At 40.7% G+C, this 57,671-nt stretch carries 49 protein-coding genes, 9 tRNA genes, 6 rRNA genes and 2 other annotated features (2 of these 66 only partly in view); all 64 genes read right to left on the bottom strand.

Features of this window, described 5'->3' with window-relative positions; genetic code table 11:
* A protein-coding gene (gene rpsC, locus ACSBPO_RS23205; protein ID WP_442597492.1) for a 30S ribosomal protein S3 crosses the window boundary here: on the bottom strand, window positions 1–290 show its 5' end (the start). It extends 367 nt beyond the left edge of the window; only the first 290 of its 657 coding nucleotides appear in the window; it begins with the start codon at window positions 288–290; its stop codon lies beyond the left edge, outside the window.
* A gap of 3 nt (window positions 291–293) precedes the next feature.
* A complete protein-coding gene (gene rplV / locus ACSBPO_RS23200) occupies window positions 294–635 on the bottom strand; it encodes a 50S ribosomal protein L22 (RefSeq protein WP_009336582.1) in 342 nt (113 codons plus the stop codon).
* A 17-nt stretch (window positions 636–652) separates the two neighbouring features.
* The gene (rpsS, locus tag ACSBPO_RS23195; RefSeq protein ID WP_442597490.1) at window positions 653–931 is read right to left on the bottom strand and encodes a 30S ribosomal protein S19; all 279 of its coding nucleotides are present in this window, start codon (window positions 929–931) and stop codon (window positions 653–655) included.
* Between the two features lie 60 nt (window positions 932–991).
* Window positions 992–1,822 (bottom strand): 50S ribosomal protein L2, encoded by an 831-nt coding sequence (rplB, locus tag ACSBPO_RS23190; protein WP_442597488.1) that lies wholly within the window; start codon window positions 1,820–1,822, stop codon window positions 992–994.
* A gap of 30 nt (window positions 1,823–1,852) precedes the next feature.
* Window positions 1,853–2,137 carry a 50S ribosomal protein L23 gene (rplW, locus tag ACSBPO_RS23185; RefSeq protein WP_442597486.1) on the bottom strand — a complete coding sequence of 95 codons (285 nt, stop codon included), beginning with the start codon at window positions 2,135–2,137 and terminating at the stop codon, window positions 1,853–1,855.
* On the bottom strand, window positions 2,137–2,760 hold the full coding sequence (rplD, locus tag ACSBPO_RS23180) for a 50S ribosomal protein L4 (RefSeq protein WP_442597484.1): 624 nt from the start codon (window positions 2,758–2,760) through the stop codon (window positions 2,137–2,139). The genes rplW and rplD overlap by 1 nt, the downstream gene beginning before the upstream one ends.
* Before the next feature lie 28 nt (window positions 2,761–2,788).
* A complete protein-coding gene (rplC, locus tag ACSBPO_RS23175) occupies window positions 2,789–3,415 on the bottom strand; it encodes a 50S ribosomal protein L3 (protein WP_442597482.1) in 627 nt (208 codons plus the stop codon).
* Between the two features lie 35 nt (window positions 3,416–3,450).
* Window positions 3,451–3,759, bottom strand: coding sequence for a 30S ribosomal protein S10 (gene rpsJ / locus ACSBPO_RS23170; RefSeq protein ID WP_009336571.1), 309 nt, complete (start codon window positions 3,757–3,759; stop codon window positions 3,451–3,453).
* A 409-nt stretch (window positions 3,760–4,168) separates the two neighbouring features.
* Window positions 4,169–5,356 carry an elongation factor Tu gene (gene tuf / locus ACSBPO_RS23165; RefSeq protein WP_442597480.1) on the bottom strand — a complete coding sequence of 396 codons (1,188 nt, stop codon included), beginning with the start codon at window positions 5,354–5,356 and terminating at the stop codon, window positions 4,169–4,171.
* A 120-nt stretch (window positions 5,357–5,476) separates the two neighbouring features.
* Entirely contained in the window at window positions 5,477–7,555 is a 2,079-nt protein-coding gene (fusA, locus tag ACSBPO_RS23160) for an elongation factor G (RefSeq protein ID WP_442597478.1), read from the bottom strand.
* A gap of 50 nt (window positions 7,556–7,605) precedes the next feature.
* The gene (gene rpsG, locus ACSBPO_RS23155) at window positions 7,606–8,076 is read right to left on the bottom strand and encodes a 30S ribosomal protein S7 (protein ID WP_442597476.1); all 471 of its coding nucleotides are present in this window, start codon (window positions 8,074–8,076) and stop codon (window positions 7,606–7,608) included.
* A 48-nt stretch (window positions 8,077–8,124) separates the two neighbouring features.
* Complete coding sequence (gene rpsL / locus ACSBPO_RS23150) at window positions 8,125–8,547, bottom strand: 30S ribosomal protein S12 (RefSeq protein WP_230498259.1); 423 nt, start codon at window positions 8,545–8,547, stop codon at window positions 8,125–8,127.
* Between the two features lie 105 nt (window positions 8,548–8,652).
* Window positions 8,653–8,901 carry a 50S ribosomal protein L7ae-like protein gene (locus tag ACSBPO_RS23145; RefSeq protein ID WP_442597474.1) on the bottom strand — a complete coding sequence of 83 codons (249 nt, stop codon included), beginning with the start codon at window positions 8,899–8,901 and terminating at the stop codon, window positions 8,653–8,655.
* Between the two features lie 175 nt (window positions 8,902–9,076).
* A complete protein-coding gene (gene rpoC / locus ACSBPO_RS23140; RefSeq protein ID WP_442597472.1) occupies window positions 9,077–12,676 on the bottom strand; it encodes a DNA-directed RNA polymerase subunit beta' in 3,600 nt (1,199 codons plus the stop codon).
* 114 nt (window positions 12,677–12,790) lie between these two features.
* Window positions 12,791–16,354, bottom strand: a complete 3,564-nt coding sequence (rpoB, locus tag ACSBPO_RS23135; RefSeq protein ID WP_442597470.1) for a DNA-directed RNA polymerase subunit beta — start codon at window positions 16,352–16,354, stop codon at window positions 12,791–12,793.
* 249 nt (window positions 16,355–16,603) lie between these two features.
* Window positions 16,604–17,206 (bottom strand): class I SAM-dependent methyltransferase, encoded by a 603-nt coding sequence (locus ACSBPO_RS23130; protein WP_442597468.1) that lies wholly within the window; start codon window positions 17,204–17,206, stop codon window positions 16,604–16,606.
* A gap of 124 nt (window positions 17,207–17,330) precedes the next feature.
* On the bottom strand, window positions 17,331–17,690 hold the full coding sequence (gene rplL, locus ACSBPO_RS23125; RefSeq protein WP_442597466.1) for a 50S ribosomal protein L7/L12: 360 nt from the start codon (window positions 17,688–17,690) through the stop codon (window positions 17,331–17,333).
* A 55-nt stretch (window positions 17,691–17,745) separates the two neighbouring features.
* On the bottom strand, window positions 17,746–18,246 hold the full coding sequence (gene rplJ, locus ACSBPO_RS23120; protein ID WP_442597464.1) for a 50S ribosomal protein L10: 501 nt from the start codon (window positions 18,244–18,246) through the stop codon (window positions 17,746–17,748).
* 34 nt (window positions 18,247–18,280) lie between these two features.
* Window positions 18,281–18,427, bottom strand: a sequence feature (ribosomal protein L10 leader region).
* Window positions 18,428–18,505: 78 nt separating this feature from the next.
* Window positions 18,506–19,204, bottom strand: a complete 699-nt coding sequence (gene rplA, locus ACSBPO_RS23115) for a 50S ribosomal protein L1 (protein WP_442597462.1) — start codon at window positions 19,202–19,204, stop codon at window positions 18,506–18,508.
* Between the two features lie 117 nt (window positions 19,205–19,321).
* Window positions 19,322–19,747 carry a 50S ribosomal protein L11 gene (gene rplK / locus ACSBPO_RS23110; protein WP_442597460.1) on the bottom strand — a complete coding sequence of 142 codons (426 nt, stop codon included), beginning with the start codon at window positions 19,745–19,747 and terminating at the stop codon, window positions 19,322–19,324.
* A gap of 173 nt (window positions 19,748–19,920) precedes the next feature.
* Complete coding sequence (nusG, locus tag ACSBPO_RS23105; RefSeq protein ID WP_442597458.1) at window positions 19,921–20,454, bottom strand: transcription termination/antitermination protein NusG; 534 nt, start codon at window positions 20,452–20,454, stop codon at window positions 19,921–19,923.
* Between the two features lie 148 nt (window positions 20,455–20,602).
* Window positions 20,603–20,785: a preprotein translocase subunit SecE gene (gene secE, locus ACSBPO_RS23100; protein ID WP_442597456.1), complete on the bottom strand. Its 183-nt coding sequence runs from the start codon at window positions 20,783–20,785 to the stop codon at window positions 20,603–20,605.
* Window positions 20,786–20,838: 53 nt separating this feature from the next.
* Window positions 20,839–20,988, bottom strand: a complete 150-nt coding sequence (gene rpmG / locus ACSBPO_RS23095; protein ID WP_442597454.1) for a 50S ribosomal protein L33 — start codon at window positions 20,986–20,988, stop codon at window positions 20,839–20,841.
* Window positions 20,989–21,069: 81 nt separating this feature from the next.
* Window positions 21,070–21,720: an RNA polymerase sporulation sigma factor SigH gene (gene sigH / locus ACSBPO_RS23090; protein WP_442597452.1), complete on the bottom strand. Its 651-nt coding sequence runs from the start codon at window positions 21,718–21,720 to the stop codon at window positions 21,070–21,072.
* Window positions 21,721–21,794: 74 nt separating this feature from the next.
* Window positions 21,795–22,301: an NYN domain-containing protein gene (locus tag ACSBPO_RS23085; protein ID WP_442597450.1), complete on the bottom strand. Its 507-nt coding sequence runs from the start codon at window positions 22,299–22,301 to the stop codon at window positions 21,795–21,797.
* Window positions 22,302–22,303: 2 nt separating this feature from the next.
* Window positions 22,304–23,047, bottom strand: coding sequence for a 23S rRNA (guanosine(2251)-2'-O)-methyltransferase RlmB (gene rlmB, locus ACSBPO_RS23080; RefSeq protein ID WP_442597448.1), 744 nt, complete (start codon window positions 23,045–23,047; stop codon window positions 22,304–22,306).
* Window positions 23,040–23,468, bottom strand: a complete 429-nt coding sequence (locus ACSBPO_RS23075) for a Mini-ribonuclease 3 (protein WP_442597446.1) — start codon at window positions 23,466–23,468, stop codon at window positions 23,040–23,042. Before ACSBPO_RS23075 ends, rlmB begins: the two co-directional genes overlap by 8 nt.
* A gap of 3 nt (window positions 23,469–23,471) precedes the next feature.
* Window positions 23,472–24,869: a cysteine--tRNA ligase gene (cysS, locus tag ACSBPO_RS23070; protein ID WP_442597444.1), complete on the bottom strand. Its 1,398-nt coding sequence runs from the start codon at window positions 24,867–24,869 to the stop codon at window positions 23,472–23,474.
* A complete protein-coding gene (cysE, locus tag ACSBPO_RS23065) occupies window positions 24,859–25,518 on the bottom strand; it encodes a serine O-acetyltransferase (RefSeq protein WP_442597442.1) in 660 nt (219 codons plus the stop codon). The genes cysS and cysE overlap by 11 nt, the downstream gene beginning before the upstream one ends.
* Before the next feature lie 446 nt (window positions 25,519–25,964).
* Window positions 25,965–26,193 (bottom strand) — a binding site (T-box leader).
* A 78-nt stretch (window positions 26,194–26,271) separates the two neighbouring features.
* Window positions 26,272–27,723 carry a glutamate--tRNA ligase gene (gene gltX, locus ACSBPO_RS23060; protein WP_442597440.1) on the bottom strand — a complete coding sequence of 484 codons (1,452 nt, stop codon included), beginning with the start codon at window positions 27,721–27,723 and terminating at the stop codon, window positions 26,272–26,274.
* A gap of 145 nt (window positions 27,724–27,868) precedes the next feature.
* Window positions 27,869–28,345: a 2-C-methyl-D-erythritol 2,4-cyclodiphosphate synthase gene (gene ispF / locus ACSBPO_RS23055; RefSeq protein WP_442600438.1), complete on the bottom strand. Its 477-nt coding sequence runs from the start codon at window positions 28,343–28,345 to the stop codon at window positions 27,869–27,871.
* A gap of 19 nt (window positions 28,346–28,364) precedes the next feature.
* Complete coding sequence (gene ispD, locus ACSBPO_RS23050) at window positions 28,365–29,054, bottom strand: 2-C-methyl-D-erythritol 4-phosphate cytidylyltransferase (protein ID WP_442597438.1); 690 nt, start codon at window positions 29,052–29,054, stop codon at window positions 28,365–28,367.
* A gap of 42 nt (window positions 29,055–29,096) precedes the next feature.
* Window positions 29,097–30,182, bottom strand: a complete 1,086-nt coding sequence (locus tag ACSBPO_RS23045; RefSeq protein WP_442597436.1) for a PIN/TRAM domain-containing protein — start codon at window positions 30,180–30,182, stop codon at window positions 29,097–29,099.
* A gap of 196 nt (window positions 30,183–30,378) precedes the next feature.
* Entirely contained in the window at window positions 30,379–31,452 is a 1,074-nt protein-coding gene (disA, locus tag ACSBPO_RS23040) for a DNA integrity scanning diadenylate cyclase DisA (RefSeq protein ID WP_442597434.1), read from the bottom strand.
* A gap of 2 nt (window positions 31,453–31,454) precedes the next feature.
* On the bottom strand, window positions 31,455–32,834 hold the full coding sequence (gene radA / locus ACSBPO_RS23035) for a DNA repair protein RadA (RefSeq protein WP_442597432.1): 1,380 nt from the start codon (window positions 32,832–32,834) through the stop codon (window positions 31,455–31,457).
* Between the two features lie 226 nt (window positions 32,835–33,060).
* On the bottom strand, window positions 33,061–35,499 hold the full coding sequence (gene clpC / locus ACSBPO_RS23030) for an ATP-dependent protease ATP-binding subunit ClpC (RefSeq protein ID WP_442597430.1): 2,439 nt from the start codon (window positions 35,497–35,499) through the stop codon (window positions 33,061–33,063).
* Between the two features lie 21 nt (window positions 35,500–35,520).
* A complete protein-coding gene (locus ACSBPO_RS23025) occupies window positions 35,521–36,585 on the bottom strand; it encodes a protein arginine kinase (protein ID WP_442597428.1) in 1,065 nt (354 codons plus the stop codon).
* A 2-nt stretch (window positions 36,586–36,587) separates the two neighbouring features.
* Window positions 36,588–37,139: a UvrB/UvrC motif-containing protein gene (locus ACSBPO_RS23020; RefSeq protein WP_442597426.1), complete on the bottom strand. Its 552-nt coding sequence runs from the start codon at window positions 37,137–37,139 to the stop codon at window positions 36,588–36,590.
* A gap of 17 nt (window positions 37,140–37,156) precedes the next feature.
* Window positions 37,157–37,618, bottom strand: coding sequence for a CtsR family transcriptional regulator (locus ACSBPO_RS23015; protein WP_442597424.1), 462 nt, complete (start codon window positions 37,616–37,618; stop codon window positions 37,157–37,159).
* A gap of 339 nt (window positions 37,619–37,957) precedes the next feature.
* Window positions 37,958–38,073: ribosomal RNA gene (rrf, locus tag ACSBPO_RS23010) — 5S ribosomal RNA — on the bottom strand.
* A 118-nt stretch (window positions 38,074–38,191) separates the two neighbouring features.
* Window positions 38,192–41,128 (bottom strand): 23S ribosomal RNA (locus ACSBPO_RS23005).
* 245 nt (window positions 41,129–41,373) lie between these two features.
* Window positions 41,374–42,923, bottom strand: a 16S ribosomal RNA gene (locus ACSBPO_RS23000).
* Window positions 42,924–43,087: 164 nt separating this feature from the next.
* Window positions 43,088–43,163 (bottom strand) — tRNA-Ala (locus tag ACSBPO_RS22995).
* Window positions 43,164–43,187: 24 nt separating this feature from the next.
* A tRNA-Pro gene (locus ACSBPO_RS22990) sits at window positions 43,188–43,264 on the bottom strand.
* A gap of 6 nt (window positions 43,265–43,270) precedes the next feature.
* Window positions 43,271–43,347: transfer RNA gene (locus tag ACSBPO_RS22985), tRNA-Arg, on the bottom strand.
* A gap of 60 nt (window positions 43,348–43,407) precedes the next feature.
* Window positions 43,408–43,496 (bottom strand) — tRNA-Leu (locus ACSBPO_RS22980).
* A 7-nt stretch (window positions 43,497–43,503) separates the two neighbouring features.
* A tRNA-Gly gene (locus tag ACSBPO_RS22975) sits at window positions 43,504–43,578 on the bottom strand.
* A 34-nt stretch (window positions 43,579–43,612) separates the two neighbouring features.
* Window positions 43,613–43,697 (bottom strand) — tRNA-Leu (locus tag ACSBPO_RS22970).
* Between the two features lie 61 nt (window positions 43,698–43,758).
* Window positions 43,759–43,834: transfer RNA gene (locus tag ACSBPO_RS22965), tRNA-Lys, on the bottom strand.
* 41 nt (window positions 43,835–43,875) lie between these two features.
* Window positions 43,876–43,951 (bottom strand) — tRNA-Thr (locus ACSBPO_RS22960).
* Window positions 43,952–44,049: 98 nt separating this feature from the next.
* Window positions 44,050–44,125 (bottom strand) — tRNA-Val (locus tag ACSBPO_RS22955).
* Window positions 44,126–44,135: 10 nt separating this feature from the next.
* A 5S ribosomal RNA gene (gene rrf, locus ACSBPO_RS22950) occupies window positions 44,136–44,251 on the bottom strand.
* A 116-nt stretch (window positions 44,252–44,367) separates the two neighbouring features.
* Window positions 44,368–47,304, bottom strand: a 23S ribosomal RNA gene (locus ACSBPO_RS22945).
* A 245-nt stretch (window positions 47,305–47,549) separates the two neighbouring features.
* Window positions 47,550–49,099: ribosomal RNA gene (locus tag ACSBPO_RS22940) — 16S ribosomal RNA — on the bottom strand.
* The 16S, 23S and 5S rRNA genes sit together here with 9 tRNA genes alongside, the layout of an rRNA operon.
* Window positions 49,100–49,684: 585 nt before the next feature.
* Complete coding sequence (gene lysS, locus ACSBPO_RS22935; protein ID WP_442597422.1) at window positions 49,685–51,169, bottom strand: lysine--tRNA ligase; 1,485 nt, start codon at window positions 51,167–51,169, stop codon at window positions 49,685–49,687.
* 243 nt (window positions 51,170–51,412) lie between these two features.
* On the bottom strand, window positions 51,413–52,414 hold the full coding sequence (dusB, locus tag ACSBPO_RS22930; protein WP_442597420.1) for a tRNA dihydrouridine synthase DusB: 1,002 nt from the start codon (window positions 52,412–52,414) through the stop codon (window positions 51,413–51,415).
* 27 nt (window positions 52,415–52,441) lie between these two features.
* Window positions 52,442–52,663 carry a helix-turn-helix domain-containing protein gene (locus ACSBPO_RS22925; protein WP_442597418.1) on the bottom strand — a complete coding sequence of 74 codons (222 nt, stop codon included), beginning with the start codon at window positions 52,661–52,663 and terminating at the stop codon, window positions 52,442–52,444.
* On the bottom strand, window positions 52,615–53,133 hold the full coding sequence (gene folK / locus ACSBPO_RS22920) for a 2-amino-4-hydroxy-6-hydroxymethyldihydropteridine diphosphokinase (protein WP_442597416.1): 519 nt from the start codon (window positions 53,131–53,133) through the stop codon (window positions 52,615–52,617). Before folK ends, ACSBPO_RS22925 begins: the two co-directional genes overlap by 49 nt.
* Before the next feature lie 3 nt (window positions 53,134–53,136).
* Window positions 53,137–53,496, bottom strand: a complete 360-nt coding sequence (folB, locus tag ACSBPO_RS22915; RefSeq protein ID WP_442597414.1) for a dihydroneopterin aldolase — start codon at window positions 53,494–53,496, stop codon at window positions 53,137–53,139.
* Window positions 53,489–54,322, bottom strand: coding sequence for a dihydropteroate synthase (gene folP, locus ACSBPO_RS22910; protein WP_442597412.1), 834 nt, complete (start codon window positions 54,320–54,322; stop codon window positions 53,489–53,491). Before folP ends, folB begins: the two co-directional genes overlap by 8 nt.
* A gap of 3 nt (window positions 54,323–54,325) precedes the next feature.
* Window positions 54,326–55,198 carry an aminodeoxychorismate lyase gene (pabC, locus tag ACSBPO_RS22905; protein ID WP_442597410.1) on the bottom strand — a complete coding sequence of 291 codons (873 nt, stop codon included), beginning with the start codon at window positions 55,196–55,198 and terminating at the stop codon, window positions 54,326–54,328.
* The gene (gene pabA / locus ACSBPO_RS22900; protein WP_442597408.1) at window positions 55,199–55,801 is read right to left on the bottom strand and encodes an aminodeoxychorismate/anthranilate synthase component II; all 603 of its coding nucleotides are present in this window, start codon (window positions 55,799–55,801) and stop codon (window positions 55,199–55,201) included. It lies immediately after the preceding gene.
* A complete protein-coding gene (locus ACSBPO_RS22895) occupies window positions 55,798–57,204 on the bottom strand; it encodes an anthranilate synthase component I family protein (protein ID WP_442597406.1) in 1,407 nt (468 codons plus the stop codon). The genes pabA and ACSBPO_RS22895 overlap by 4 nt, the downstream gene beginning before the upstream one ends.
* A 121-nt stretch (window positions 57,205–57,325) precedes the next feature.
* A protein-coding gene (gene cysK / locus ACSBPO_RS22890; protein WP_442597404.1) for a cysteine synthase A crosses the window boundary here: on the bottom strand, window positions 57,326–57,671 show its 3' portion. Its footprint extends 584 nt past the window's final position; the window shows 346 of its 930 coding nt (coding positions 585–930); its start codon lies off the right edge, out of view; it ends in the stop codon at window positions 57,326–57,328.

Raw genomic sequence — 57,671 nt, 5'->3', positions numbered from 1 at the left:
CGCTTGCCAGTAAGTTCGTTAAGAGCTTTACGAAGTGCTTCGACTTCAGTACCACCTTTACCGATTACCATACCTGGCTTCGCTGTGTGAATAGTTACATTTACACGGTTCGCAGCACGCTCAATTTCAACTTTGGAAACTGAAGCATCTTTCAAACGCTTTGTGATGTATTCACGAACTTTAAGGTCTTCATGCAAAAGAGTAGCATAGTCTTTGCCAGCGTACCACTTGGATTCCCAGTCACGGATGATCCCGATACGCAAACCGACAGGATTTACTTTTTGACCCACAGCTTATCCCTCCTTCTTTTCTGATAAAACGATAGTAATATGGCTTGTGCGTTTGTTAATTTGGCTAGCACGGCCCATTGCGCGAGGACGGAATCTCTTAAGAGTTGGTCCTTCGTCAACGAAAGCTTGAGCAACCACTAAGTTGTTTACATCCATTTCATAGTTGTGCTCAGCGTTTGCTAGTGCGGATTTTAATACTTTTTCCACGATTGGAGAAGCTGCTTTAGGCGTTAAGTTTAAGATCGCCACTGCTTCACCAACTTGCTTTCCTCGAATTAAATCAACCACTAAACGAGCTTTACGAGGAGCAATACGAACTGTTCTTGCAACAGCTTTAGCTTGCATGAAAATGCCTCCTCTCATTAACGTCTTGTTTTCTTGTCATCATTGCCATGGCCTTTGTAAGTACGAGATGGAGCGAATTCTCCAAGCTTGTGACCTACCATGTCTTCTGTTACATATACAGGCACATGTTTACGACCATCATAAACCGCGATAGTATGGCCGATAAATTGTGGGAAGATCGTAGAACGGCGAGACCAAGTTTTTACAACTTGCTTGCTCTCAGTTTCATTTAACTTTTCGATCTTAACCATTAAATGGTCATCAACAAATGGTCCTTTTTTCAAACTGCGACCCATGATAGAACCTCCCTTCGTGACTGCTCTACGGTTCTATGTACGAACCGTAGTACAATCCCGTTATTTTTTACGACGACGTACGATAAACTTGTCGGATTTATTCTTTTTCTTACGTGTTTTGAATCCAAGAGTTGGTTTACCCCATGGAGACATTGGAGACTTACGTCCAATTGGTGAACGTCCTTCCCCACCACCGTGTGGATGGTCGTTAGGGTTCATTACAGATCCACGTACAGTTGGGCGCTTACCTAACCAACGAGAACGACCTGCTTTACCAATGTTGATTAGTTCGTGTTGTTCATTACCAACTTGACCTACAGTAGCGCGGCAAGTAGCTAAAATCATACGAACTTCACCAGAATTCAAACGCACAATAACATATTTATCTTCTCTACCAAGTACTTGTGCAGATGTACCAGCAGAACGTACTAATTGTCCACCTTTACCAGGCTTTAACTCGATATTGTGAACTACAGTACCCATTGGGATGTTTGCTAATGGAAGAGTGTTACCTACCTTAATGTCAGCCTCAGGACCAGACATAATTTCCATTCCAACTTCTAAGTTTTTAGGAGCTAGGATGTAACGCTTTTCTCCATCAACATAGTTAATTAATGCAATGTTTGCAGAACGGTTTGGATCATACTCAATTGTGGCAACGCGTCCTGGAATGCCATCTTTATCACGCTTAAAGTCGATGATACGATATTGACGCTTATGACCGCCACCTTGATGACGAACGGTTAACTTACCTTGGTTATTGCGGCCAGCTTTTTTCTTTAATGGAGCTAATAAAGATTTTTCTGGTGTGCTAGTTGTGATTTCTGCGAAATCAGAAACTGTCATACCGCGACGACCATTGGAGGTAGGTTTGTACTTTTTAATCGCCATGCTATTTCCCTCCTCTTCTTATTGAATGATTTATGCTTCGAAAAATTCGATTTCTTTGCTATCAGCAGTTAATTTAACAATAGCCTTACGACGCTTATTTGTATATCCGCCGAATTTACCCATACGCTTGAACTTACCTTTATAGTTCATGATGTTTACTTTCTCAACATCTACTCCAAAGATCACTTCAACAGCATCTTTAACTTGAGTTTTGTTAGCTTTCACATCAACTTCAAACGTATATTTCTTTTCAGTCATTAAATCAGTTGAGCGTTCAGTAATAACGGGGCGCTTAATGATATCGCGTGCATCCATTATGCAAGCACCTCCTCTACTTTTTCGACCGCTGCTTTCGTCATGATTAATTTATCATGATTTAAAACATCTAAAACATTAATGCCTGTTGCAGTTACAACTGTAACACCAGGGATGTTACGAGCAGATAGAGCAACATTCTCTTCAAGATCCGCAGTAACGATTAAAGCTTTCTTTTCTACAGAAAGTCCTTTTAATACGCTTGCGAATTCTTTTGTTTTAGGAGTTTCGAAAGCAAGGCTTTCTAGTACTAAAATGTTTTCTTCTAATACCTTTGAAGAAAGAGCAGATTTAATAGCTAAACGGCGTACCTTCTTCGGTAATTTGTAGCTATAGCTACGTGGTACTGGACCGAATACGATTCCACCTCCACGCCATTGCGGAGAACGAATCGAACCTTGACGAGCACGACCTGTTCCTTTTTGTTTCCACGGTTTACGACCACCACCGCGTACTTCAGAACGGTTTTTTACTTTATGATTTCCTTGACGTAATGATGCTCTTTGCATAACAACCGCTTCGAAAAGAACATGGTTATTAGGCGCGATACCAAATACGGAATCATTTAATTCAATTTCACCAACTTGACTGCCAGTTTGGTTGAATAATGCTACTTTCGGCATTCTGTTTTGCCTCCTTTCTTAAAAACTATTATGCTTTTACTGCACCTTTGATTTTTAGTAAAGCTTTTCTAGGTCCAGGAACATTACCTTTAACTAATAATAAGTTACGTTCAACGTCAACTTTTACAATTTCAAGGTTTTGTACAGTAACAAGTTCTCCACCCATGCGTCCTGCTAATTTTTTACCTTTGAAAACGCGGTTTGGAGCAACAGGTCCCATTGAACCTGGACGGCGATGGTAACGAGAACCGTGAGCCATTGGTCCGCGAGATTGTCCGTGGCGTTTAATTACACCTTGGAAACCTTTCCCTTTAGAAACACCTTGTACATCTACTATTTCGCCTTCTGCGAAAATATCAACTTTGACTTCCTGACCAACCTCATATGCAGCTAAACCCTCACCGCGAAATTCGCGTACGAAGCGCTTAGGAGCAGTGTTTGCCTTAGCAACATGTCCTTTTTCAGGTTTGTTAGAAACTTTTTCACGTTTCGTTTCAAATCCTACTTGTACAGATGCATATCCGTCAGCTTCAACTGTCTTCTTTTGAAGAACAACGTTATCAGCAGCTTCAATTACAGTTACAGGAATAAGATTGCCGTTTTCAGCGAACACTTGAGTCATACCAATTTTTCTACCTAAGATTCCTTTGGTCATTAGTCACACCTCCTATATTTTATCTCATTTTTTCATTAAAGTTTAATTTCGATATCGACACCAGATGGTAAATCTAAACGCATTAATGAATCAACCGTTTGTGGTGTTGGATTCACAATGTCAATTAGACGCTTATGAGTTCTCATTTCGAATTGCTCACGAGAATCCTTATACTTATGCACCGCACGTAGAATTGTATAAATTGACTTTTCTGTTGGTAATGGGATCGGACCAGATACAGCCGCACCAGAACGCTTAGCAGTTTCAACAATTTTCTCAGCAGATTGATCAAGAATTCTATGATCATACGCCTTTAAACGGATACGAATTTTTTGTTTTGCCATTACTTTCCCTCCTTTTCGCCTATTTTACTATAGACATTCTCAGTGAAAATTTCCCACACACCGCCATGGCAAAGCGGCCGGGTGTGTCAGCAACCTTCCACATCATCGCAGTCAAAGACCAACATTGTCTATTATACATAAAACATAAAACAAATGCAACATTTATTATGTTGTAACCTTTACTTTATGTCTTGCACACTTTTTATATTATAACGACTGATATCCTAAATTACAAGTGCAAGTTGGAATCGCGAAAAATTAAGACAATTTCATTCATCTCGATGTTTTATTATTTGATTAAATAGATGTATTTATATAATAGAAGAAACTCGTCAAAAAATGAGTTTATATTCCATCTACTATATAGAAAAAAGCAGATGGCGTCCCATCTGCTTTTGATTATTAATTATTATTCTTGGATTGAAGCAACAACGCCAGCGCCTACTGTACGTCCACCTTCACGAATAGAGAACTTAGTTCCTTCTTCGATCGCGATTGGAGCGATTAGTTCAACTGACATTTCAATGTTGTCACCAGGCATAACCATTTCAACGCCTTCTGGTAACATACAAATACCAGTGATATCAGAAGTACGGAAATAGAATTGTGGGCGGTAGTTTGTGAAGAATGGAGTATGACGTCCACCTTCTTCTTTTGATAAAACGTAAACTTCAGCTTTGAACTTAGTGTGTGGAGTAATTGACTTTGGCTTAGCTAAAACTTGTCCACGTTCGATATCTTCACGAGCAACCCCACGAAGAAGAGCACCGATGTTGTCTCCAGCTTCTGCATAATCAAGAAGCTTACGGAACATTTCTACACCTGTAACAGTAGTAGATTTTGGTTCTTCAGTGAAACCAACGATTTCAACTACGTCACCAACTTTAACTACTCCACGCTCAACGCGTCCAGTAGCAACAGTTCCACGACCAGTGATTGAGAATACATCCTCAACTGGCATCATGAATGGCTTTTCAGTATCACGAGCTGGTGTTGGGATATAGCTATCAACTGCATCCATAAGTTCAGTGATTTTTTCTTCCCAAACAGGGTCTCCCTCTAATGCTTTAAGAGCAGAACCTTTGATAACTGGAGTGTCATCGCCAGGGAATTCATATTCAGAAAGTAGGTCACGGATTTCCATTTCTACTAATTCAAGAAGTTCTTCGTCGTCAACCATGTCACACTTGTTCATGAATACAACAAGGTAAGGTACACCTACTTGACGAGATAGAAGAATGTGCTCACGAGTTTGTGGCATTGGGCCATCAGTTGCAGAAACAACTAAGATACCGCCGTCCATTTGTGCAGCACCAGTGATCATGTTCTTAACATAGTCAGCATGTCCTGGGCAGTCAACGTGTGCATAGTGACGAAGGTCAGTTTCATACTCAACGTGTGCAGTAGAGATTGTGATACCACGTTCTCTTTCTTCTGGTGCACCGTCAATTTGGTCGTATGCACGTGCTTCTGCTTTACCTGACTTAGCAAGGAAAGAAGTGATTGCAGCTGTTAAAGTAGTTTTACCATGGTCAACGTGACCGATTGTTCCGATATTTACGTGTGGCTTTGAGCGATCGAATTTAGCTTTACCCATTAGGAAATCCTCCTCATAATTTTAAGTTTAAGTATATATATGGAAGTAAGAAAAAGGGTTGTCCCTTTTCCTTAATCCAGCTTACATAGTAGTTATACTTTATTGTCAGGTGAAAATCAATTATTCACCTTTATTTTTTTTGATGATTTCTTCAGAAATTGATTTTGGTACTTCTTCGTAGTGGTCAAAGTGCATAGAGAATACTCCACGACCTTGTGTACTTGAACGAAGAGAAGTAGCATAACCAAACATTTCTGATAGTGGAACCATTGCACGAACTACTTGTGCGTTACCACGAGCGTCCATACCTTCAACGCGTCCACGACGTGAAGTGATTTGTCCCATGATATCCCCTAGATATTCTTCAGGGATGATTACTTCAACTCTCATAACAGGCTCTAAGATAACAGGGCTACACTTAGATGCAGCATTCTTAAGTGCCATTGAAGCAGCGATCTTAAACGCCATTTCAGAGGAGTCAACATCATGGTAAGATCCATCAAATAATCTAGCTTTAATATCAACAAGCGGATATCCAGCTAACACACCGCGATCAAGTGCATCTTCAAGACCAGCTTGAACTGCAGGGATGTATTCACGAGGAACAACCCCACCTACGATACCGTTAACGAATTCGAAGCCTTTACCTTCATCATTTGGAGCGAATTCGATCCAAACGTGTCCGTATTGACCACGTCCACCTGATTGACGTGCAAACTTACCTTCTACAGAAGCTGAAGCACGGAATGTTTCACGGTATGCTACCTGTGGAGCACCAACGTTAGCTTCTACCTTGAATTCACGACGCATACGATCAACAATGATATCTAAGTGAAGCTCACCCATACCAGCGATGATTGTTTGTCCAGTTTCCTGGTCAGTATGTGCACGGAAAGAAGGATCTTCTTCTTGAAGTTTTTGTAATGCAGTAGACATTTTGTCTTGGTCTGCTTTTGATTTCGGTTCAACTGAAAGCTGAATTACTGGCTCAGGGAATACCATTGACTCAAGGATAACAAGATTTTTGTCATCACAAAGAGTGTCACCAGTAGTTGTATCTTTTAGTCCTACAGCAGCAGCGATATCACCAGCATAAACCTTAGAGATTTCTTGACGGCTATTTGCATGCATTTGTAGAATACGTCCTACACGTTCACGCTTTCCTTTAGTAGAGTTTTGAACATATGATCCAGACTCTAAAGTACCAGAGTAAACACGGAAGAATGTTAATTTACCAACATAAGGGTCAGTCATAACTTTAAATGCAAGAGCAGAGAATGGCTCTTCATCACTAGAATGACGTTCAACTTCTTCATCTGTATCCGGTAGAATACCTTTAATAGCAGGTACATCTAATGGAGATGGAAGATAGTCGATTACTGCATCAAGCATTAATTGAACACCTTTGTTTTTGAATGCTGATCCACAGATTACTGGGTAGAATTCAACGTTTGTCGTACCTTTACGAATACCAGCTTTTAGCTCTTCAACAGTGATTTCTTCACCGCCAAGGTACTTTTCCATTAATTCTTCATCTAATTCTGCAACAGCTTCAACTAATTTTTCGCGCCATTCTTGAGCTTGATCCAAATACTCAGCAGGAATATCACGAACTTCAATATCAGTTCCTAAGTCATTAGCGTAGAAAGTAGCTTTCATTTCTACTAAGTCAATGATAGCTTCGAACTGATCTTCAGCACCAATCGGTAACTGTATTGGGTGAGCATTAGCTTGTAAACGATCGTGAATTGTTTTCACAGAATACAAGAAATCTGCACCGATTTTATCCATTTTGTTAACGAAAACTACACGAGGTACACCGTAAGTTGTTGCTTGGCGCCAAACAGTCTCAGTTTGAGGCTCAACACCAGATTGTGCATCAAGTACAGCAACCGCACCATCAAGTACACGTAAAGAACGTTCAACTTCGATTGTGAAGTCTACGTGTCCTGGAGTGTCGATGATGTTAACGCGATGGCCTTTCCATTGAGCAGTTGTAGCAGCGGAAGTGATTGTAATTCCGCGCTCTTGTTCCTGCTCCATCCAGTCCATTTGGGAAGCACCTTCATGTGTTTCTCCAATTTTGTGGATTTTACCAGTGTAATAAAGTACACGCTCAGTTGTTGTAGTTTTACCAGCATCAATGTGAGCCATGATACCGATATTACGAGTGTTTTCTAAGGAGAACTCTCTTGCCATTGGGTCTTTCTCCTTCCTAATATAAGGATAGTTTTAGTTTGAAGGTTAAATTACCAACGATAGTGAGCAAACGCTTTGTTTGCTTCAGCCATTTTGTGAGTATCTTCACGCTTCTTAACAGATGCACCAGAATTGTTAGCTGCATCTAAGATTTCATGAGCTAAACGCTCTTCCATCGTTTTTTCACCGCGATTGCGAGAATAATTTACTAACCAACGAAGACCAAGAGTTGTACGACGATCTGGACGCACCTCTACTGGTACTTGGTAGTTTGCTCCACCTACACGGCGAGCTCTTACTTCTAAAACTGGCATGATATTCTTTAGAGCTTGGTCAAATACTTCCATAGGTTCTTTGCCAGTGCGCTCACGAATAATATCAAATGCTGCATAAAGAATTGCTTGAGATTTTCCTCTTTTACCATCTACCATCATTTTATTGATTAGACGAGTAACTAACTTAGAGTTATAAAGCGGATCTGGTAAAACGTCTCTTTTTGCTACAGGACCTTTACGTGGCATGTTGTTTCCTCCTTTCGATGTTGCTATTTCAATTTAATTTTTAGTTTATTATTTTTTTGGTGCTTTTGGTCTCTTAGTTCCATATTTAGAACGACCTTGCATACGGTTGTTAACACCAGCTGTGTCAAGTGCTCCACGAACAATGTGATAACGTACCCCTGGTAAGTCTTTTACACGTCCACCGCGGATTAATACAACGCTGTGTTCTTGTAAGTTATGACCAATCCCAGGAATGTATGCTGTTACCTCGATACCGTTAGTTAAACGAACACGTGCATATTTACGTAATGCGGAGTTCGGTTTCTTTGGTGTCATTGTACCAACACGTGTACATACACCACGTTTTTGAGGTGAAGATAAGTTTGTTTGAGATTTTCTAAAGCTGTTATAACCTTTATTAAGCGCAGGAGATTTTGACTTTTCCTCGATAGATTTACGAGGCTTGCGCACTAATTGATTAATTGTAGGCATGTTTTTTCCTCCCTTCAATTTTTGTTAAGCCCACACATCCAGGTGGTTCATTTTAAAGCAAAAAACAAAGTTCTTGAAGATACAATCGATCCACAAAAACAGTTTTTAAGAAAGTATGGCAACCGTTGCAGCAGCTACTTCAATTCCACAAGCTTTGCCTAGCTTTTTCATTGAATCAGCATGTAAGATTGGTACTTGTATTTCTTTAGCAAGCTGTAGTACTTTTGCTGTTACCTTATGGTCAGCATCATCTGCAACTACTAAATATTTTACTTTTCCTTCTTTTAGCGCTTTAACAGTTTGCTTTGATCCTACGATTATTTCTTTTGCCTGAATTACTTTTTCATAAGACATTAGGATATCCTCCAAAGTAACAGGTGAATAGGAACACCTTTGCTATATTATCACTTGTAATAAACATTGTCAACTATATTTAATGTTTTTTAACAATTGCGTGAAACGAAAATACTATCAATAACTAAAATTCATAATACGGTACTTGTGGAACCCCACAAGTACCGTATGTTTTTTATTCAACCATTAAAGGTTCTTCTTGTATTTCACCTTTAAGGAATGATTCTGTTTTACGATAACGTTGCATTCCTGTTCCAGCTGGTACAAGCTTACCAATAATTACATTTTCTTTTAGACCTAATAATTCATCACGTTTTCCTTTAATTGCTGCGTCTGTAAGAACACGAGTTGTTTCTTGGAATGATGCAGCAGATAAGAAGGAATCTGTTTCAAGTGAAGCTTTCGTAATACCAAGTAATACAGGACGGCATGTTGCAGGAAGATTTCCTTCAAGCAGCGCTTTTTCGTTAGCGTCTGTAAATTGGTGAATATCAAGTAATGATCCTGGTAAAACATCCGTTTCACCTGCATCAATAACACGTACTTTACGAAGCATTTGGCGTACCATTACTTCCACGTGCTTATCCCCGATTTCTACCCCTTGCATACGGTAAACCTTTTGAACCTCACGCAATAAATATTCTTGAACGGTGCCAACATCTTTAACTCTTAGAAGTTCTTTCGGATCGATAGAACCTTCTGTTAGCTCTTGTCCTCGAAGTACATTATCGTTAATAGCTACCTTTAGGCGCGCTGTATAAGGTGCTGTATAGGTTCTAGATTCAAGTTCACCTTGAACAACAATCTCGTGTTGACGATCACGGCCCTCATTTATACCAACAACAACCCCATTAAGCTCTGAAATAACCGCTTGACCTTTCGGGTTACGAGCTTCGAATAATTCTTGGATACGTGGTAAACCTTGTGTGATATCGTCTCCTGCTACCCCACCTGTATGGAATGTACGCATCGTTAACTGTGTACCTGGCTCACCAATAGATTGTGCAGCAATAATACCTACTGCCTCACCTACTTCAACTTCCTGACCAGTTGCTAGGTTGCGACCATAACATTTTTTACACACACCGTGTCTTGTATTACAAGTGAATGCTGAACGGATATTAACTGTTTCAATTCCAGCATTTACGATTTCTTTTGCTATATCTTCTGTAATCAAATCATTTTCTTCAACTAATACCTGCTTCGTTTCTGGATGTTTAATCGGTTTTCTTGCATATCTGCCAATTAAACGCTCTTCTAATGGTTCAATAATTTCCGTTCCATCTCTTAATGCACTCACTAACAATCCACGATCTGTTCCACAATCATCATCACGAACGATAACATCCTGAGCAACATCAACTAGACGTCTTGTTAGGTAACCTGAGTCAGCTGTTTTTAAAGCTGTATCGGCAAGACCCTTACGAGCACCATGTGTGGAAATGAAGTATTCAAGTACAGTTAATCCTTCTCGGAAACTTGATTTAATCGGTAATTCAATAATTCGTCCAGCCGGGTTGGCCATCAGACCACGCATACCTGCAAGCTGTGTAAAGTTAGATGCGTTACCACGGGCTCCAGAATCACTCATCATAAAGATAGGATTTGTCTTGCTTAAGGACTTCATCAGTTTACCTTGAATAACGTCCTTCGCTTGACTCCAGATAGAGATAACACGATCATAACGCTCATCCTCTGTGATAAGACCACGGCGGAATTGCTTTTGAACATTATCTACTTTTGTTTGTGCATCTTTTAGAATTTCTTCTTTTTCTCTAAGTACGACGATATCAGCTACCCCTACAGTAATACCTGCTTTAGAAGAAAACTTAAATCCTAAATCCTTCATACGGTCAAGCATTTTAGACGTTTCCGTAATTTTAAAACGTTTAAATACTTCGGCAATGATATTTCCAAGGATTTTCTTTTTAAATGGATCCACTAAAGGCATTTCCTTAATAAGAGCTCTTACGTCTGCACCTTTTTCCACAAAATACTTAGCAGGTGTTTCTACTTCTAAGTTATTTTGTGTAGGTTCGTTAATGTACGGGAATGACTTAGGCAAGATTTCGTTGAAAATCAACTTACCTACAGTCGTTAATAACAACTTGTTGTTTTGTTCATCTGTAAATGTTTCATTATTAAGTGAACCAGCGTGAACTGCTACACGTGTATGCAAATGAGCATATCCATTTTGATACGCAATTAAAGCCTCGTTTGTATCCTTAAAGATCATTCCTTCGCCCACTGCGTTTTCTCTTTCAAGTGTTAGGTAATAGTTACCCAATACCATATCCTGAGAAGGAGTAACAACTGGTTTACCATCTTTTGGATTTAAGATATTTTGAGCTGCAAGCATAAGTAATCTAGCTTCTGCCTGGGCCTCAGCTGATAGTGGTACGTGAACCGCCATTTGGTCTCCATCAAAGTCAGCGTTATAAGCTGTACATACTAATGGATGCAATCGAATTGCGCGACCTTCTACAAGAGTTGGTTCGAATGCTTGGATACCAAGTCTGTGAAGAGTTGGGGCACGGTTTAAAAGAACTGGGTGTTCTTTAATTACGTCTTCCAGTACATCCCAAACATCTGGTTGAACTCGTTCAATCTTACGTTTAGCAGATTTGATATTATGTGCTAAACCTTTTTCAACAAGCTCTTTCATGACAAATGGTTTGAATAGCTCTAACGCCATTTCTTTCGGAAGACCACATTGATACATTTTTAAGTTTGGACCAACGACGATAACGGAACGTCCTGAATAGTCAACACGTTTACCTAAAAGGTTTTGACGGAAACGTCCTTGTTTACCTTTTAACATGTGAGACAGTGATTTTAATGGACGGTTACCAGGGCCCGTAACAGGTCTGCCACGACGTCCATTGTCAATTAATGCATCTACAGCTTCTTGAAGCATACGCTTCTCGTTTTGAACGATGATGCTTGGTGCTCCTAAGTCTAATAGACGCTTTAATCGATTGTTACGATTAATAACACGACGATATAGATCGTTTAAGTCAGATGTGGCAAAACGTCCACCATCTAATTGAACCATCGGACGTAGTTCAGGTGGAATAACTGGTAGAACGTCTAAGATCATCCAAGAAGGCTCATTTCCTGAATTACGGAAAGCTTCTAAAACTTCAAGACGTTTAATAGCACGTGTTCTACGTTGACCTTGTGCAGTCTTTAATTCTTCTTTTAAGATATTTACTTCTTTTTCAAGATCGATATCTGTTAAAAGCTTTTTAATTGCTTCAGCACCCATTGATGCTTGGAATTTATTGCCGAATTTATCTTTATAAGCACGGTATTCTTTTTCAGATAATAGTTGTTTTTTCTCAAGTGGTGTCTCACCCGTATCTGTAACCACATAAGAAGCAAAGTAAATAACTTCTTCTAAAGCACGTGGTGACATATCTAAAACTAGACCCATACGACTTGGGATACCTTTGAAATACCAAATATGTGATACCGGTGCAGCTAACTCAATATGCCCCATTCTTTCACGACGGACCTTCGCACGAGTTACCTCTACTCCACATCGATCACAAACTACACCTTTATAACGAACACGCTTATATTTACCACAATGACATTCCCAGTCCTTAGTTGGACCAAAAATTCTTTCACAGAATAAACCATCTTTTTCTGGCTTTAATGTACGATAATTTATCGTTTCTGGTTTCTTTACTTCACCAAATGACCAAGAACGGATTTTATCAGGTGAAGCCAGACCAATCTTCATATATTCAAAATTATTAACGTCTATCAAGGGTCTACCTCCCTTTCGATCTACAGGTTTTACCCTAATTGCTATTTAACAGGAGTAAATCACAAGAATCGTATCCATAACTTGTGATTTACTACCCATTAAATGAAAGAGGATTTAGTCTTTAATGCTTACAGTTTCTACTTCTTGATTCTCTGGCTCTGGAGCGATTGTAAAGGATTCTGCTTGTTGAATTTCTTCTTCATCCTCTAAATCTCTCATTTCAATTTCTTCATCATCACCGGAAAGAATTTTAACATCCATTCCTAAACTTTGAAGTTCTTTAATTAACACCTTGAATGATTCAGGAACTCCTGGTTCAGGAACATTTTCACCTTTAACAATCGCTTCATATGTTTTCACACGACCAACAACATCATCGGATTTTACAGTTAAGATTTCTTGTAATGTATAAGCAGCACCATATGCTTCAAGTGCCCATACCTCCATCTCTCCGAAACGTTGTCCACCAAACTGTGCTTTACCACCAAGTGGCTGTTGGGTAACAAGTGAATAAGGTCCTGTAGAACGAGCATGAAGTTTATCATCAACCATATGAGCTAGTTTAATCATATACATGACACCAACAGAAACACGGTTATCAAATGGTTCTCCAGTACGTCCATCATATAGAACAGTTTTAGCATCTCGTGCCATTCCTGCTTCTTCAATCGTTGACCATACATCTTCCTCACGAGCACCATCAAATACTGGTGATGCAACGTGAATACCAAGATAACGAGCAGCCATACCAAGATGTAACTCAAGTACCTGACCGATATTCATACGGGAAGGAACTCCTAATGGGTTAAGCATGATGTCTACTGGTGTTCCATCTGGAAGGTACGGCATATCTTCTTCTGGTAAGATACGAGAAATAACCCCTTTATTACCATGTCGTCCAGCCATTTTATCCCCTTCAGAGATTTTACGCTTTTGAACGATATATGCACGTACTAATTGGTTTACACCTGGTGGTAATTCGTCTCCATCTTCACGGTTGAAGACTTTAACATCAAGAACAATACCGCCGCCGCCATTTGGCACACGAAGAGATGTGTCACGAACTTCACGCGCTTTTTCACCAAAGATTGCATGTAAAAGTCTTTCTTCAGCTGTTAACTCCGTTACTCCTTTAGGTGTAACTTTACCAACAAGTAAATCTCCGTCTTTTACTTCTGCACCGACTCGGATAATTCCACGCTCGTCTAGGTTGCGTAATGCATCTTCCCCAACATTCGGAATATCACGAGTGATTTCTTCAGGTCCAAGCTTTGTATCACGAGACTCTGACTCATATTCTTCAATGTGAATGGATGTATAAACATCGTCCTTCACTAATCTTTCACTCATAATGATGGCATCTTCATAGTTATAGCCATCCCAGTTTAAGAAGGCAACTAGAACGTTACGCCCTAAAGCTAATTCACCTAATTCCATTGAAGGTCCATCTGCTAAAATTTCACCCTTTGTTACGCGGTTACCAACAGCAACAATTGGTCTTTGATTATAGCAAGTACCTTGGTTGGAACGAATAAATTTAAGCATACGATATTTATCAAGGTCACCTTTTACTTCTTGACCATCGATTTCTTTCACACGACGTACCCAAACTTCACGAGATTCAACATGTTCTACAATACCGTCATGTTTACAGATAACAGCTGCACCAGAATCTTTACCAGAAACGTATTCCATTCCTGTTCCAACTCGCGGTGCTTCTGGCTGCATTAACGGAACTGCTTGACGCTGCATGTTCGCTCCCATTAGGGCACGGTTTGAGTCATCATTTTCTAAGAAAGGAATACAAGCAGTCGCTGCAGATACAACCTGCTTCGGTGAAACGTCCATATAGTCGATTCGTTCACGATTTACTACTACGTTTTCATCTCTGAAACGAGCAACGATATCTTCATCAAGGAATGAACCATCTTCACCTAGACGTGAATTCGCCTGTGCAACCACATAGTTATCCTGTTCATCAGCTGTTAAATAATCAATTCGAGATGTTACCTTACCTGTTTCAGGATCAACTCTGCGGTATGGTGTTTCAATAAACCCAAAGCGGTTTACCTTTGCATATGATGACAATGAGTTAATTAATCCAATGTTTGGTCCCTCTGGAGTCTCAATCGGACACATACGACCATAGTGAGAATAGTGAACGTCACGCACTTCAAATCCAGCACGTTCACGTGTTAATCCCCCAGGTCCTAACGCTGATAAACGACGCTTATGTGTTAATTCCGCTAACGGATTCGTTTGATCCATGAACTGTGATAACTGAGAGCTACCAAAGAATTCTTTAATAGATGCTATTACCGGACGAATGTTAATCAACTGCTGCGGAGTAATAGTAGCAGTATCTTGAATAGACATTCTTTCCCTTACAACACGTTCCATACGGGATAAACCGATACGGAATTGGTTTTGTAATAGTTCACCAACGGAACGCAGACGACGATTTCCTAAATGGTCAATATCATCTGTATCTCCTACTGAATGTAATAAATTGAAGAAATAACTAATGGAAGCCATGATATCAGCAGGTGTAATATTTTTCACCGGCTCTTCGACATAGGCATTACCAATAACATTAATGACCTTCTCATTATCATCATAAGGAGCATAAATTTTGATAGATTGTAATGTGATTGCTTCTTCCACCACTCCTCCAACTGGCTGAGAAGATTTATAACCAACATGGTTGTTTTCTAAATATGGAAGAATTTTATCAAGTGTACGTCTATCTAAAACAGTACCCTTTTCAACGATAATTTCGCCTGTTTCTGGATCAACAAGAGTTTCTGCCACTCGTTGGTTGAAGAGACGATTCTTTATATGAAGCTTTTTATTAATTTTATAACGACCAACACTTGCTAAATCATAACGTTTAGCATCAAAAAATCTTGAAATTAATAAGCTTTTCGCATTTTCAACAGTAGGTGGTTCACCTGGACGAAGACGCTCATAGATTTCTAATAGTGCTTTATCGGTACTTTCTGTGTTGTCTTTTTCTAATGTGTTTCGAAGATATTCATTATCTCCAATCAAATCGATGATTTCTTGATCAGAGCCGAACCCGAGAGCACGCAAAAGAACCGTAACGGGTAGTTTCCGAGTACGATCGATTCGAACATATACTACATCTTTCGCATCTGTCTCATATTCAAGCCATGCACCACGATTAGGAATAACCGTAGCGGTAAATCCTTTTTTACCATTTTTATCAACTTTTCCACTGAAATAAACACTCGGTGAACGAACAAGCTGAGAAACGATAACACGTTCAGCTCCATTGATCACGAATGTACCAGTTTCAGTCATCAATGGGAAATCTCCCATGAAAACATCTTGATCTTTTACTTCTCCAGTTTCCTTGTTGATAAGACGCACTTTCACACGCAATGGTGCTGAATATGTGACATCTCGTTCTTTAGATTCCTCAACGGAATATTTTGGTTCGCCAAGACTGTAATCAATAAACTCAAGCGATAGGTTACCAGTAAAGTCTTCAATTGGTGAAATATCCTGGAACATTTCACGCAAACCCTCATCAAGAAACCATTGATAGGAAGAGGTTTGAATTTCAATCAAATTTGGTAATTCTAAAACTTCACTGATTCGCGCATAACTTCTCCGTTGGCGGTGTCGTCCATATTGAACTAGTTGTCCTGTCAACTGATTCACCCCTCAAATCAAGCGTTATAATTCTATAAAATTCTTATAGCCACGAAATTTTTCGTATCCATAAGACAAAAAGAAAAAGGGTTTTTAAGCTAAAAAACCACATTTTCACATTTACACTATTATTTTATTAGCATTCCCGATAAAAACCAAAATTATACAAAGAATGTTTAATTTAGTAATTATCCAGAATATACTTTGTTGGCATTTTATAATATTAACATAGGGGTATTCTTACGTCAATTATTTTGTTGCCTTAATAATAAAATAACCTTTTTTCTTTTCCACTACCTCAACTTCGTTGAATAAACCTTCTAGCAACTCCACAGCTGACGGAGCCCCCTGCTTTTTTTGAATCACAACCCATAACTCTCCATCTGTTGTTAAATAATCATAGCTTTGACGCAAAATTTGATGAACTACTTTTTTCCCTGCTCGGATAGGCGGGTTTGTAAGAATGGCTGCAAATTTCACGCCTTCTTCAACAGCATCCAAACAATAACTTTCATAGATAGATACGTTGGAGATTTGATTAAGCTGTGCATTTTCTTTCGCTAACGAAAGTGCTCTTTCATTTACATCTATCATATGTATTTTCCTAGCACCGGCATCTTTAGCAATAGAAAGACCTATCGGACCATAGCCACAACCAACATCTAAGATATCTCCCTCTATAGTTGGAAAGCGAAAGAACTCTACCAAAAGTCTTGATCCAAAATCAATTTCTTTTTTTGAAAAAACACCATTATCTGTTCTAAAACGGAAAGAATGGTTTCGCAACTTAAAATCAAAATGTATAGGATCGCTTTCAACTTTTTGTTCTTTGGAATAATAATGTTCAGTCATTTCCTGCCACCTCCGAAGGTGTAATAGAAGAGTAATGAGGTTAAAATACAAAAACACGGTCATTCTTCAAAAAGAAATACAGAGGAAAAAAGCTCGCTATTAAGCGAGCTTTTTCATAATTGGATTACTTAACTTCAACGTTAGCTCCAACTTCTTCAAGTTTAGCTTTGATTTCTTCAGCTTCTTCTTTAGAAGCGCCTTCTTTAAGTGGCTTTGGAGTGTTGTCAACAAGGTCTTTTGCTTCTTTAAGTCCAAGACCAGTGATTTCACGTACAACTTTGATAACTTTGATTTTTTGGTCACCAGCGCTAGCTAGGATTACGTCAAAGTCAGTCTTTTCTTCAACAGCTGCAACAGCTACGCCACCCATTGCTACAGGAGCAGCAGCAGTTACGCCGAATTCTTCTTCGATTGCTTTTACTAGATCGTTTAATTCTAAAACAGTCATATTTTTAACTGCTTCAATGATTTGTTCTTTAGTCATGATAAGTTTTCCTCCTTAAATTTTGTTTTAATATGGTAAAACCAATAATGTTAACTTACGCGCCTTGTTCTTCTTTTTGATCTGCCACCGCTTTTGCAACAAGTGCAAGGTTGCGGATAGGAGCTTGAAGAACGCTGAGTAACATAGAAAGTAAACCTTCACGAGATGGAAGTTCAGCAAGAGCTTTCACTTCTTCAACAGTCGCAATGTTTCCTTCGATTACACCAGCTTTTAGTTCTAGTGCTTCGTTCTTTTTCGCGAAATCGTTTAGGATTTTCGCAGGTGCTACTACATCTTCATTAGAGAATGCGATAGCGTTAGGGCCTGTTAAAGCCTCATTTAACCCAGCTAACCCAGCAGCTTCTGCTGCACGACGAGTCATTGAATTTTTGTAAACCTTGAAATCGATCCCAGCTTCGCGCAGTTGTTTACGAAGTTCAGTAACTTGTCCAACTGTTAATCCGCGGTAGTCAACAACGATTGTTGATTTACTGTTTTTTAGCTTTTCAGCAATTTCGTCTACGATTTGTTTTTTAGTTTCGATAGCGCTGCTCATCTATAACACCTCCTGTAGTTTCACTACATTCATACCGAGCATATAAAAACCTCCATGCTATGCATTAAGACATGGAGGCAGATAAAAGTCGTTCATTAAACGAACTAAATTCTATCAATTTACCTCGGCAGGATTTTTAAGCGTTAGCCCCTACTGTCTCTGGTACAAATGTTATATATTTTCAAAACAACAAAATTTATTATATCTAGTTGTTTTATAAATGTCAATTGGTTTTTTTCTCCAGAAAAAAACTTCCTAATTACTTAACTGTAACAGTTGAAGGATCAACCTTTACACCAGGTCCCATAGTTGAAGCAACTGTTACGTTCTTCATGTATGTTCCTTTTGCTGCAGAAGGCTTCACTTTTACCATAGTTTCGAAAACAGTGTTGAAGTTTTCAACTAACTTTTCGTTTTCGAAAGATGCTTTACCGATTGGCACGTGGATGTTTCCAGCTTTGTCAACACGGTATTCAACTTTACCAGCTTTGATTTCATTAACAGCTCTTGTTACGTCGAAAGTAACAGTTCCTGTTTTAGGGTTTGGCATTAAGCCTTTTGGTCCTAATACACGACCTAATTTACCAACTTCACCCATCATGTCAGGAGTTGCAACGATTACATCGAAGTCAAACCAACCTTGTTGGATTTTAGTGATGTATTCTGCATCACCTACATAATCAGCGCCAGCTGCTTCTGCTTCTTTAACCTTTTCGCCTTTAGCAAATACTAAAACGCGTTGAACTTTACCAGTTCCGTTAGGAAGCACAACTGCACCACGGATTTGTTGGTCAGCTTTCTTAGGGTCTACCCCTAAACGGAAAGCTACTTCTAATGTTGCGTCGAATTTAGCAAAGTTTGTTTTCTTTGCAAGTTCGATTGCTTCTGTAATTGGATATGCTTTAGAACGATCTACAAGCTTTACAGCTTCTAAATACTTCTTACCTTTTTTAGCCATTTTAAAATCCTCCTAAATTGTGGTTTTAACGGAAGAACCTCCCACGAATAAAGGTTGCGAGTAGAACTACTTCACTCCCCGCAACCCCAATCAAACAACCTAATACTCCAACATGGATTAGTCTTCGATAACAATACCCATGCTGCGTGCAGTACCTTCTACCATGCGCATAGCTGCTTCAACGCTAGCTGCATTTAAGTCAGGCATTTTCTGTTCAGCAATCTCGCGTACTGTGCTACGCTTAACTGTTGCTACTTTATTACGGTTTGGTACACCAGAACCAGACTGAATTCCAGCCGCTACTTTTAACAATACAGCAGCAGGAGGAGTTTTCGTAATAAATGTAAATGAACGGTCTTCAAAAACCGTGATTTCAACAGGGATGATTAATCCAGCTTGATCAGCTGTACGAGCGTTGAATTCCTTACAGAATCCCATGATATTAACACCTGCTTGACCTAATGCAGGACCAACTGGTGGCGCTGGATTAGCTTTTCCAGCAGGAATTTGTAATTTAACAACTTTAATTACTTTTTTAGCCACGAGACACACCTCCTTAAAGTCCGTGATGTGGTAATAGGGTATTTACCCTCCCACTCAACAAATTTCTTTATATAAAAATAAAGAATTTTACATATTTGTCCAGTCTCTTTTCTGAGACATACTGACCTATGAAATATTACCACTTTTTAAAAATGATTTCAAGTTTTTTCAGGTTATATTTTTTCAATTTGTGTAAAATCAAGCTCTACAGGCGTGTCACGACCGAACATATTGACTAAAACTTTTAGCTTCGCTTTGTCTTTATCCATCTCTTCAATCGTACCTGTAAAGTTAGCAAATGGACCTTCTTTTACTTGAACCGTTTCACCAAGGGTAAAATCTACATCAATACGTCTTTCTTCTACACCCATGCGTTTTAAGATGAAGTTAACTTCCTCTGGCAATAATGGAGTTGGCTTTGAACCTGATCCAGCAGAACCAACAAACCCTGTTACTCCAGGCGTATTACGAACGACATACCAAGAATCATCGGTCATAACGATTTCTACTAAGACATAACCTGGAAATACTTTACGCTTAACTACTTTCTTTTTGCCGTTTTTGATATCTGTTTCTTCTTCTTCAGGAACGACCACTCTAAAGATTTTGTCTTGCATTCCCATCGATTCCACGCGCTTCTCTAGGTTTGCTTTTACTTTATTCTCATAACCAGAGTACGTGTGAACTACATACCAATTCTTTTCCATTCAAGGGGACTAATACGTCCTTCCCTCCCTATGTTTCAAATATGAATTTATTTCAAAATGAGATTTTTTACCAAATGAAAAAACCCGTTAGACGGGCTTTAATCAGTTTGTTTCATTCATCTACCATTATACCATAACCTACCAATGGTTATTCAAGAATTAGACGGATTACCTCAGAAATTCCTAAATCTAACACTGCAAAAAAGACCGCCATAAAAGTAACTGTTGCCATAACTATAACCGTATAACGAGTTAACTCTTTACGTTTTGGCCAGCTTACTTTTTTCATTTCTCTTACAACATCGCGGAAAAAGTTAATAAGTCGTTGCATTATTTAACCCCCAAACAAATCGAAATACGTCTATTTATTGATATCTATTCAACTTACTTTGTTTCACGGTGAACAGTATGTTTATTACAATTCGTACAGAATTTTTTCAACTCAAGTCTGTCTGGTTTTGTTTCCTTGTTACTCATGGTTGTATAATTACGTGATCCACAATCTACACATGATAGAACCACTTTTTTATTCATGTCGACACCTACTAATGTCCTTTTTTATATCTTTAAAAAGATAACATGGTACCTATAGGTTGTCAATAAGTCCTATGTCAATCACATAGAAAATTCACGAATTTCCAAATATCTTTCTAATTTTCGCTTGACTCGCTGAAGCGCGTTATCAATCGATTTCACATGCCTGTTTAACTCTTCTGAAATTTCTTGATATGACTGCCCGTCTAAATAGAGGGCTAGTACTTTTCTTTCTAAATCGCTTAAAAGCTCTGCCATCTTAAATTCGATTTGGTCGAATTCTTCCTGGCTAATAATCAGTTCTTCAGGATCCATCACTTTCGCTCCTGAAATTACATCCATAAGGGTCCTGTCTGATTCTTCGTCATAGATAGGTTTATCTAAAGACACATATGAATTTAATGGAATATGCTTCTGTCTTGTAGCGGTTTTAATGGCCGTAATAATTTGTCGTGTAATACAAAGTTCTGCAAAGGCTTTGAAAGAGGTCAGTTTGTCCTCTTTAAAATCTCGAATAGCCTTATAAAGTCCAATCATTCCTTCTTGAACAATATCTTCTTTGTCGGCACCAATTAAAAAATAGGATCTTGCTTTTGCACGAACAAAATTTCGATATTTATGAATGAGGTAATCTAATGCTTCACTTTCCCCTTTATGGACAAAATCAATAATCTCTTCGTCTTCAAGGTGGGCATAATTTTCGTTGATTTTTGTTCTTAAGTCAACACTCACTTAGATCCCCTCCGACCGTACAAGCATAGATAGCAATATTATACAGTAGGGTTTTTCTAAGCGTCAAGGCAGTCTCATTGCCCTCTGCGCCATTTTTCAAAAATTTCTAATAGTTCATTACTCAAATTTATTTTTGAAAAAGGGCGCTGTTCTTGAATTTTCTGGACATTCTTTTCTATTTTTTTATCGATGGCTTGAATTTCAATAAATAATTCACGGGCAGACTTTCTTAAAGCACCTTGTCCAAAAATAGACCATTGTTCTGTAAAATCTGAAGTAGCTACATGAACCTGCGTTTTTCGATTATTTAATTGAATAGCCAGCTTTTCAATTCTTTCATCTGCTGTTTCATTTTCTTTTGTAAAAATAATCTCAATCTTGTAATTGCGATATTTTTTTTCGGTTCCTTGAACGTAATGAGCATCAAAAACAATAATAACCCGATATCCAGTATATGCCTGATAATCAGCCATCATTTCTACTAAACGGTCACGGGCAGCTGCTAAATCTTTGTCCTTTAGAGCCCTTAGCTCTGCCCAAGCCCCAATCATGTTATATCCATCTACAATAAGGATGTCCATGATTATCCCTCAATCGGGTTTCTTTTTCGATAAACCTCATACATCAGAATGGCAGCCGCTACTGAAGCATTTAGTGAAGTAACCTTACCTGCCATTGGAAGATGGAAAAGAAAATCACATTTATCTCTGATTAATCTTCCCATCCCCTTCCCTTCACTACCAATCACAAGACCAAGTGGCATGTTACCATCCATTCTGCGGTAATCTTCACTTCCTTTTGCATCCGTTCCTGCTATCCAAATACCTCTTTCCTTCAATTCATCAATGGTTCTAGCAAGATTAGTAACACGTACGACTGGTATATATTCAATCGCCCCGGTTGAAACCTTCGCAACCGTTGTTGTTAAACCAACCGCGCGTCGTTTTGGAATAATAATTCCATGAGCTCCTACAGCATCTGCTGTTCTCATAATGGATCCTAAATTATGAGGATCCTCTATCTCATCAAGAATTAAAAAGAACGGTGGTTCATTTCGTTTTTCAGCTATTTTATATAAATCATCTAATTCAGAATATTGATAAGCCGCAACATGGGCTATTACTCCTTGATGATTCCCATCACTCATTTGATCCAATTTTTTCTTTGGAACAAGTTGAACTAGCACCTTGTTTTCATTGGCTAAATGAGCGATTTGAGACATTGCACCCTTTTGCAATCCTTCTAAAATAAAAATTTTGTTAATATCACGTCCTGATCTTAAAGCTTCCAGAACCGTATTTTTGCCAATAATATAATCTTCACCCATTGTTTATTCCTCCTTCCTTGTTCTCAATGAATTGAATGGTTAATTGAATAATTTCCTCTAAACGTTTTTCATTCTTTGATAAATATAAATATCCGATTAAGGCTTCAAAACCTGTTCCATATCGGTACGTTTGAACATCCGTATTTTTGGGAATGGAACCGGATTTAGCATTACGCCCACGCAGCACAACAGAGTGCTCGTATTCCGTTAATACGTTTTGATCCAATAAATAAAACAGCATACTTGCCTGTGCTTTTGCGGAAACAAATTTGGTTGCCGTTTTATGCAGCTGATTCGGCTTCACTTTCCCTCCTTGTAAGAGGTGATGACGGACATACGTTTCAAAGACCGCATCACCCATATACGCAAGGGCTAAACTATTTAATTGTTTTTCATCAATTCTTTGATCATACTGAAGCATTGCTTAGCCTCTTTTCCAACGAGTACCTTGAGCCGTATCTTCTAAAATAATATTCATTTCCTTTAATTGATCACGGATTTGGTCAGATAATTGAAAATCTCTATTCTTCCTTGCTTCCATTCTTTTTTGAATTAACGCTTCGATTTCTTCATCTAAAAGTTCTTCATTTTTAAGCTCTAGCCCTAATACCGCAAATAGCTCTTCTAATTCTTTTAGGAATGCATCAATCACATCAACTGAGGTGTTTTTTTCTAAAAGATAATAATTGGCAAGCTTGGATAGTTCGAATAAGACGGATACTGCATTTGCTGTATTAAAGTCATCGTCCATGGCTTCCATAAACTGACCTTTTAATTCGGCTATTTTATCGAACCACTCTTGTTTTTGATCATTTAGATTCGAGCTCATCTCACGGCGGTGTTTTAGGTTTTGATAAGAAGTTTTTAGTCGGTCAAAGGCAGCCGCTGTATTTTCTAATAGCTCTTCACTATAATTGATTGGATTACGATAATGTACCGATAACATAAAGAACCTTAATACTTGTGGATCATGTTTTTTAATAATGTCGTGGACTAACACAAAGTTCCCTAGGGATTTAGACATTTTCTCGTTATCGATATTAATATATCCGTTGTGCATCCAATAACGTGCAAACTCTTTGCCAGATAAGCTTTCCGATTGAGCAATTTCATTTTCATGGTGAGGGAATGCTAAATCCTGACCGCCTGCATGGATATCAATAGTCTCTCCTAAATACTTCTTCGCCATAGCGGAGCACTCGATATGCCAGCCTGGACGACCAAGCCCCCATGGACTCTCCCAAGAAATTTCCCCTTCTTTTGCTGATTTCCATAAAGCAAAATCTAAAGCATCCTGTTTCTTTTCACCGATTTCAATACGAGCACCTAAACGAAGCTCATCAACGGACTGATGCGATAATTTTCCGTAATCATCAAACTTTCTAGTTCGGAAATAAACATCTCCACCAGACTCATACGCAAAATCCTTTTCAACCAATTTCGCAATAAATTCAATGATAATATCCATACTTTCCATTACTCTTGGGTGGACATCCGCTTTTTTGCATCCCAGTGCGGAAACATCCTCAAAATATGCCTGGATAAAACGATCGGCAATGGTTGGTACATCTTCACCAATTTCATTTGCAGCACGGATTAACTTATCATCTACATCCGTAAAATTAGAGATATATTTAATGTCGTAACCTCGGTATTCAAAATACCTTCTGACTGTATCAAAAACGATTGCTGGTCTTGCATTTCCTATATGAATATAATTATAGACAGTCGGTCCGCATACGTACATTTTTACTTTTCCTTCTTCAAGAGGAATAAAGTCTTCCTTTTTTCTCGTCATCGTATTATAGATCTTAATCGCCATTTACCTTGCTCCCTTCTGTAATAGACTCATTTAGCATAAGTCTTAATGTTTCCATCTCATTTTCCAATTCCTTTAATCGGTCATTTATCGGGTCTGGAAGATCACAATGATTTAAATCCTTCCCAATTCGTATCCCATCCTGTATAACGACTTTACCTGGGATTCCTACGACCGTTGAATTAGGTGGTACATCCTTTAAGACGACCGAACCAGCACCTATTTTAGAATTCTCTCCCACAGTGATGGAACCTAATACTTTTGCTCCAGTAGCAATAAGGGCATTATCCATTACCGTTGGATGTCTTTTTCCCTTTTCTTTACCTGTACCCCCAAGTGTTACCCCTTGGAAAACGGTGACATTATCTCCAATTTCACAGGTTTCTCCAATCACAACCCCCATGCCGTGGTCAATGAAAAATCGACGTCCAATTTTGGCACCCGGGTGAATTTCAATTCCTGTAAAAAAACGGCTAACTTGAGATATGACGCGGGCTAGAAAGAAAAACTTCCGTTTATAAAAACCATGAGCAAGACGATGTGCCCAAATTGCATGTAATCCTGAATAAGTTAAAATGACTTCTAAATAACTCCTTGCCGACGGGTCCTGCTCAAAAACTACCTCTAAATCATCCTTTAGCGTTTTAAACATGTTTGTTTTCACTCCTTTCTCTGTCTAAAAAATATTCCATAGCTTTATCACTTCTTGAGTCCTAGGCTTATTTTTTCTTAAACTCTGTTAAACAAGAATGTTAATTTCCGCTCCAATTAACTTTGTTAAAAATAAACAGTGCTCTTTGACTGAGCTTTTTTTAAAAATAGGACACACAATCCGTTATTTCTCTAAAATAAGCGGTTTTTACTAACTTAACGGACTCAGATGCCGTTATTCACTCTATTTCATCAGCAAAAGGCTTATTTTTAGTGAAATAACGGAACTGTAGTCCGATAATCCCCTAAAAACACTCATTTTCGTTAAAATAACGGAACGTGTGTCCGATAAAATCGGACTGATGAGGATTCGCTTTAAAAGCACTACTATTTTAGCCATTTGTGCCGAATCAAACATAGCCAAATAAAAAAGCGCCCCTGTCCGAAGACAGAGACGCTTAAAAGGCGCGGTTCCACTCTGATTAGATGATTCTAAAAATCATCTCACTTAAACCTAATAACGGTAGGGTTCCGCCCTAATTTACTTGGAAAAAATCCGTTTAATCAGGGACTCAGAGGTGCATTTCAAAAAATGAGTGGCCTGAACCACTTTCAGCCGGTGATGGTTCTCTCTTTTAAGCATCATTCTTTTACTTTTCCTCTTCAACATTTTTACATATATAAAATATTACTTTTACTATATTACATTTCACTTAATATGTTAACTAAATTGACCTTAACAAAAAAAGTTTTTTTAAGCTTGTCGTAAACGATTTAGAATCTTTTCTTTTCCTAGTAAAGAAATAGCCTCAGGAAGATCTGGCCCATGTGTCTGACCTGTAGTGGCAACACGAATTGGCATAAATAGATTCTTTCCTTTTTGACCTGTTGCTTTCTGAACAGCTTTCATTGCAGCTTTAATTTCCTCCGCGTTGAAATCGGTTAATCCCTCTACTTCTTGAGCGAAAGCCTTTAATACTTCTGGTACTTGTTCGCCCGTTAACACTTCTTTTGCCTCTTCTTCATAGTTTACTTCATCCTGGAAAAATAATTCCGTTAAAGGTACGATTTCAGCACCATAACTCATTTTTTCTTGGAAAAGAGCAATCAGTTGACGAGCCCAAGCCTTTTGCTCACCATTAAGTTCACTTGGAAGATGACCTGATTTGATTAAGTGTGGAAGTGAAATGTCCACTAATTTATCAAGATCCAGTTGTTTTACGTATTGATTGTTCATCCAAGTTAGTTTCTGATTATCAAATAAGGCAGGTGATTTAGAAAGACGGCTTGCATCAAAGATTTCAATAAATTGTTCTTTCGTGAAAATTTCTTCTTCCCCTGATGGAGACCATCCTAATAAGCCGATAAAGTTAAATAATGCTTCTGGTAAGTAGCCAAGTTCTTCATACTGCTCGATAAATTGAATAATGCTTTCATCACGCTTACTCAATTTTTTACGGCTTTCATTGACAATTAATGTCATGTGCCCAAATTGAGGAGCTTCCCAACCTAGTGCTTCATATACCATTAATTGTTTTGGTGTATTGGAGATATGGTCATCTCCTCTTAGTACATGGGAAATTTTCATTAAGTAATCGTCAATGGCAACAGCGAAGTTATAGGTTGGAATTCCATCCTTTTTCACCATTACCCAATCGCCGATCCCCTCTGATTCAAAGGATACATTTCCTTTTACCATGTCATCGAAGGAATAGACTGTATTTGCCGGTACTTTTAAACGAATACTTGGTAAACGGCCTTCTGCTACATAGGCTGCTTGTTGATCTGATGTAAGGTGGCGACATTTCCCTGAATATTGCGGATTTTCACCTTTTGCAATTTGAGCCTCACGCTCAGCTTCTAATTCCTCTTCTGTACAATAGCATTTGTAAGCTTTGCCTTCATTCAGAAGCTGTCCATAATATTTTGCATAAATATCGTTGCGTTCTGACTGGCGGTAAGGACCATACTCTCCACCAACATCAACACTTTCATCCCAATCGATTCCAAGCCATTTTAAATATTTAAGTTGGCTTTCTTCGCCACCTTCAATATTACGCTTTTGGTCTGTATCTTCTATACGGATGATAAATTTTCCACCCTTGTTTCGAGCATATAGATAGTTAAAAAGAGCAGTACGTGCATTACCAATATGTAAATGGCCAGTTGGACTTGGCGCATAACGAACACGAATATCATTTGACATGATAGGTAGGCCTCCATTTTATTTTAATATATACAAATGTTTAGCTTATTCGCCTTACAAGGCGCTTTCGCCTTCTCTATAGCAATTTATTTTATCATATAAAAATCTTAATGGAATAGAAATAAAATGAGTTTATAGCTACACCTTACACCTTTTGCAATAACACAGCAACTTGTGAGGCTATTCCTTCTCCTCGGCCAGTAAATCCTAATTTTTCAGTTGTTGTTGCCTTCACATTCACTTGGTCGATGGTTGCCTCTAACAACTGTGCAATTCTTTCACGCATTTGCGGAACATATGGAGCCATTTTGGGCTGTTGGGCGATAATCGTACAGTCGATATTTCCTAATTTATAGCCTTTTTCTTTCACTAGATTCCAAACATGCGTTAATAATTTTGCCGAGTCTGCGTCCTTAAACCGCGGATCTGTATCAGGAAAATGTCTCCCTATATCTCCTTCTCCAATCGCACCTAAACATGCATCCGCTACAGTGTGTAAAAGAACATCTGCATCTGAGTGCCCAAGTAGACCCTTTTCAAATGGAATGGTTATTCCACCGATAATAAGCGGTCTATTTTCTGTTAGTTGATGTACATCAAATCCTTGTCCAATTCGAAACATCATTTCATTCTCCTATCTTTCAAGACTGTTTATTTTGTTCTTGTAGAATAGCATTGGCAAAAGCTAAATCCTCTGGAGTTGTTAACTTGATATTGTTGTAATCTCCCTCAACAATGGCGACTTTTTCACCCATGTATTCCACTAAACTAGCATCATCTGTCCCTAAATAAGCATTTTCTTTTGCAAAAGCATGAGCTTTTAACAACAAGGAAACGCGAAAAGCTTGTGGGGTTTGTATAGCCCACAAGCTAGAACGTTCCACAGTTTCGATAACGATTCCATTTTCAACTTTTTTAATGGTATCCTTTACGGGTACAGCTAATACAGAAGCACCAAGACGTTCTGCCGTCTGAACCAGCTTATCAATAAAAGGCTTTTGGATAAATGGCCTTGCTGCATCGTGTACGAGTACAATACTCTCACCCTCGATTTTTTGTAGCGCATTATACACACTATGTTGTCGCTCAGCACCACCAATCACAAAAGTAAGCTTCTTCTGGATTGAATATTTTTTGATAAAGGAACTCATTTCTTCTCGATCATCCGGGTGAATCGATAAAAATATTTCATTGCAATTTTCATCCTGGTCAAAAATACGTAATGTATGAATAAATACGGGAACATGATTTATTTCGATAAATAACTTATTCTTTCCAGCACCCATTCTTTTTCCTTTTCCCGCTGCGGGAAGAATGACTTGATACCCCATATTCTAACCCCTAACTAATCATAGAGCATTTCAAAAGAACACTTATAATGCTTTTTCTAATAGCTTTGGTTTTGCAAAAATCATTCTGCCTGCTGAAGTTTGAAGAACACTTGTGACTAGAACATCTATCCGCTTTCCGATAAATTCACGACCATCTTCTACCACAATCATCGTTCCATCATCTAAATAAGCAACACCTTGATGATGCTCTTTTCCATCCTTAATCACTTGTACATTCATTTCTTCACCAGGAAGGACAACCGGCTTTACCGCATTAGCTAAATCATTAATGTTTAATACTCCAACATTTTGAAGCTCACATACTTTATTTAAGTTGAAATCATTCGTTACAACCATGCCGTTTGTAACTTTTGCTAATTTTACTAATTTACTATCGACTTCAGATATGTCTTCAAAATCGCCTTCGTAAATTTCTACCTTCACGGCAAGCTCTTTTTGAATTCTATTTAAAATGTCTAAGCCACGTCTTCCACGATTTCTTTTTAATGCATCCGAAGAATCAGCAATATGTTGAAGTTCTTCTAATACAAATTGAGGAATGACAATCGTTCCTTCTAAAAAGCCTGTTTGACAAATATCAGCAACACGCCCATCAATTATGACGCTAGTATCTAATATTTTCAAGGAGTGATTGTCCGTTTTTTCCGGTTCTTCTTCCCCTGATTTCTTTTTGTTCTTATTTCCGAATAAATGAAGGATCTCATCTCTTTTCTTAATTCCAACCTGAAATCCTAAATATCCAAAAAGAAGTGTCAGTAAAATAGGAGCAACCGTGTTCACCACAGGAACTTGAATAGCATTAAGAGCAAAGCCAATGAGAAAAGCTACAAATAAACCAAATACGAGCCCTACACTTCCAAAAAGTACATCTGTAATCGGGATTTTTAATAAAGATTCCTCTACCCATTTTACAAATTCAACTACATAATCAATGGCCCAAAATGATATAAAATAAAAAATAATTGCACCTAACAAAGCCGAAATATAACCATTATTAATAAGAGGAATGTCTTCTAAACTCATTAAATCTAGTAAATAAGGAATTAAAAATATTCCAAGTGTACCTCCAATAATAAGGAAGCAACCTTGAACAACACGTTTTAACATTCCTTCACCTCCTTTTACTCATTATAAACAATTTTAAACGTTTAAAACCTGTATTCGATGATTATTTAATCTATTTGTCACTATTTTGAAATAAGCTTTTTCACAATAGTAATTTACTAATAATGGAAATCAAACTCCTCTTTAGGTTAGCATCCCTATTATAAAGAGTCAAACAAATAGATAGGCTTGATTTTTCTTATAGATGGCGATCGGCAAATAGCTGTTCTTTAATCAATTGCAAGCCTTCTTTAATTTTCCGAGCCCTTACTTCCCCAATTCCTTCCACATCATCTAATTCCTCTACAGAAGCTGCTACAATATGGGGTAAGTGTTCAAATTGATTAATCAGATTTTCCATAATCACGACTGGTAATCTCGGGACCTTTTTTAACATTCTGTACCCTCTAGGACAGATGAATTCATCTAAGTGCACATATCCAGAGTGCCCCAATTGTTTGAGGAAGAAGGAATCTTCAATGATCTCTTCCGCGGACATCTCCTGTAATTTACAAAGAACTTGCTCTGTGTCGATGGTTCTGTCATGAGCATAATCTTTTATGACTAAAGCCGCTTCCTCTTCCATATCTGCTAATAGCTCATTCATTTGTAAATAAATCAGTCTTCCTTCAGTTCCTAATTCATTTAAATACGTAATAAGCTCTGTTTTAATTCGTAAAACCATTTCCACGCGTCTTAATACTTGAAGAACATCTCCGTAGGTGACTAGTTCTTCAAATTCTAAAATACTTAAGTTGGATATACTTTGCTCTAATACCAGTTTGTATTTTTCTAATGTTTGAAGGGCTTGATTGGCTTTTGAAAAAATAACGGAAATATCCTTTATCGTATAACGAAAATTCCCTTGATAAAGCGTGATCACGTTTCTCCGTTGAGAAATAGCGATAACTAGAGCTTTTGTTTGCTTGGCAACTCGTTCTGCGGTTCGATGACGCATACCTGTTTCTGAGGACGTGATCGATGAATCTGGTGCTAGCTGAGCATTTGCAATCAATATTCGATTACCTTGTTCGTTTAAAATAATGGCACCATCCATTTTAGCTAGTTCATATAAAAAACTTGGAGTGAAAACACAATTTACTTGAAAGCCGCCATCCACCATGGCTTTTACCTTATCATTATATCCAAGGACGATTAATCCTCCTGTATTAGCGCGTAGGACATTATCAATTCCATCACGAATAGGCGTACCTGGAGCAATAAATTGTAAAATTTCACTTTTTGCTTTTTCACTCAGCTTTTTATGATCCATGCTTATCCTCCTAATGTTACTTTTAACGCTTGACTAACAGTTGAAACACCAATTAGTTCAATACCATCTGGACCTTTCCAGCCACCTAGATTATTAGCCGGTAAAATGACTCGTTCAAAGCCTAGCTTTGCCGCTTCCTGTACTCTCTGCTCTATTCTAGATACCCTTCTTACTTCCCCTGTTAAACCTACTTCCCCAATGATGCAGTCTGTTGGTCGTGTTGGTTTATCACGAAAACTGGAGGCAATGCTGACAGCAATAGCAAGATCTATTGCGGGTTCATCTAACTTCACTCCACCCGCTACCTTTAAATAAGCATCTTGGTTTTGTAATAGCATCCCTACTCTTTTTTCTAAAACAGCCATTAAGAGTGGAACTCGATTGTGGTCGATACCTGTTGCCATCCGACGGGGATTTCCAAAACTCGTTGGGGAAATAAGAGCTTGAACCTCTACCAAAACTGGACGTGTTCCTTCCATTGAGGCCACAACGGTCGACCCAGCAGCTCCTTGTGAACGTTCTTCAAGGAAAATCTCCGATGGATTTTCAACTTCTTCAAGACCCGCTTCTTTCATTTCAAAAATACCCATTTCATTTGTAGAACCAAAACGATTTTTTACTGCCCTTAATATCCGGTATGTATGATGTCTTTCCCCCTCAAAATATAGAACAGTATCAACCATATGTTCTAATATCCTAGGACCAGCAATTGAACCTTCTTTTGTGACGTGGCCGACAATGAAAATGGCTATCCCTTTTGTTTTAGCTATTCTCATCAGCTCTGCTGTACATTCACGGACTTGAGAAACACTTCCCGGAGCAGAGGTGACATTCGGATGGAATACGGTTTGAATCGAATCTACTATGACAAACTGAGGACTCATCTGTTCGATGGTTTGATTGATATCTTCCAAATTCGTTTCCGAATAGACAAGTAGGTTTTCCGATTTTATCCCTAAACGGTCTGCCCGAAGCTTTGTTTGTCTAAGCGATTCCTCACCGGAAATATAAAGAACCCGGTGTTGATGGACAGCTAATTGGGAGGAAACCTGCAAAAGCAAAGTAGATTTACCTATCCCAGGGTCACCACCGATTAAAATGAGAGAGCCACGTACTACCCCTCCGCCAAGAACACGATTTAGTTCTACTAAATCTGTTTTTACACGAGGTTCAGAAACTGTTTCAATTGATGTTATTGGGGTTGCTTTTGACATTGATTTATCATGAAGTGAATGAGTGAAGGCTCCTCTTCTTCCAGGAGCGGACCTCTCCACCTCTTCAACCATTTTGTTCCATTCCCCGCACCCTGGACACTTCCCCATCCATTTAGCAGATTCATAGCCACATTCCTGGCACATGAATTTTGTTTTTGACTTTGCCATTATTTACATCCTCTCTTTAAATTACCTAGTTCTGGTCTATTTTATGATTATTATTTTAATAAAAGATTATTTTCCTTTTTAAAAGGCTCTGATAAATCTAGTTGTTGATTTCCGCTCCAATCAACAGGGGATGAAAATCGTGAATTCATTAACATAGCATTTTAAAAAAAGAGGTACACGAAGTATATAAATCGTGTACCTCCAAACTTTTAGGATTAGCTCCTGATTACATCACTTCTGTTGGTTCTGCAGTTTTGACAACGAATTCTCCATTTTCAACATCAATTAGTACTTTTTGATTGGTTAGGAGGGTACCTTTTAATAATTCTTCAGATAGACGGTCCTCAATATGCTTTTGGATAGCACGACGTAATGGACGTGCACCATATTCTGGATCATATCCTTCTTCGGAGATTTTTTCTTTTGCTGTATCTGTCAATTCTACATCGATGTTTTGCTCTTTTAAGCGTTTCACTAATTGGTCAGACATAAGAGTAACAATTTCCTTCAAGTGCTTTTTCTCTAATGCATGGAAAACAATCATTTCATCGATACGGTTTAAGAATTCTGGACGGAATGCTTTTTTCAGCTCCTCCATTACCTTACCCTTCATATCTTTATAATCTTGTTCTCCATCTTGGATATTGAATCCAACGTATTTATTACGTTTAAGGGATTCAGCACCGACATTCGAAGTCATAATCAAAACAGTGTTACGGAAATCAACAGTTCTACCTTTAGAATCTGTTAATCGTCCATCCTCTAAAACCTGTAGCAGGATATTAAACACATCTGGATGTGCTTTTTCAATTTCATCTAACAAAATAACAGAGTATGGTTTTCTGCGAACCTTTTCTGTTAACTGTCCGCCTTCTTCATAACCTACATAGCCTGGAGGTGAGCCAACAAGACGAGAAGTCGAATGCTTCTCCATATATTCAGACATGTCAATGCGGATCATGGCATCTTCATCCCCAAACATTGCCTCTGCTAATGCACGGCCAAGCTCTGTTTTACCAACACCAGTAGGGCCTAAGAAGATGAAAGAACCAATCGGACGTTTAGGATCCTTTAAACCTGCACGTGCACGGCGAACTGCTCTAGAAATAGCCTTAACAGCTTCCTCTTGACCAATGACACGAGAATGGATAATCTCTTCTAGCTTTAATAGCTTATCTGTTTCGGTTTGAGCTAATCGAGAAACAGGTATTCCCGTCCAGCTTGATACGACATTTGCAATGTCTTCCACCGTCACTTCACTATTTTCTTTCCCTTGTTGCTCTTTCCAATTCTTCTTCGTTTCTTCTAGCTTCTCTCTTAAGCGTTGCTCGGTATCTCGGAGTGAGGCTGCTTTTTCAAACTCCTGACTTTGAACAGAAGAATCCTTCTCTTTTCTTACTTCTTCAAGCTTTAGCTCTAATTCTTTTAAATTTGGAGGTGTCGTATATGAGCGAAGACGAACCTTTGATCCGGCTTCATCAATTAAATCAATCGCCTTATCTGGTAAGAATCGATCAGAGATATATCGATCTGATAGCTTAACTGCTGCTTCAATCGCTTCATCAGTAATCGAAACTCGATGATGAGCTTCATAACGATCACGTAAGCCTTGTAAAATTTGAACAGATTCCTCCATGGTTGGTTCATCAACTCGAATTGGTTGGAAACGTCTTTCTAATGCTGCATCTTTTTCAATATATTTGCGGTACTCATCTAAGGTCGTAGCACCGATACATTGTAACTCTCCTCTTGCTAAGGATGGCTTTAAGATGTTAGATGCATCAATCGCACCTTCTGCTCCACCAGCACCGATTAATGTATGAAGTTCATCAATAAAGAGAATGATATTTCCAGCTTGGCGGATTTCATCCATCACTTTCTTTAAACGATCTTCAAACTCACCTCGATATTTAGTTCCTGCCACTACTGTACCCATATCTAGTGTCATAACGCGCTTATCACGTAATATTTCTGGTACTTCATTGTTTACAATTTGTTGGGCTAAACCTTCAGCAATCGCCGTTTTACCAACTCCAGGCTCACCAATTAGAACTGGATTATTTTTTGTACGACGGCTTAGCACTTCAATAACCCGTTGAATTTCTTTACTGCGGCCAATTACCGGGTCAAGACTTCCTTCACGAGCGATAGCTGTTAAATCACGAGCCAAACTATCTAAAGTAGGTGTATTGGCACTAGCAGATGCTCCACCTTGATGTCCATTTGAATCATTACTTCCTAATAACTGAAGGACTTGTTGACGTGCCTTGTTTAAGCTCACACCAAGATTATTTAATACCCGAGCTGCTACACCTTCACCTTCACGAATCAGACCTAGCAATATATGTTCAGTACCAACATACGAGTGACCTAGTTTTCTAGCTTCATCCATAGATAGTTCAATTACCTTTTTAGCTCTAGGAGTATAATGAACAGTTTGTGAAGTATCTTGCCCTTTACCGATTAAGGTTTCTACTTCTTTTTGGATTTTATCTGAACCGAGTCCAAGGGCATACAGGGCTTTCGCAGCAATTCCTTCTCCTTCACGGACTAATCCAAGCAGAATATGCTCTGTACCAATATTATTGTGTCCTAATCGAATAGCTTCTTCTTGAGCTAATGCTAAAACCTTTTGGGCTCTTTCTGTAAAACGTCCAAACATCATATGTCATTCCTCCTAACGATTTCATTTTTCTAATCTTATTCTTTCGCGAATAAGTGTTGCACGTCTTATATCCCTTTCATTAGGGCGTAATGCCCCGCCAGCATACTGCTGAAGGAAACCTGGTTGGGTAAGTATCATTAGTTCATTCAAAATATTTTTTGAGATATCTTTTATATATCCCATATCAATCCCTAGCCGCACATCAGATAAACAGCGAGCTGCTTCTTTCGATTCAATAATTCTCGAGTGTGACAATATACCTAAGGAACGGAAGACTCTGTCTTCTAATTGTATGTTAGAAGTTTTCACTAATGCTTCTCGAGCTGCTCTTTCCTGAGAAATTAGTTGACTTACCACACTAAATAAATCAGATACGATATCTTCCTCAGACTTACCTAGAGTGATTTGATTGGATATTTGAAAAATATTCCCTAATGCTTCACTGCCTTCTCCATAAATACCTCTAACGACTAAACCAAGCTGATTGATGGCTGGAACGATGCGATTCATTTGATGCGTTAAAACTAATCCAGGTAGATGCATCATTACGGATGCTCTTAACCCTGTTCCTACATTAGTTGGGCAACTTGTTAAATAGCCATGCTTTTCATCGAATGCATAAACAACATGTTGCTCTAATACATCGTCTATTTGGTTTGCTAGTTTCAGTGCTTCCACCAATTGTAAACCTGGAAACAGGCATTGAATTCGTATATGATCTTCTTCATTTAACATAATGCTGATTTCTTCATTTGCAGAAAGAAGGCATGCACCATGCGCCGAATCCTCAGCCAAATGAGGGCTAATTAAATGTTTCTCTACTAATACCCTCTTTTGAAGAGGTTGAAGCTCATTCATCTTTAATAGTTCAAAAGGGACAAGCTTTTGAAAATCTGAACGTTGAACCATTTCTTCCATTGTTTGAATAATAGCTGCAGCTTCTTCATTTGTTGCCAATGTCGGAAACTTATAATCTTGAATGTTTCGGGCAAGTCGTATACGGGAACTTAATACAATATCAGAATCTGGACCTTCTGAACTCATCCAAGAACTGACTGCCTGATTTAAAAAGCGCTCAAGTGACACAATTATTCGCCTCCTTCATGAGCATCATTTAGATTTTTTTCGAGAGAACGAATTTCATCGCGAATAATAGCTGCATTTTCAAACTCTTCTTTAGAGATTAATTCTTTCAAACGTAACTTTTTCTCCTCTAGATCTTTTTTTAATCGTAAATTACCGCCAACTTTTTTAGGAATTTTTCCATTGTGTGTCCAATTGCCACTATGAAGTCTTCTTAAAATTGGTTTTAATTGGTCTTTAAAAGCATGATAGCAATTAGAACAACCAAATCTCCCTACTTTTACGAATTGAGGAAATGTCATATGACATTGGTTACATTGCAAAATCTCCTCTTGATGAAAAGCATCTTGTTTAGGTTGAGGGAAAGAATGTTCTACATTGAATAGTCCTGCTAACAGATTATGAATTGGAAAGGCGGATGTACCACCATTCATCATAAACATCTCACCCTTTTCCTGGGCACATTTTTCACAAAGATGCGTTTCTGTTTTTTCCCCATTCATGATTTTTGTAAAATGTAGGGTGGCTGGTCTTTGATTACATTCCTGACAAATCATGTTTTCACCCACTTACCTTATTTATATTTTAAAGTCGTTAACATGGCTTTTAACATTCGTGCACGCAATTCGTCGCGATAAGGAAGATCAATATATAATACAGAACGGTCAATCACACTTAACATGATTTTAGCTTCTCGATTATTAATAACCTCTTCCCCTACAAGGCGGTAAATGACATCCTCTGCACTACTTTGGCTAATTCGATTCCCAAATAGAGATAATAACTGATCAATGAGATGCGCATGATCATCTGTTTGAACCTTCATGATTCGAATATATCCGCCGCCTCCGCGTTTACTTTCTACGATATATCCTCTTTCAATTGTAAAACGGGTATTTATAACATAATTGATTTGGGATGGGACACATTGAAATTTATCTGCTATCTCACTACGTTTGATTTCGACTAAGTCAGAATCACTAATATCTAATACTTGCTTCAGATAATTCTCAATGATGTCAGATATATTCCTCATCTAACCACCTCCTAATCTGACTTTGACTATATTTGACTATAATTATACATGAAAGAATAAAAAAAATTCAACTGACAGTAATCCACATTCACTTATTTTCCCCAAAAATAGCCAAACCAAAACCTAGTTTAGGAAATTCCCGTTTAAAAAAGAGAAAGTAATGATGGATTGATAATTGATGAAGTTCATAAAAATCAAAAGCCCATCATAATCAGGATGATGGGCAATCTTTCTAGGATATTATTTTGACTGAATATGGAGTGTATCTGCCTCTTTTAAGCATAAATCCAAAGCCTTTGAAACACAAAAAAAACAACCCAGTTGGGTTGTTCTTTAGTTGCCTGGCGACGTCCTACTCTCACAGGAGGAATCCTCCAACTACCATCGGCGCTGAGAAGCTTAACTTCCGTGTTCGGTATGGGAACGGGTGTGACCTTCTCGCCATCGCCACCAGACTGTATTTTGTTGAGGTAAACTCTTTTCACTTACGTGAAAAAGTCTTGTTCCCTCAAAACTAGATAATGTATTAGAAGAAGTAAAAACAGGTTTGCCTTATTTGGATATCCAAATGTTTTGGTTAAGTCCTCGAACGATTAGTATCAGTCAGCTCCACACGTCACCGCGCTTCCACCTCTGACCTATCAACCTGATCATCTTTCAGGGTTCTTACTAGCTTACGCTATGGGAAATCTCATCTTGAGGGGGGCTTCATGCTTAGATGCTTTCAGCACTTATCCCGTCCGCACATAGCTACCCAGCGATGCCTTTGGCAAGACAACTGGTACACCAGCGGTGCGTCCATCCCGGTCCTCTCGTACTAAGGACAGCTCCTCTCAAATTTCCTACGCCCACGACGGATAGGGACCGAACTGTCTCACGACGTTCTGAACCCAGCTCGCGTACCGCTTTAATGGGCGAACAGCCCAACCCTTGGGACCGACTACAGCCCCAGGATGCGATGAGCCGACATCGAGGTGCCAAACCTCCCCGTCGATGTGGACTCTTGGGGGAGATAAGCCTGTTATCCCCGGGGTAGCTTTTATCCGTTGAGCGATGGCCCTTCCATGCGGAACCACCGGATCACTAAGCCCGACTTTCGTCCCTGCTCGACTTGTAGGTCTCGCAGTCAAGCTCCCTTGTGCCTTTACACTCTACGAATGATTTCCAACCATTCTGAGGGAACCTTTGGGCGCCTCCGTTACTCTTTAGGAGGCGACCGCCCCAGTCAAACTGCCCACCTGACACTGTCTCCCACCCCGATAGAGGGGTGCGGGTTAGAATTTCAATACAGCCAGGGTAGTATCCCACCGACGCCTCCACCGAAGCTGGCGCTCCGGCTTCTCAGGCTCCTACCTATCCTGTACAAGCTGTACCAAAATTCAATATCAGGCTACAGTAAAGCTCCACGGGGTCTTTCCGTCCTGTCGCGGGTAACCTGCATCTTCACAGGTACTATAATTTCACCGAGTCTCTCGTTGAGACAGTGCCCAGATCGTTACGCCTTTCGTGCGGGTCGGAACTTACCCGACAAGGAATTTCGCTACCTTAGGACCGTTATAGTTACGGCCGCCGTTTACTGGGGCTTCGATTCAGAGCTTCGCTTGCGCTAACCCCTCCTCTTAACCTTCCAGCACCGGGCAGGCGTCAGCCCCTATACTTCGCCTTACGGCTTCGCAGAGACCTGTGTTTTTGCTAAACAGTCGCCTGGGCCTATTCACTGCGGCTTTTCGAGGCTATTCACCCCAAAAAGCACCCCTTCTCCCGAAGTTACGGGGTCATTTTGCCGAGTTCCTTAACGAGAGTTCTCTCGCACACCTTAGGATTCTCTCCTCGCCTACCTGTGTCGGTTTGCGGTACGGGCACCTTTTATCTCGCTAGAGGCTTTTCTTGGCAGCGTGGAATTAGGAACTTCGGTACTATATTTCCCTCGCTATCACAGCTCAGCCTTCACGGTAACGGGATTTGCCTCGTTACCAGCCTAACTGCTTAGACGCACATATCCAACAGTGCGCTTACCCTATCCTTCTGCGTCCCCCCATTGCTCAAACGATAAAGAGGTGGTACAGGAATATCAACCTGTTATCCATCGCCTACGCCTTTCGGCCTCGGCTTAGGTCCCGACTAACCCTGAGCGGACGAGCCTTCCTCAGGAAACCTTAGGCATACGGTGGATGGGATTCTCACCCATCTTTCGCTACTCATACCGGCATTCTCACTTCTAAGCGCTCCACCAGTCCTTACGGTCTAGCTTCAACGCCCTTAGAACGCTCTCCTACCACTGACACCATACGGTGTCAATCCACAGCTTCGGTGTTACGTTTAGCCCCGGTACATTTTCGGCGCAGAGTCACTCGACCAGTGAGCTATTACGCACTCTTTAAATGGTGGCTGCTTCTAAGCCAACATCCTGGTTGTCTAAGCAACTCCACATCCTTTTCCACTTAACGTAAACTTTGGGACCTTAGCTGGTGGTCTGGGCTGTTTCCCTTTTGACTACGGATCTTATCACTCGCAGTCTGACTCCCACGGATAAGTCTTTGGCATTCGGAGTTTGTCTGAATTCGGTAACCCGATGAGGGCCCCTAGTCCAAACAGTGCTCTACCTCCAAGACTCTTACTACGTGAGGCTAGCCCTAAAGCTATTTCGGAGAGAACCAGCTATCTCCAAGTTCGATTGGAATTTCTCCGCTACCCACACCTCATCCCCGCACTTTTCAACGTGCGTGGGTTCGGGCCTCCATCCAGTGTTACCTGGACTTCACCCTGGACATGGGTAGATCACCTGGTTTCGGGTCTACGACCACATACTCATTCGCCCTATTCAGACTCGCTTTCGCTGCGGCTCCGTCTTTTCAACTTAACCTTGCATGTAATCGTAACTCGCCGGTTCATTCTACAAAAGGCACGCTATCACCCATTAACGGGCTCTAACTACTTGTAGGCACACGGTTTCAGGATCTTTTTCACTCCCCTTCCGGGGTGCTTTTCACCTTTCCCTCACGGTACTGGTTCACTATCGGTCACTAGGGAGTATTTAGCCTTGGGAGATGGTCCTCCCTGCTTCCGACCGGATTTCTCGTGTCCGGCCGTACTCAGGATCCACTCAGGAGGGAACGAAGTTTCGACTACAGGGTTTTTACCTTCTCTGACCGATCTTTCCAGATCTGTTCATCTACCCCGTTCCTTTGTAACTCCATGTTGAGTGTCCTACAACCCCAAGAGGCAAGCCTCTTGGTTTGGGCTATGTCCCGTTTCGCTCGCCGCTACTCAGGGAATCGCGTTTGCTTTCTCTTCCTCCGGGTACTTAGATGTTTCAGTTCCCCGGGTATGCCATCAGTACCCTATGTATTCAGGTAAAGATACTACTCCATTACGAGCAGTGGGTTCCCCCATTCGGAAATCTCCGGATCAAAGCTTACTTACAGCTCCCCGGAGCATATCGGCGTTAGTCCCGTCCTTCATCGGCTCCTAGTGCCAAGGCATCCACCGTGCGCCCTTATTAACTTAACCTAAAGGTTAATTCTCTTACTTAATATAAGAGACAAACTAAAACGGCAATCTTACTCGGTTTTTACTTGGTTTCTTCTATACGATTATCTAGTTTTCAAGGAACAAAAATAGCAATATCCTTTGCTATTAAGTAGCAATAGCAATATATTGCCACAAGAGAGATTGCTCTCTCAAAACTAAACACCAAACAATTAACACCAAAGATTTTAATGTTTTTGTGACCGATGGTCACTTATATTCCTTAGAAAGGAGGTGATCCAGCCGCACCTTCCGATACGGCTACCTTGTTACGACTTCACCCCAATCATCTGTCCCACCTTAGGCGGCTGGCTCCTTACGGTTACCCCACCGACTTCGGGTGTTACAAACTCTCGTGGTGTGACGGGCGGTGTGTACAAGGCCCGGGAACGTATTCACCGCGGCATGCTGATCCGCGATTACTAGCGATTCCAGCTTCATGCAGGCGAGTTGCAGCCTGCAATCCGAACTGAGAATGGTTTTATGGGATTCGCTTAACCTCGCGGTCTTGCAGCCCTTTGTACCATCCATTGTAGCACGTGTGTAGCCCAGGTCATAAGGGGCATGATGATTTGACGTCATCCCCACCTTCCTCCGGTTTGTCACCGGCAGTCACCTTAGAGTGCCCAACTAAATGCTGGCAACTAAGATCAAGGGTTGCGCTCGTTGCGGGACTTAACCCAACATCTCACGACACGAGCTGACGACAACCATGCACCACCTGTCACTCTGTCCCCCGAAGGGGAAAGCCCTATCTCTAGGGTTGTCAGAGGATGTCAAGACCTGGTAAGGTTCTTCGCGTTGCTTCGAATTAAACCACATGCTCCACCGCTTGTGCGGGCCCCCGTCAATTCCTTTGAGTTTCAGTCTTGCGACCGTACTCCCCAGGCGGAGTGCTTAATGCGTTAGCTGCAGCACTAAAGGGCGGAAACCCTCTAACACTTAGCACTCATCGTTTACGGCGTGGACTACCAGGGTATCTAATCCTGTTTGCTCCCCACGCTTTCGCGCCTCAGCGTCAGTTACAGACCAGAAAGTCGCCTTCGCCACTGGTGTTCCTCCACATCTCTACGCATTTCACCGCTACACGTGGAATTCCACTTTCCTCTTCTGTACTCAAGTCCCCCAGTTTCCAATGACCCTCCACGGTTGAGCCGTGGGCTTTCACATCAGACTTAAAGGACCGCCTGCGCGCGCTTTACGCCCAATAATTCCGGACAACGCTTGCCACCTACGTATTACCGCGGCTGCTGGCACGTAGTTAGCCGTGGCTTTCTGGTTAGGTACCGTCAAGGTACCGGCAGTTACTCCGGTACTTGTTCTTCCCTAACAACAGAGCTTTACGACCCGAAGGCCTTCATCGCTCACGCGGCGTTGCTCCGTCAGACTTTCGTCCATTGCGGAAGATTCCCTACTGCTGCCTCCCGTAGGAGTCTGGGCCGTGTCTCAGTCCCAGTGTGGCCGATCACCCTCTCAGGTCGGCTACGCATCGTCGCCTTGGTGAGCCGTTACCTCACCAACTAGCTAATGCGCCGCGGGCCCATCTGTAAGTGACAGCCGAAACCGTCTTTCAGCTTTCCCTCATGAGAGAGAAAGGATTATCCGGTATTAGCTCCGGTTTCCCGAAGTTATCCCAGTCTTACAGGTAGGTTGCCCACGTGTTACTCACCCGTCCGCCGCTAACCTTCAGGAGCAAGCTCCTAAAGATTCGCTCGACTTGCATGTATTAGGCACGCCGCCAGCGTTCGTCCTGAGCCAGGATCAAACTCTCCAATAAAGTGTTTGATATAGCTCATAAAGTTTACTCTGGCTTTTTTTAAAACTTCTATAATAGAAGCCTTACCTTTGTTAATGTTTGGTTGTTTAGTTTTCAAAGAACAATGTTTTCAGAGACAACTTTTATATAATATCAATATTATCAATAGTTGTCAATAAGTTTTTTGGTGGAGTCTAGGGGGATCGAACCCCTGACCTCCTGCGTGCAAGGCAGGCGCTCTCCCAGCTGAGCTAAGACCCCAGGAAATTAATATGATTAAATTAATGGTCGGGAAGACAGGATTCGAACCTGCGACCCCTTGGTCCCAAACCAAGTGCTCTACCAAGCTGAGCTACTTCCCGTTCATATGGCGCGCCCGAAAGGAGTCGAACCCATAACCTTCTGATCCGTAGTCAGACGCTCTATCCAATTGAGCTACGGGCGCATTTTATTCTTATCTTTAAGTTATCAAAAATATCTTGGTTTTTTTCTGTCGAAAAAAACTTGGTGCCGAGGACCGGAATCGAACCGGTACGGTAGTCACCTACCGCAGGATTTTAAGTCCTGTGCGTCTGCCAGTTCCGCCACCCCGGCACTACTTTGGAGCGGAAGACGGGATTCGAACCCGCGACCCCCACCTTGGCAAGGTGGTGTTCTACCACTGAACTACTTCCGCATCTTATGGTATATTTCTTTTGTATTGAAAAACATGGTGCGGGTGAAGGGAGTCGAACCCCCACGCCTTGCGGCGCCAGATCCTAAGTCTGGTGCGTCTGCCAATTCCGCCACACCCGCATATGATAGTTTATTTTACTGTCGTAAAAAAACTAGTTCTTTTTACTTTCGTAAAAAAACTTGGTGAGCCATGAAGGACTCGAACCTTCGACCCTCTGATTAAAAGTCAGATGCTCTACCGACTGAGCTAATGGCTCACAGAATTCCGATTGAGTACATAGCTCGTTCGAAAAAAAAGTGGTGCCGGCGAGAGGACTTGAACCCCCAACCTACTGATTACAAGTCAGTTGCTCTACCAATTGAGCTACACCGGCATAAAAAAGTAAATTTATAATATATAAATTTTAAGGATAGATCTTTTTACTATCGCAAAAAATTAAAGAAAGTTCTTTTCGCTATCGCGAAAAAACTTTGGTGGAGGATGACGGGATCGAACCGCCGACCCTCTGCTTGTAAGGCAGATGCTCTCCCAGCTGAGCTAATCCTCCATATTTTTAAGCCTGGCGACGTCCTACTCTCACAGGAGGAATCCTCCAACTACCATCGGCGCTGAGAAGCTTAACTTCCGTGTTCGGTATGGGAACGGGTGTGACCTTCTCGCCATCGCCACCAGACTATTTTGTTGAGGTAAACTCTTTTCACTTACGTGAAAAAGTCTTATTCCCTCAAAACTAGATAATGTATTAGAAGAAGTAAAAACAAGTTTGCCTTATTTGGATATCCAAATGTTTTGGTTAAGTCCTCGAACGATTAGTATCAGTCAGCTCCACACGTCACCGCGCTTCCACCTCTGACCTATCAACCTGATCATCTTTCAGGGTTCTTACTAGCTTACGCTATGGGAAATCTCATCTTGAGGGGGGCTTCATGCTTAGATGCTTTCAGCACTTATCCCGTCCGCACATAGCTACCCAGCGATGCCTTTGGCAAGACAACTGGTACACCAGCGGTGCGTCCATCCCGGTCCTCTCGTACTAAGGACAGCTCCTCTCAAATTTCCTACGCCCACGACGGATAGGGACCGAACTGTCTCACGACGTTCTGAACCCAGCTCGCGTACCGCTTTAATGGGCGAACAGCCCAACCCTTGGGACCGACTACAGCCCCAGGATGCGATGAGCCGACATCGAGGTGCCAAACCTCCCCGTCGATGTGGACTCTTGGGGGAGATAAGCCTGTTATCCCCGGGGTAGCTTTTATCCGTTGAGCGATGGCCCTTCCATGCGGAACCACCGGATCACTAAGCCCGACTTTCGTCCCTGCTCGACTTGTAGGTCTCGCAGTCAAGCTCCCTTGTGCCTTTACACTCTACGAATGATTTCCAACCATTCTGAGGGAACCTTTGGGCGCCTCCGTTACTCTTTAGGAGGCGACCGCCCCAGTCAAACTGCCCACCTGACACTGTCTCCCACCCCGATAGAGGGGTGCGGGTTAGAATTTCAATACAGCCAGGGTAGTATCCCACCGACGCCTCCACCGAAGCTGGCGCTCCGGCTTCTCAGGCTCCTACCTATCCTGTACAAGCTGTACCAAAATTCAATATCAGGCTACAGTAAAGCTCCACGGGGTCTTTCCGTCCTGTCGCGGGTAACCTGCATCTTCACAGGTACTATAATTTCACCGAGTCTCTCGTTGAGACAGTGCCCAGATCGTTACGCCTTTCGTGCGGGTCGGAACTTACCCGACAAGGAATTTCGCTACCTTAGGACCGTTATAGTTACGGCCGCCGTTTACTGGGGCTTCGATTCAGAGCTTCGCTTGCGCTAACCCCTCCTCTTAACCTTCCAGCACCGGGCAGGCGTCAGCCCCTATACTTCGCCTTACGGCTTCGCAGAGACCTGTGTTTTTGCTAAACAGTCGCCTGGGCCTATTCACTGCGGCTTTTCGAGGCTATTCACCCCAAAAAGCACCCCTTCTCCCGAAGTTACGGGGTCATTTTGCCGAGTTCCTTAACGAGAGTTCTCTCGCACACCTTAGGATTCTCTCCTCGCCTACCTGTGTCGGTTTGCGGTACGGGCACCTTTTATCTCGCTAGAGGCTTTTCTTGGCAGCGTGGAATCAGGAACTTCGGTACTATATTTCCCTCGCTATCACAGCTCAGCCTTCACGGTAACGGGATTTGCCTCGTTACCAGCCTAACTGCTTAGACGCACATATCCAACAGTGCGCTTACCCTATCCTTCTGCGTCCCCCCATTGCTCAAACGATAAAGAGGTGGTACAGGAATATCAACCTGTTATCCATCGCCTACGCCTTTCGGCCTCGGCTTAGGTCCCGACTAACCCTGAGCGGACGAGCCTTCCTCAGGAAACCTTAGGCATACGGTGGATGGGATTCTCACCCATCTTTCGCTACTCATACCGGCATTCTCACTTCTAAGCGCTCCACCAGTCCTTACGGTCTAGCTTCAACGCCCTTAGAACGCTCTCCTACCACTGACACCATACGGTGTCAATCCACAGCTTCGGTGTTACGTTTAGCCCCGGTACATTTTCGGCGCAGAGTCACTCGACCAGTGAGCTATTACGCACTCTTTAAATGGTGGCTGCTTCTAAGCCAACATCCTGGTTGTCTAAGCAACTCCACATCCTTTTCCACTTAACGTAAACTTTGGGACCTTAGCTGGTGGTCTGGGCTGTTTCCCTTTTGACTACGGATCTTATCACTCGCAGTCTGACTCCCACGGATAAGTCTTTGGCATTCGGAGTTTGTCTGAATTCGGTAACCCGATGAGGGCCCCTAGTCCAAACAGTGCTCTACCTCCAAGACTCTTACTACGTGAGGCTAGCCCTAAAGCTATTTCGGAGAGAACCAGCTATCTCCAAGTTCGATTGGAATTTCTCCGCTACCCACACCTCATCCCCGCACTTTTCAACGTGCGTGGGTTCGGGCCTCCATCCAGTGTTACCTGGACTTCACCCTGGACATGGGTAGATCACCTGGTTTCGGGTCTACGACCACATACTCATTCGCCCTATTCAGACTCGCTTTCGCTGCGGCTCCGTCTTTTCAACTTAACCTTGCATGTAATCGTAACTCGCCGGTTCATTCTACAAAAGGCACGCTATCACCCATTAACGGGCTCTAACTACTTGTAGGCACACGGTTTCAGGATCTTTTTCACTCCCCTTCCGGGGTGCTTTTCACCTTTCCCTCACGGTACTGGTTCACTATCGGTCACTAGGGAGTATTTAGCCTTGGGAGATGGTCCTCCCTGCTTCCGACCGGATTTCTCGTGTCCGGCCGTACTCAGGATCCACTCAGGAGGGAACGAAGTTTCGACTACAGGGTTTTTACCTTCTCTGACCGATCTTTCCAGATCTGTTCATCTACCCCGTTCCTTTGTAACTCCATGTTGAGTGTCCTACAACCCCAAGAGGCAAGCCTCTTGGTTTGGGCTATGTCCCGTTTCGCTCGCCGCTACTCAGGGAATCGCGTTTGCTTTCTCTTCCTCCGGGTACTTAGATGTTTCAGTTCCCCGGGTATGCCATCAGTACCCTATGTATTCAGGTAAAGATACTACTCCATTACGAGCAGTGGGTTCCCCCATTCGGAAATCTCCGGATCAAAGCTTACTTACAGCTCCCCGGAGCATATCGGCGTTAGTCCCGTCCTTCATCGGCTCCTAGTGCCAAGGCATCCACCGTGCGCCCTTATTAACTTAACCTAAAGGTTAATTCTCTTACTTAATATAAGAGACAAACTAAAACGGCAATCTTACTCGGTTTTTACTTGGTTTCTTCTATACGATTATCTAGTTTTCAAGGAACAAAAATAGCAATATCCTTTGCTATTAAGTAGCAATAGCAATATATTGCCACAAGAGAGATTGCTCTCTCAAAACTAAACACCAAACAATTAACACCAAAGATTTTAATGTTTTTGTGACCGATGGTCACTTATATTCCTTAGAAAGGAGGTGATCCAGCCGCACCTTCCGATACGGCTACCTTGTTACGACTTCACCCCAATCATCTGTCCCACCTTAGGCGGCTGGCTCCTTACGGTTACCCCACCGACTTCGGGTGTTACAAACTCTCGTGGTGTGACGGGCGGTGTGTACAAGGCCCGGGAACGTATTCACCGCGGCATGCTGATCCGCGATTACTAGCGATTCCAGCTTCATGCAGGCGAGTTGCAGCCTGCAATCCGAACTGAGAATGGTTTTATGGGATTCGCTTAACCTCGCGGTCTTGCAGCCCTTTGTACCATCCATTGTAGCACGTGTGTAGCCCAGGTCATAAGGGGCATGATGATTTGACGTCATCCCCACCTTCCTCCGGTTTGTCACCGGCAGTCACCTTAGAGTGCCCAACTAAATGCTGGCAACTAAGATCAAGGGTTGCGCTCGTTGCGGGACTTAACCCAACATCTCACGACACGAGCTGACGACAACCATGCACCACCTGTCACTCTGTCCCCCGAAGGGGAAAGCCCTATCTCTAGGGTTGTCAGAGGATGTCAAGACCTGGTAAGGTTCTTCGCGTTGCTTCGAATTAAACCACATGCTCCACCGCTTGTGCGGGCCCCCGTCAATTCCTTTGAGTTTCAGTCTTGCGACCGTACTCCCCAGGCGGAGTGCTTAATGCGTTAGCTGCAGCACTAAAGGGCGGAAACCCTCTAACACTTAGCACTCATCGTTTACGGCGTGGACTACCAGGGTATCTAATCCTGTTTGCTCCCCACGCTTTCGCGCCTCAGCGTCAGTTACAGACCAGAAAGTCGCCTTCGCCACTGGTGTTCCTCCACATCTCTACGCATTTCACCGCTACACGTGGAATTCCACTTTCCTCTTCTGTACTCAAGTCCCCCAGTTTCCAATGACCCTCCACGGTTGAGCCGTGGGCTTTCACATCAGACTTAAAGGACCGCCTGCGCGCGCTTTACGCCCAATAATTCCGGACAACGCTTGCCACCTACGTATTACCGCGGCTGCTGGCACGTAGTTAGCCGTGGCTTTCTGGTTAGGTACCGTCAAGGTACCGGCAGTTACTCCGGTACTTGTTCTTCCCTAACAACAGAGCTTTACGACCCGAAGGCCTTCATCGCTCACGCGGCGTTGCTCCGTCAGACTTTCGTCCATTGCGGAAGATTCCCTACTGCTGCCTCCCGTAGGAGTCTGGGCCGTGTCTCAGTCCCAGTGTGGCCGATCACCCTCTCAGGTCGGCTACGCATCGTCGCCTTGGTGAGCCGTTACCTCACCAACTAGCTAATGCGCCGCGGGCCCATCTGTAAGTGACAGCCGAAACCGTCTTTCAGCTTTCCCTCATGAGAGAGAAAGGATTATCCGGTATTAGCTCCGGTTTCCCGAAGTTATCCCAGTCTTACAGGTAGGTTGCCCACGTGTTACTCACCCGTCCGCCGCTAACCTTCAGGAGCAAGCTCCTAAAGATTCGCTCGACTTGCATGTATTAGGCACGCCGCCAGCGTTCGTCCTGAGCCAGGATCAAACTCTCCAATAAAGTGTTTGATATAGCTCATAAAGTTTACTCTGGCTTTTTTTAAAACTTCTATAATAGAAGCCTTACCTTTGTTAATGTTTGGTTGTTTAGTTTTCAAAGAACAATTTGTTAATCGCCCATAAGCGACTTTTTAATATTAGCAGAAACGTTTTTTTTAGTCAAGAACTTTTTATCATCTTTTCTTTCAAACCGTTTGTGCTGTTGTCTCGCAACAACGAATATAAATATACCATCAATATATTATCATTGCAATAACTTTTTTTCTTTTTTATACCTTTTAAATTCCCCCAGACACTTTAAAGACAAAACATTGCAGGTCAGAGGTAATTTTAAAAGTAATTTTAATATAATTATCTTCTTGTATAAAAGCTGTTTCCGTATAGATTGTGGTTTTCGTAAAAATCCCTAAAGACGGATTTTTACAGGCACTCTTACTTAGTGCTCAGCTCTTTTCTTAAGTTTCATATGAGTTTAACACCCAAATTGTGAATCGGCTATTTTATTTGTAAGAAAGAGCAACAAAGTTTCAGAAAAGAGCCTATATAAAAAAGGCAAAAGCCATTAAAGTGGCTTTTGCCTTATATCTTAACGATGACGCATTAACGGGAATAATAGTACATCTCTAATAGATGGAGAATCGGTCAATAGCATAACTAATCGGTCGATACCAATTCCTAGACCACCTGTTGGCGGCATTCCGTACTCTAATGCCTCTACAAAGTCCTCATCCATCATATGAGCTTCATCATTACCTTGTTCACGTTCTTTAAGCTGATCCTCAAATCGCTCACGTTGATCAATAGGATCATTTAATTCTGTGAATGCATTTGCATATTCACGAGCAACAATAAATAATTCGAATCGATCAGTAAAACGTGGGTCCTCAGGATTCTTTTTAGCCAGCGGAGAGATTTCTACTGGATGACCAGTAATAAACGTAGGCTGGATTAAATGTTGTTCTACTTTTTGTTCAAAGAATTCATTAACAATATGTCCATAAAGCATTGTGTCTTTAATTTCTACACCATGCTCTTTTGCAAGCTGTTGCGCTTCTTCTGTGGACATTTCTTTCCAGAAGTCTACCCCTACATATTCTTTAATAGCATCAACCATATGCAGGCGTCTCCACTGAGGCGCTAAATCAATAGTATGTCCGCCATACTCAACAGTTGTTGTTCCAAGCACATCTTGGGCAATATGAGAAATTAGGTTCTCTGTTAAATTCATGATGTCACGGTAATCCACATACGCTTCATACAGTTCAAGCATTGTAAATTCTGGATTATGCCTTGTTGAGACACCTTCATTACGGAATACGCGTCCAATTTCGTAAACCTTTTCAAGTCCGCCTACAATCAAGCGTTTTAAATGTAGCTCGATAGCAATACGCATATATAATTGCATATCTAATGCATTGTGATGAGTAATAAATGGTCTTGCAGAAGCCCCTCCAGCAATAGAGTGCATTAATGGTGTTTCCACCTCTAAGTATCCATTATTATCTAGGTAACGGCGCATGGATTGAATAATACGAGAGCGATTAATAAAAGTTTCTTTACTTTCCTCACTCATAATTAGGTCTAGATAACGTTGACGGTAACGTTGTTCTACGTCCTTTAAGCCATGGAATTTATCAGGAAGTGGTCGAAGTGATTTCGTTAATAGTTCAAAAGACTTCGCTTTTACAGAAAGCTCTCCCACTTGTGTTTTAAATAATGTACCGGATATTCCTACAATATCTCCAAGATCTGCTGAATCAAACATTTCGTACTGTTCTTCACCCACTGCATCCATACGAACATAAATTTGAATTTGGCCAGATAGGTCTTGAATATGAGCGAAGCCTGCTTTTCCTTTGCCGCGCTTTGTCATAATTCTTCCTGCAAGTGTCACTTCAATACCTTTAGTTTCAATTTCTTCTTTTTCTAGCTCACCGTATTCACGAATAAGGTCTTGGGATTGATGAGAACGGTCAAATCTTTTTCCGAATGGATCCATTCCTTTTTCACGAATGGCATTCATTTTTTCTCTTCTAACAACCAACTGGTCATTTAATTCTTCATGACTCATTTTTTTCATCTCCAATTTTATTTTCATTATTATGTAACACGCCTAACCGCAGCGATAATGATAAATACTTCTACACATTATATTATTTTACACAATCTTATTAAATCAGACATCAAAAAACGTATAAATAGAATAAAAACTGCCAGTAATCTACTGGCAGCTTGCTAACTTCAATAAAAATATTATAGAAAAAGAGTAAATGAGTGTCAAACTTTAAAAAGTCAGTGACACCTTTCCTGCACATTAACCCACATTCACACTTTCTTCTTCTCTTGCTTCCACTTCTTCTACCAAGCTATTTAATAGAGATACTAATTGGTCTCTTGTTGTACATTCGTTAATCCCATTACGGACAGTTGCATTTCCGCGTACTCCTTTTAAGTACCAGGCAGCATGTTTGCGCATTTCACGAACAGCAACATATTCAGTTTTTAAGTTGATTAAACGATCAAGGTGAAGAATACATACATCAATTTTTTCTCTTACAGATGGTTCTCCTGTTAATTCACCAGTTTGTAGGTATTTAACCGTTTGATAAATCATCCACGGATTCCCTAAAGCTGCACGCCCGATCATCACTCCGTCAGCACCCGTTTCTTCCAACATACGCTTTGCATCCTGAGGAGTATTTACATCACCATTTCCGATAATCGGAATATTAACAGATTGTTTTACTTCTCTAATAATATCCCAATTTGCTGTTCCTTCGTACATTTGAACACGTGTTCTTCCATGTAGAGAAACGGCTTTTCCACCTGCACGTTCTACTGCCTGGGCATTGCGCACTGCATAAATATGATCTTCATCCCAGCCCATACGCATTTTTACCGTTACCGGTTTTTCTACCTCAGCTACTACCGCTGAAACCATCTCATAAATTTTATTCGGATCTAGTAGCCACTTTGCTCCAGCATCACATTTTGTGATTTTCGGAACTGGGCATCCCATATTGATATCGATAATATCTGCATTTGTATTTTGGTCTACAAACTTTGCCGCTTGAACGAGTGTATCTTTTTCCCCACCAAAGATTTGAAGGCTTAACGGTTTTTCACGTTCGTCAATATATAGCATGTTCATTGTTTTTTCATTTTTAAAAAGAATCCCTTTATCGCTTACCATTTCCGCACATACTAGCCCTGCACCAAATTCTTTGACGGTTAGACGGAAGGCAGAATTGCATACACCAGCCATCGGTGCTAAAACAACCTGGTTTTTCATTTCAATATCGCCGATCTTTAACACTATTCTCTCCCCCCTTTTTACGGTCCTTTATAAATGATTGTCTTCATCAGGTGGGGTCAACTCTTCCACACTAACCTTTAAGACATTAGAAATTTTGATTAATAATTCTTGTTTGGGCATTCGGCTGCCTCTTTCAATTTCACCAACAATGGAAACTGATATACCAAGCTCTCTGGAGAAGCCTTCTTGGGTAAAACCCTTTAGTTTTCGATAGGCGCGAATGCGTCTTCCCCATTTCTCCGCTTCCATAATCGAACACCCTCTTTTTCTTGAAGTTCTACTATATTTATATCACCTAACGACGGTGCAGAATAATCTTTATTTATTTCCAATAACGGGATTAATACAAAGGCTCTTTCCTGCATTCTTGGATGCGGAACAATTAACCTCTCTGTTTCAATATTTTCTTGATTATACAACAGAATGTCAAGGTCTATTGTTCTTGGACCCCACCGAATTTCCCTTTTTCTTCCTAATTCCGTTTCAATCTTCATACACGCTGTTAGTAATTCATCAGGACTCAGGTCCGTCATAACGGATATAACCATATTTAAAAAAGGACTTTGGTCTGTATATCCTACAGGATCCGTTTCATAAATGGATGAAATATCTACCAACTTAATATGAGGGTGATTATCTAAACGGCTAGTAGCACCATCAAGATAGTTTAAACGATCTTCTATATTTGAACCTAACGCAATATAAGCTTTATTTTGCAAAATTTATCTTCTCCTCGTAATCTCAACCGAAACGGACTGATAATAACCAGGGATAGGCGGGTCCGGCTTGATTACTTTTACTCTCACTTCGTTTACCTTGATAAACTTTTCTAACACATCATTTGCAATCTTTTCAGCCACAGCTTCAATTAATTGAAAAGGCTGCCCCTCTACAATTTCCTTACTTACCGTATATAGTTCAGCATAGTTCACAGAATGATTTAGATCGTCTGTTACCCCAGCCTTTTGTAAATCACAAAAAACATCTAAATCCACAATAAACCTTTGACCAAGACGAGTTTCTTCAGGAAAAACCCCATGATAACCAAAGAATTGCATTTTATTCACGCTTATCTTATCCATTTTCCACCACACTCTTCCCCATCATAGCATCCATCATTTTCGCCATTCGAGCTATTTCCTTTACATCATGGACACGAACGATTTGACAGCCCTTTTGGATACCATAACAAACCGTTGCTCCTGTCCCTTCTAATCTTTCGTTTACTGGAAGGTCCAGGATATGTCCAATCATAGACTTTCTTGAAGTTCCAAGTAAAACAGGATAGCCAATGTCTACTAGTTTATCTAAGTCTCTCATCATTTGTAAATTCTCGTCCACACTTTTCGCAAAACCAATGCCAGGGTCTAAAATGATATTTTCATCCTTTACTCCTGCCGTCTTCATCATGAATATACTTTCGTAAAGGTCATTTACAACATCACGATAAAACTGTTGGTATTCCCGATTATCACGATTATGCATAAGGATGATTGGCACCTGTAAGCTAGCCGCTACTTCTGCCATTCTTTTATCTGCTTTTCCTCCCCATACATCATTAATGATATGTGCTCCCGCTTCTATTGCCTGTTTAGCCACTTCTGCTTTATAGGTATCGATGGAAATTGGAACTTTCACTTTCTCTGCTAAAGCTCTAATAACAGGGATAACTCTTGAAATCTCTTCCTGAGCGGAAACATAAGCAGATCCAGGGCGGGTGGATTCCCCTCCAACATCTATAATGTCAGCACCCTTCTCGACGAGTTCACGGGCACGTTCCACAGCAAATTCAACTTGATTAAAACGGCCACCGTCTGAAAACGAGTCTGGTGTCGCATTGAGTATCCCCATAATTAAAGTTTTCTTTTGGTAGTTTAGCGTATAAGGACCACACTGGATGATTCCCACCGTTTAAACCTCCTTATCTAATTCAGTCTTACTAGATAATAGCAAACAATACTGTCTATATTGCTGGAATAATAACTGCGTGATTTTCCCTTGTTTCCCTGGGAAATACCGTCCATTCCATTCCTTAATCCCAACAATTTCTTGAATGGAATTTGTAATAAAAATTTCATCAGCAGTTTCAAGCACTTCAGGTTTAAAAAATCCTTCTTTTACTTGATAGCCTAATTTAGCTGCTAATTTAATGACAAACTGTCTTGTAATCCCATTTAATATTCCAGTCTCAACAGCTGGAGTAAACAATGTACCTTCATTAAACCAAAATAAGTTTGATACAATCCCTTCAGCTAACTCATCGTTTTCTGTTAGAAAAATCCCTTCAACATCTGGAAAATTACCAATTTCTCTTTTTGCATAAATATTATTTAAAAAATGATGTGATTTTAACCGATAGCTTCCTTCAGGAGTATTCCGTTTAATCGTGAGTAATTGTGCCTTTTTTTCAAAAATATCATTCCCTGCAGGAGGTAGCGGTTTAGGGTAAATAATCACATTAGGTACCTCATATGGCTCCACTTGTAACCCCACTTCTCCGTAACCAGCTGAAACATTGAAACGAATATAAGCATTTTCATAGCCATTTTTTTCAAGTAAAAGAGACAAAGCCGCCATTACTTCTTGTTTAGAAAAATTCTTCTTAATCGATAAATCTGAAAGTCCTTTGTTTAAGCGTTGTAAATGGTCTTCTAAAAGAAAAGCATGTCCATTATATATACGGAATGTTTCGAACAAACCAACCCCGTACAAAAATCCATGGTCAAATGCAGACACAGTAGCCTGATCCTTTGGGACCAGTTCTCCATTCATATACACATACATTTATAATCTGCCGCTTTCTGTTTGGAAGGTGTAATTTTCGTAATAAGAGATAAAATTACTTAATAGTTTTTTCCCGTCCTTCGTCATAATCGATTCTGGATGAAATTGAACTCCTTCTATTGGAAGGGTCTTATGGCGTATTCCCATAATTTCACCCTCTGCTGTCCAAGACGAAACTTCCAAGCATGTAGGCAATGTTTCTTTTTTAACAATTAACGAATGATATCTAGTCGCTGGAAATGGATTATCCATACCCTCATAAATGGTTTTGCCATCATGAATAACAGGCGATGTCTTACCGTGCATTAATCTTTCTGCTTGGACAACATCACCTTTGAAAACTTGTGCAATAGACTGATGCCCAAGGCAAACACCAAAAATCGGAATTTTCCCGGCAAAGTATTCAATTGCCTTAAGGCTAATCCCCGCTTCATTGGGACTGCAAGGACCTGGAGAAATCATCAGAAATTTTGGCTGCAGCTGTTCGATTTCTTCTATCGTTGTTTGGTCGTTTCGTTTCACGACTAATTCCTGACCTAATTCACCTAAGTATTGAACTAAGTTATAGGTAAATGAATCATAATTATCGATCATAATGATCATCGTAGTTCACCAGCCTTTTCTGATTCTTCCTTTGCCTTCCAAAGAGCGATCGCCTTTTTCAAGGACTCTTTATATTCATTACTCGGGATGGAATCAATCACGATGCCTGCACCAGCCTGAACATGCGCTTGTCCATCTTTCACTAGCATCGTTCGAATGACAATATTTAATTCCATATCATTATCAAAACCAATCCATCCTAGGGATCCGGTATAAATCCCTCTGCGCACAGGCTCTAGTTCTTCGATTATCTCCATCGTCCTTACCTTTGGTGCGCCTGTAATCGTTCCCCCTGGAAAAACAGCATCAATTACATCGTAAACATCCTTATCTTGGGCAAGTCTTCCTCTAACATTAGAGACGATATGCATAACATGTGAGTATTTTTCAATAACCATAAATTCATTTACTTCTACTGTGCCGTACTGGCTTACACGGCCCAAGTCATTTCTCTCAAGGTCTACAAGCATCACATGCTCAGCCCGCTCTTTTTCATTTTCAATTAATTCATTCGCAAGCTGTATATCCTCCGCCTCATCTTTACCTCTTGATCGTGTTCCCGCTATCGGGCGAGTACTTACCTCTAACCCTTTCTTTTTCACTAATAATTCTGGGGAGCCGCTGACCATCTGGAATTCAGGCGTGTGAAAATAACCCATATACGGAGATGGGTTTAAGATTCGAAGTTTCTCATAAACATCCATTGCACTGACAGCTAATTCCTTTGTTTGACGGACGGAAAGGTTAACCTGGAATACATCTCCTGCTGAAATATAATTTTGGACCTTTGCTACTGCATCCATAAATTCTGTTTCATTCATCGAAACTTCTAATTTATCCTCATTGGTTTGGGATTTTCCTTGCGGTTTACTAGAATAAAATTCTTGCCAGTTTGCAAGCCATTGTTCCATTTTATTCTCAATATTCTCATTCTCTTCATGCAAAAATAACAGCCATAACTCAGAAGTCGTATGGTCAAAAATAAACCATTCTTTATAAACAAAAAAACAAATATCAGGTATATGTAGATCATCATTTGCCCAATTAGGCAGTTTTTCGATATAGCGAGCATAATCGTAACTAATAAAACCAATTGCTCCGCCTTTGAAATCAGGAATATCTGGTCTACTCTCTATTTCAAACCCCTTCATCCATTCCCTCATTAAATGGAGTGGGTTTCCTTCTCGTTGTTCTAAATGTCCATTCTCTGTTTCAATCTGTAAATGGCCATTTTTCCCTATTAGTTTAGCGATTGGTTGGAAGGCTGCAATACTATATTGGCCTCCTCTACCACTCTCGAGAAAAACATGATGAGTATAGTCTTTAGATATATGGCGATATTGATGAAAAAATTGTCCAAGCGAAAAAGGGATTTTTGCTGTTTTTAGTTTAAAGGTTGTCAACAAAAGTGCCTCCTATATATATTCTCTCTTCATCATACATGAAGTGCGATTAGGTTTCATTTTTTTGTTTGGTTTTTCGCATAAAAAAAGGTAAAAGGCTATAGCCTTCTACCTTGTTATTCTATTCCGTTTCAAATTGATAAAGAGGAGTACTTAAGTACCGTTCACCATTACTTGGAATAATAGCTAACACCTTTTTACCTTTTCCAAGTTCCTTTGCTACTTTCAACGCTGCAAAAATGGCAGCACCAGAAGATATCCCACCAAGGATTCCTTCTTCCTTAGCAGCACGGCGAGCATATTCGAAAGCTTCATCATTCTTTACCTGGATGATTTCATCATAAACCTGTGTATCAAGAACTTCTGGAACAAATCCCGCACCAATCCCTTGAATCTTATGAGGTCCTGGTTTCCCTCCGGATAACACTGGAGAATCGGTAGGTTCTACAGCATAAATTTTAATAGTA

This window comes from Neobacillus sp. D3-1R, from assembly GCF_052180215.1.
In the GTDB taxonomy this organism is placed as follows: domain Bacteria; phylum Bacillota; class Bacilli; order Bacillales; family Cytobacillaceae; genus Pseudoneobacillus.
This window is presented reverse-complemented; position numbering and strand designations above follow the sequence as displayed.

Coding starts and splice junctions, on each gene's coding strand:
- rplV (WP_009336582.1), bottom strand. CDS start 635: ATGCAAGCTAAAGCTGTTGCAAGAACAGTTCGTATTGCTCCTCGTAAA.
- rplL (WP_442597466.1), bottom strand. CDS start 17,690: ATGACTAAAGAACAAATCATTGAAGCAGTTAAAAATATGACTGTTTTA.
- ACSBPO_RS23015 (WP_442597424.1), bottom strand. CDS start 37,618: ATGAGGAATATATCTGACATCATTGAGAATTATCTGAAGCAAGTATTA.
- ACSBPO_RS23075 (WP_442597446.1), bottom strand. CDS start 23,468: ATGCTTCAGTATGATCAAAGAATTGATGAAAAACAATTAAATAGTTTA.
- cysE (WP_442597442.1), bottom strand. CDS start 25,518: ATGTTTAAAACGCTAAAGGATGATTTAGAGGTAGTTTTTGAGCAGGAC.
- secE (WP_442597456.1), bottom strand. CDS start 20,785: ATGCAACGACTTATTAACTTTTTCCGCGATGTTGTAAGAGAAATGAAA.
- rplJ (WP_442597464.1), bottom strand. CDS start 18,246: ATGAGCAGCGCTATCGAAACTAAAAAACAAATCGTAGACGAAATTGCT.
- rplA (WP_442597462.1), bottom strand. CDS start 19,204: ATGGCTAAAAAAGGTAAGAAGTATTTAGAAGCTGTAAAGCTTGTAGAT.
- rpsS (WP_442597490.1), bottom strand. CDS start 931: ATGGGTCGCAGTTTGAAAAAAGGACCATTTGTTGATGACCATTTAATG.
- ACSBPO_RS23085 (WP_442597450.1), bottom strand. CDS start 22,301: ATGGACATCCTTATTGTAGATGGATATAACATGATTGGGGCTTGGGCA.
- ispF (WP_442600438.1), bottom strand. CDS start 28,345: ATGTTTCGAATTGGACAAGGATTTGATGTACATCAACTAACAGAAAAT.
- pabA (WP_442597408.1), bottom strand. CDS start 55,801: ATGATCATTATGATCGATAATTATGATTCATTTACCTATAACTTAGTT.
- fusA (WP_442597478.1), bottom strand. CDS start 7,555: ATGGCAAGAGAGTTCTCCTTAGAAAACACTCGTAATATCGGTATCATG.
- rpsJ (WP_009336571.1), bottom strand. CDS start 3,759: ATGGCAAAACAAAAAATTCGTATCCGTTTAAAGGCGTATGATCATAGA.
- rplB (WP_442597488.1), bottom strand. CDS start 1,822: ATGGCGATTAAAAAGTACAAACCTACCTCCAATGGTCGTCGCGGTATG.
- ispD (WP_442597438.1), bottom strand. CDS start 29,054: ATGGGGTATCAAGTCATTCTTCCCGCAGCGGGAAAAGGAAAAAGAATG.
- ACSBPO_RS23020 (WP_442597426.1), bottom strand. CDS start 37,139: ATGATTTGTCAGGAATGTAATCAAAGACCAGCCACCCTACATTTTACA.
- ACSBPO_RS23130 (WP_442597468.1), bottom strand. CDS start 17,206: ATGACTGAACATTATTATTCCAAAGAACAAAAAGTTGAAAGCGATCCT.
- clpC (WP_442597430.1), bottom strand. CDS start 35,499: ATGATGTTTGGACGTTTTACAGAAAGAGCCCAAAAGGTTTTAGCATTA.
- gltX (WP_442597440.1), bottom strand. CDS start 27,723: ATGTCAAATGATATTCGTGTTCGTTATGCGCCAAGTCCAACTGGCCAT.
- tuf (WP_442597480.1), bottom strand. CDS start 5,356: ATGGGTAAAGCTAAATTCGATCGCTCAAAGCCACACGTAAATATCGGA.
- disA (WP_442597434.1), bottom strand. CDS start 31,452: ATGGATCATAAAAAGCTGAGTGAAAAAGCAAAAAGTGAAATTTTACAA.
- rpsG (WP_442597476.1), bottom strand. CDS start 8,076: ATGCCACGTAAAGGTCCTGTAGCAAAAAGAGACGTTTTACCAGATCCG.
- rlmB (WP_442597448.1), bottom strand. CDS start 23,047: ATGGGTGAAGATTATATTATTGGCAAAAATACGGTTCTGGAAGCTTTA.
- ACSBPO_RS23045 (WP_442597436.1), bottom strand. CDS start 30,182: ATGTTAAAACGTGTTGTTCAAGGTTGCTTCCTTATTATTGGAGGTACA.
- nusG (WP_442597458.1), bottom strand. CDS start 20,454: ATGGAAAAGAATTGGTATGTAGTTCACACGTACTCTGGTTATGAGAAT.
- pabC (WP_442597410.1), bottom strand. CDS start 55,198: ATGTATGTGTATATGAATGGAGAACTGGTCCCAAAGGATCAGGCTACT.
- rplW (WP_442597486.1), bottom strand. CDS start 2,137: ATGGATGCACGCGATATCATTAAGCGCCCCGTTATTACTGAACGCTCA.
- lysS (WP_442597422.1), bottom strand. CDS start 51,169: ATGAGTCATGAAGAATTAAATGACCAGTTGGTTGTTAGAAGAGAAAAA.
- rplC (WP_442597482.1), bottom strand. CDS start 3,415: ATGACCAAAGGAATCTTAGGTAGAAAAATTGGTATGACTCAAGTGTTC.
- radA (WP_442597432.1), bottom strand. CDS start 32,834: ATGGCAAAGTCAAAAACAAAATTCATGTGCCAGGAATGTGGCTATGAA.
- rplD (WP_442597484.1), bottom strand. CDS start 2,760: ATGCCGAAAGTAGCATTATTCAACCAAACTGGCAGTCAAGTTGGTGAA.
- ACSBPO_RS22925 (WP_442597418.1), bottom strand. CDS start 52,663: ATGGAAGCGGAGAAATGGGGAAGACGCATTCGCGCCTATCGAAAACTA.
- rpsL (WP_230498259.1), bottom strand. CDS start 8,547: ATGCCTACAATTAATCAATTAGTGCGCAAGCCTCGTAAATCTATCGAG.
- folB (WP_442597414.1), bottom strand. CDS start 53,496: ATGGATAAGATAAGCGTGAATAAAATGCAATTCTTTGGTTATCATGGG.
- rpmG (WP_442597454.1), bottom strand. CDS start 20,988: ATGAATAAAAAAGTGGTTCTATCATGTGTAGATTGTGGATCACGTAAT.
- cysS (WP_442597444.1), bottom strand. CDS start 24,869: ATGGCGATTAAGATCTATAATACGATGACGAGAAAAAAGGAAGACTTT.
- ACSBPO_RS23145 (WP_442597474.1), bottom strand. CDS start 8,901: ATGTCTTATGAAAAAGTAATTCAGGCAAAAGAAATAATCGTAGGATCA.